Origin of the sequence: Nocardioides sp. YIM 152315 (assembly GCF_029210375.1) — a bacterium.
Taxonomy (GTDB): Bacteria; Actinomycetota; Actinomycetes; order Propionibacteriales; family Nocardioidaceae; genus Nocardioides.
On sequence record NZ_JARGER010000013.1, the window covers coordinates 56,169 to 111,829 of the forward strand.

Annotated in this window: 54 protein-coding genes (2 of these 54 cut by a window edge); 22 read left to right on the forward strand and 32 right to left on the reverse strand. The window is 71.2% G+C overall.

Going from position 1 to position 55,661, the window contains the following annotated elements; translation table 11 throughout:
• Positions 1 to 58 carry the beginning of an ATP-dependent Clp protease proteolytic subunit gene (locus tag PZ894_RS03305; RefSeq protein WP_275742449.1) on the reverse strand. Its footprint begins 557 nt before the window's first position, so the window shows 58 of its 615 coding nt (coding positions 1–58); it begins with the start codon at positions 56 to 58; the stop codon falls past the left edge of the window.
• Positions 59 to 160: 102 nt separating this feature from the next.
• Between PZ894_RS03305 and map the strand changes: the two genes are divergently transcribed.
• Entirely contained in the window at positions 161 to 928 is a 768-nt protein-coding gene (map, locus tag PZ894_RS03310) for a type I methionyl aminopeptidase (RefSeq protein ID WP_275742451.1), read from the forward strand.
• Here map and PZ894_RS03315 read toward each other — a convergent pair.
• Positions 912 to 2,156, reverse strand: a complete 1,245-nt coding sequence (locus PZ894_RS03315; protein WP_275742453.1) for a cytochrome P450 — start codon at positions 2,154 to 2,156, stop codon at positions 912 to 914. The two genes, map and PZ894_RS03315, sit on opposite strands and share 17 nt — an antisense overlap.
• Before the next feature lie 110 nt (positions 2,157 to 2,266).
• On the opposite strand from PZ894_RS03315, the gene PZ894_RS03320 reads away from it, so the two are divergent.
• Positions 2,267 to 3,430: a steroid 3-ketoacyl-CoA thiolase gene (locus tag PZ894_RS03320; protein WP_275742455.1), complete on the forward strand. Its 1,164-nt coding sequence runs from the start codon at positions 2,267 to 2,269 to the stop codon at positions 3,428 to 3,430.
• A gap of 169 nt (positions 3,431 to 3,599) precedes the next feature.
• Here PZ894_RS03320 and PZ894_RS03325 read toward each other — a convergent pair whose 3' ends face one another.
• From PZ894_RS03325 to PZ894_RS03335, 3 genes are all read right to left on the reverse strand, one after another.
• A complete protein-coding gene (locus PZ894_RS03325) occupies positions 3,600 to 4,541 on the reverse strand; it encodes a type IV toxin-antitoxin system AbiEi family antitoxin domain-containing protein (RefSeq protein ID WP_275742457.1) in 942 nt (313 codons plus the stop codon).
• A gap of 220 nt (positions 4,542 to 4,761) precedes the next feature.
• Entirely contained in the window at positions 4,762 to 5,643 is an 882-nt protein-coding gene (locus tag PZ894_RS03330) for an SDR family oxidoreductase (RefSeq protein WP_275742459.1), read from the reverse strand.
• Positions 5,644 to 6,402 (reverse strand): SDR family oxidoreductase, encoded by a 759-nt coding sequence (locus PZ894_RS03335; protein WP_275742461.1) that lies wholly within the window; start codon positions 6,400 to 6,402, stop codon positions 5,644 to 5,646. It lies immediately after the preceding gene.
• Positions 6,403 to 6,440: 38 nt separating this feature from the next.
• Between PZ894_RS03335 and PZ894_RS03340 the strand changes: the two genes are divergently transcribed.
• Genes PZ894_RS03340 through PZ894_RS03355 form a run of 4 tightly spaced genes read left to right on the forward strand, consistent with a single transcriptional unit; the run spans position 6,441 to position 9,905 of the window.
• On the forward strand, positions 6,441 to 7,196 hold the full coding sequence (locus PZ894_RS03340) for an enoyl-CoA hydratase family protein (RefSeq protein WP_275742463.1): 756 nt from the start codon (positions 6,441 to 6,443) through the stop codon (positions 7,194 to 7,196).
• A complete protein-coding gene (locus PZ894_RS03345) occupies positions 7,193 to 8,089 on the forward strand; it encodes a CoA-transferase (protein ID WP_275742465.1) in 897 nt (298 codons plus the stop codon). Before PZ894_RS03340 ends, PZ894_RS03345 begins: the two co-directional genes overlap by 4 nt.
• Positions 8,086 to 8,835 (forward strand): CoA-transferase, encoded by a 750-nt coding sequence (locus PZ894_RS03350; RefSeq protein WP_275742467.1) that lies wholly within the window; start codon positions 8,086 to 8,088, stop codon positions 8,833 to 8,835. Before PZ894_RS03345 ends, PZ894_RS03350 begins: the two co-directional genes overlap by 4 nt.
• On the forward strand, positions 8,832 to 9,905 hold the full coding sequence (locus PZ894_RS03355; RefSeq protein ID WP_275742469.1) for a nitronate monooxygenase: 1,074 nt from the start codon (positions 8,832 to 8,834) through the stop codon (positions 9,903 to 9,905). Before PZ894_RS03350 ends, PZ894_RS03355 begins: the two co-directional genes overlap by 4 nt.
• On the opposite strand, the gene PZ894_RS03360 is transcribed toward PZ894_RS03355, so the two are convergent.
• Complete coding sequence (locus tag PZ894_RS03360) at positions 9,902 to 10,888, reverse strand: GNAT family N-acetyltransferase (RefSeq protein ID WP_275742471.1); 987 nt, start codon at positions 10,886 to 10,888, stop codon at positions 9,902 to 9,904. The two genes, PZ894_RS03355 and PZ894_RS03360, sit on opposite strands and share 4 nt — an antisense overlap.
• 110 nt (positions 10,889 to 10,998) lie before the next feature.
• Between PZ894_RS03360 and PZ894_RS03365 the strand changes: the two genes are divergently transcribed.
• Positions 10,999 to 11,373, forward strand: a complete 375-nt coding sequence (locus PZ894_RS03365) for a hypothetical protein (RefSeq protein ID WP_275742473.1) — start codon at positions 10,999 to 11,001, stop codon at positions 11,371 to 11,373.
• 172 nt (positions 11,374 to 11,545) lie between these two features.
• Here PZ894_RS03365 and PZ894_RS03370 read toward each other — a convergent pair whose 3' ends face one another.
• The 4 genes from PZ894_RS03370 to PZ894_RS03385 form a co-directional block, all read right to left on the reverse strand.
• The gene (locus PZ894_RS03370) at positions 11,546 to 12,709 is read right to left on the reverse strand and encodes an acetyl-CoA C-acetyltransferase (RefSeq protein ID WP_275742475.1); all 1,164 of its coding nucleotides are present in this window, start codon (positions 12,707 to 12,709) and stop codon (positions 11,546 to 11,548) included.
• Positions 12,710 to 12,781: 72 nt separating this feature from the next.
• Entirely contained in the window at positions 12,782 to 13,372 is a 591-nt protein-coding gene (locus PZ894_RS03375; RefSeq protein WP_275742477.1) for a TetR/AcrR family transcriptional regulator, read from the reverse strand.
• Positions 13,365 to 14,147 (reverse strand): SDR family oxidoreductase, encoded by a 783-nt coding sequence (locus PZ894_RS03380; protein WP_275742479.1) that lies wholly within the window; start codon positions 14,145 to 14,147, stop codon positions 13,365 to 13,367. The genes PZ894_RS03375 and PZ894_RS03380 overlap by 8 nt, the downstream gene beginning before the upstream one ends.
• The gene (locus PZ894_RS03385; RefSeq protein WP_275742480.1) at positions 14,144 to 15,328 is read right to left on the reverse strand and encodes an acyl-CoA dehydrogenase family protein; all 1,185 of its coding nucleotides are present in this window, start codon (positions 15,326 to 15,328) and stop codon (positions 14,144 to 14,146) included. The genes PZ894_RS03380 and PZ894_RS03385 overlap by 4 nt, the downstream gene beginning before the upstream one ends.
• 47 nt (positions 15,329 to 15,375) lie before the next feature.
• Here PZ894_RS03385 and PZ894_RS03390 point away from each other — a divergent pair, with 47 nt between their 5' ends.
• The 6 genes from PZ894_RS03390 to PZ894_RS03415 all read left to right on the forward strand — a co-directional run bounded on the left by PZ894_RS03390 (position 15,376) and on the right by PZ894_RS03415 (position 22,050).
• Complete coding sequence (locus PZ894_RS03390) at positions 15,376 to 16,869, forward strand: AMP-binding protein (protein WP_275742482.1); 1,494 nt, start codon at positions 15,376 to 15,378, stop codon at positions 16,867 to 16,869.
• 162 nt (positions 16,870 to 17,031) lie between these two features.
• Positions 17,032 to 18,192, forward strand: coding sequence for an acyl-CoA dehydrogenase family protein (locus PZ894_RS03395; protein WP_275742484.1), 1,161 nt, complete (start codon positions 17,032 to 17,034; stop codon positions 18,190 to 18,192).
• Complete coding sequence (locus PZ894_RS03400) at positions 18,189 to 19,061, forward strand: acyl-CoA dehydrogenase family protein (protein WP_275742486.1); 873 nt, start codon at positions 18,189 to 18,191, stop codon at positions 19,059 to 19,061. The genes PZ894_RS03395 and PZ894_RS03400 overlap by 4 nt, the downstream gene beginning before the upstream one ends.
• On the forward strand, positions 19,061 to 20,032 hold the full coding sequence (locus tag PZ894_RS03405) for an acyl-CoA dehydrogenase family protein (protein ID WP_275742488.1): 972 nt from the start codon (positions 19,061 to 19,063) through the stop codon (positions 20,030 to 20,032). Before PZ894_RS03400 ends, PZ894_RS03405 begins: the two co-directional genes overlap by 1 nt.
• Before the next feature lie 60 nt (positions 20,033 to 20,092).
• Complete coding sequence (locus tag PZ894_RS03410; RefSeq protein ID WP_275742490.1) at positions 20,093 to 21,448, forward strand: MFS transporter; 1,356 nt, start codon at positions 20,093 to 20,095, stop codon at positions 21,446 to 21,448.
• Positions 21,445 to 22,050: a hypothetical protein gene (locus PZ894_RS03415; protein ID WP_275742492.1), complete on the forward strand. Its 606-nt coding sequence runs from the start codon at positions 21,445 to 21,447 to the stop codon at positions 22,048 to 22,050. The genes PZ894_RS03410 and PZ894_RS03415 overlap by 4 nt, the downstream gene beginning before the upstream one ends.
• A gap of 12 nt (positions 22,051 to 22,062) precedes the next feature.
• Here PZ894_RS03415 and PZ894_RS03420 read toward each other — a convergent pair whose 3' ends face one another.
• Genes PZ894_RS03420 through hsaA form a run of 4 tightly spaced genes read right to left on the reverse strand, consistent with a single transcriptional unit; the run spans position 22,063 to position 25,776 of the window.
• Positions 22,063 to 22,725: a flavin reductase family protein gene (locus PZ894_RS03420; protein ID WP_275742494.1), complete on the reverse strand. Its 663-nt coding sequence runs from the start codon at positions 22,723 to 22,725 to the stop codon at positions 22,063 to 22,065.
• Between the two features lie 43 nt (positions 22,726 to 22,768).
• Entirely contained in the window at positions 22,769 to 23,668 is a 900-nt protein-coding gene (gene hsaC, locus PZ894_RS03425) for an iron-dependent extradiol dioxygenase HsaC (RefSeq protein WP_275742496.1), read from the reverse strand.
• Positions 23,669 to 23,709: 41 nt separating this feature from the next.
• Positions 23,710 to 24,606: a 4,5:9,10-diseco-3-hydroxy-5,9,17-trioxoandrosta-1(10),2-diene-4-oate hydrolase gene (hsaD, locus tag PZ894_RS03430; protein WP_275742498.1), complete on the reverse strand. Its 897-nt coding sequence runs from the start codon at positions 24,604 to 24,606 to the stop codon at positions 23,710 to 23,712.
• A gap of 3 nt (positions 24,607 to 24,609) precedes the next feature.
• Entirely contained in the window at positions 24,610 to 25,776 is a 1,167-nt protein-coding gene (gene hsaA / locus PZ894_RS03435) for a 3-hydroxy-9,10-secoandrosta-1,3,5(10)-triene-9,17-dione monooxygenase oxygenase subunit (protein ID WP_275742500.1), read from the reverse strand.
• A 168-nt stretch (positions 25,777 to 25,944) separates the two neighbouring features.
• Here hsaA and PZ894_RS03440 point away from each other — a divergent pair, with 168 nt between their 5' ends.
• The 5 genes from PZ894_RS03440 to PZ894_RS03460 all read left to right on the forward strand — a co-directional run bounded on the left by PZ894_RS03440 (position 25,945) and on the right by PZ894_RS03460 (position 30,218).
• Positions 25,945 to 27,672, forward strand: a complete 1,728-nt coding sequence (locus PZ894_RS03440) for a GAF domain-containing hybrid sensor histidine kinase/response regulator (protein WP_275742502.1) — start codon at positions 25,945 to 25,947, stop codon at positions 27,670 to 27,672.
• Positions 27,669 to 28,052: a response regulator gene (locus tag PZ894_RS03445; RefSeq protein WP_275742503.1), complete on the forward strand. Its 384-nt coding sequence runs from the start codon at positions 27,669 to 27,671 to the stop codon at positions 28,050 to 28,052. The genes PZ894_RS03440 and PZ894_RS03445 overlap by 4 nt, the downstream gene beginning before the upstream one ends.
• Entirely contained in the window at positions 28,049 to 29,188 is a 1,140-nt protein-coding gene (locus PZ894_RS03450; RefSeq protein WP_275742505.1) for an adenylate/guanylate cyclase domain-containing response regulator, read from the forward strand. The genes PZ894_RS03445 and PZ894_RS03450 overlap by 4 nt, the downstream gene beginning before the upstream one ends.
• A 22-nt stretch (positions 29,189 to 29,210) precedes the next feature.
• Positions 29,211 to 29,870, forward strand: coding sequence for a Crp/Fnr family transcriptional regulator (locus PZ894_RS03455; RefSeq protein WP_275742507.1), 660 nt, complete (start codon positions 29,211 to 29,213; stop codon positions 29,868 to 29,870).
• A 129-nt stretch (positions 29,871 to 29,999) separates the two neighbouring features.
• Complete coding sequence (locus PZ894_RS03460; protein ID WP_275742509.1) at positions 30,000 to 30,218, forward strand: hypothetical protein; 219 nt, start codon at positions 30,000 to 30,002, stop codon at positions 30,216 to 30,218.
• Here PZ894_RS03460 and PZ894_RS03465 read toward each other — a convergent pair.
• The 5 genes from PZ894_RS03465 to PZ894_RS03485 form a co-directional block, all read right to left on the reverse strand.
• Positions 30,203 to 31,546, reverse strand: a complete 1,344-nt coding sequence (locus PZ894_RS03465) for an ABC transporter ATP-binding protein (RefSeq protein ID WP_275742511.1) — start codon at positions 31,544 to 31,546, stop codon at positions 30,203 to 30,205. The two genes, PZ894_RS03460 and PZ894_RS03465, sit on opposite strands and share 16 nt — an antisense overlap.
• A complete protein-coding gene (locus PZ894_RS03470; protein WP_275742513.1) occupies positions 31,530 to 32,567 on the reverse strand; it encodes an ABC transporter ATP-binding protein in 1,038 nt (345 codons plus the stop codon). The genes PZ894_RS03465 and PZ894_RS03470 overlap by 17 nt, the downstream gene beginning before the upstream one ends.
• Positions 32,568 to 32,705: 138 nt before the next feature.
• Positions 32,706 to 33,629, reverse strand: a complete 924-nt coding sequence (locus PZ894_RS03475; protein WP_275742515.1) for an ABC transporter permease — start codon at positions 33,627 to 33,629, stop codon at positions 32,706 to 32,708.
• A 1-nt stretch (position 33,630) separates the two neighbouring features.
• Positions 33,631 to 34,665, reverse strand: a complete 1,035-nt coding sequence (locus PZ894_RS03480) for an ABC transporter permease (RefSeq protein WP_275742517.1) — start codon at positions 34,663 to 34,665, stop codon at positions 33,631 to 33,633.
• Positions 34,666 to 34,733: 68 nt separating this feature from the next.
• Positions 34,734 to 36,335: an ABC transporter substrate-binding protein gene (locus PZ894_RS03485; RefSeq protein WP_275742519.1), complete on the reverse strand. Its 1,602-nt coding sequence runs from the start codon at positions 36,333 to 36,335 to the stop codon at positions 34,734 to 34,736.
• 261 nt (positions 36,336 to 36,596) lie between these two features.
• Between PZ894_RS03485 and PZ894_RS03490 the strand changes: the two genes are divergently transcribed.
• Entirely contained in the window at positions 36,597 to 38,285 is a 1,689-nt protein-coding gene (locus PZ894_RS03490) for a DUF4091 domain-containing protein (protein ID WP_275742521.1), read from the forward strand.
• Between the two features lie 18 nt (positions 38,286 to 38,303).
• On the opposite strand, the gene PZ894_RS03495 is transcribed toward PZ894_RS03490, so the two are convergent.
• From PZ894_RS03495 to PZ894_RS03555, 13 genes are all read right to left on the reverse strand, one after another.
• Entirely contained in the window at positions 38,304 to 39,143 is an 840-nt protein-coding gene (locus tag PZ894_RS03495; RefSeq protein WP_275742523.1) for a class II fructose-bisphosphate aldolase, read from the reverse strand.
• Positions 39,140 to 40,081, reverse strand: coding sequence for a hexose kinase (locus PZ894_RS03500; RefSeq protein ID WP_275742525.1), 942 nt, complete (start codon positions 40,079 to 40,081; stop codon positions 39,140 to 39,142). Before PZ894_RS03500 ends, PZ894_RS03495 begins: the two co-directional genes overlap by 4 nt.
• Positions 40,069 to 41,202, reverse strand: a complete 1,134-nt coding sequence (locus PZ894_RS03505) for an amidohydrolase family protein (protein ID WP_275742527.1) — start codon at positions 41,200 to 41,202, stop codon at positions 40,069 to 40,071. The genes PZ894_RS03500 and PZ894_RS03505 overlap by 13 nt, the downstream gene beginning before the upstream one ends.
• Complete coding sequence (locus PZ894_RS03510; RefSeq protein ID WP_275742529.1) at positions 41,199 to 42,104, reverse strand: ROK family protein; 906 nt, start codon at positions 42,102 to 42,104, stop codon at positions 41,199 to 41,201. The genes PZ894_RS03505 and PZ894_RS03510 overlap by 4 nt, the downstream gene beginning before the upstream one ends.
• Positions 42,101 to 43,006, reverse strand: coding sequence for a sugar isomerase (locus PZ894_RS03515; RefSeq protein WP_275742594.1), 906 nt, complete (start codon positions 43,004 to 43,006; stop codon positions 42,101 to 42,103). The genes PZ894_RS03510 and PZ894_RS03515 overlap by 4 nt, the downstream gene beginning before the upstream one ends.
• A gap of 71 nt (positions 43,007 to 43,077) precedes the next feature.
• Positions 43,078 to 43,962, reverse strand: a complete 885-nt coding sequence (locus tag PZ894_RS03520) for a DUF6528 family protein (RefSeq protein WP_345799134.1) — start codon at positions 43,960 to 43,962, stop codon at positions 43,078 to 43,080.
• The gene (locus tag PZ894_RS03525) at positions 43,947 to 45,407 is read right to left on the reverse strand and encodes an arylsulfatase (protein ID WP_275742531.1); all 1,461 of its coding nucleotides are present in this window, start codon (positions 45,405 to 45,407) and stop codon (positions 43,947 to 43,949) included. The genes PZ894_RS03520 and PZ894_RS03525 overlap by 16 nt, the downstream gene beginning before the upstream one ends.
• A gap of 9 nt (positions 45,408 to 45,416) precedes the next feature.
• Entirely contained in the window at positions 45,417 to 46,502 is a 1,086-nt protein-coding gene (gene ugpC, locus PZ894_RS03530) for a sn-glycerol-3-phosphate ABC transporter ATP-binding protein UgpC (protein WP_275742533.1), read from the reverse strand.
• A 19-nt stretch (positions 46,503 to 46,521) separates the two neighbouring features.
• Positions 46,522 to 47,418, reverse strand: a complete 897-nt coding sequence (locus PZ894_RS03535) for a carbohydrate ABC transporter permease (RefSeq protein WP_275742535.1) — start codon at positions 47,416 to 47,418, stop codon at positions 46,522 to 46,524.
• A gap of 19 nt (positions 47,419 to 47,437) precedes the next feature.
• Positions 47,438 to 48,409 (reverse strand): sugar ABC transporter permease, encoded by a 972-nt coding sequence (locus PZ894_RS03540; RefSeq protein WP_275742537.1) that lies wholly within the window; start codon positions 48,407 to 48,409, stop codon positions 47,438 to 47,440.
• Positions 48,406 to 49,713 carry an ABC transporter substrate-binding protein gene (locus PZ894_RS03545; RefSeq protein WP_275742539.1) on the reverse strand — a complete coding sequence of 436 codons (1,308 nt, stop codon included), beginning with the start codon at positions 49,711 to 49,713 and terminating at the stop codon, positions 48,406 to 48,408. Before PZ894_RS03545 ends, PZ894_RS03540 begins: the two co-directional genes overlap by 4 nt.
• A gap of 191 nt (positions 49,714 to 49,904) precedes the next feature.
• Entirely contained in the window at positions 49,905 to 50,696 is a 792-nt protein-coding gene (locus PZ894_RS03550; RefSeq protein ID WP_275742542.1) for a DeoR/GlpR family DNA-binding transcription regulator, read from the reverse strand.
• 120 nt (positions 50,697 to 50,816) lie between these two features.
• Complete coding sequence (locus PZ894_RS03555) at positions 50,817 to 52,763, reverse strand: DUF6528 family protein (protein ID WP_275742544.1); 1,947 nt, start codon at positions 52,761 to 52,763, stop codon at positions 50,817 to 50,819.
• 134 nt (positions 52,764 to 52,897) lie between these two features.
• Here PZ894_RS03555 and PZ894_RS03560 point away from each other — a divergent pair, with 134 nt between their 5' ends.
• The 3 genes in view from PZ894_RS03560 to PZ894_RS03570 are tightly spaced (at most 43 nt apart) and all read left to right on the forward strand, a layout consistent with a single transcriptional unit that may run on beyond the window.
• Positions 52,898 to 53,866: an inorganic phosphate transporter gene (locus PZ894_RS03560; protein WP_275742546.1), complete on the forward strand. Its 969-nt coding sequence runs from the start codon at positions 52,898 to 52,900 to the stop codon at positions 53,864 to 53,866.
• A 17-nt stretch (positions 53,867 to 53,883) separates the two neighbouring features.
• Positions 53,884 to 54,495, forward strand: coding sequence for a DUF47 family protein (locus tag PZ894_RS03565; protein WP_275742548.1), 612 nt, complete (start codon positions 53,884 to 53,886; stop codon positions 54,493 to 54,495).
• 43 nt (positions 54,496 to 54,538) lie between these two features.
• Positions 54,539 to 55,661: the 5' portion of a glycerol-3-phosphate dehydrogenase/oxidase gene (locus PZ894_RS03570; RefSeq protein ID WP_275742549.1), read on the forward strand. Its footprint extends 587 nt past the window's final position; 1,123 of the gene's 1,710 nt are visible here — the first part of the coding sequence; the start codon lies at positions 54,539 to 54,541; its stop codon lies off the right edge, out of view.

Below are 55,661 nucleotides of genomic sequence, written 5' to 3' on the forward strand. Positions count from 1 at the left end.
TGAGCCGGGCGGTCAGCTGGTCGTCGAGGGTGCCGGTGGGAGTGGCTGGTGCGTTCATGCGTCCAGCGTTCGCCGCCGGGTGTCGGCGATCCAGCGTTTCCGCCCGAGGCGGATCCGCCCTGAGCAGAGGGACGAGCGCCGGCGCGGATAGGGTCGCCCCATGATCGAGCTCCGCACCCCAGCCCAGATCGAGCAGATGCGCCCGGCGGGCGGCTTCGTGGCCGAGGTGATCACGGCGCTCGCCGAGCGGGCCGACGTGGGCGTCAACCTGCTCGAGCTCGACGAGCTCGCCCACAAGATGATCCGCGACCGCGGCGCGGAGTCCTGCTACATCGACTACCACCCGTCGTTCGGCGCCTCGCCGTTCGGCAAGGTGCTCTGCACCTCGGTCAACGACGCCGTGCTGCACGGGCTCCCCCACGACTACGTCCTCCGCGACGGCGACCTCCTCTCCGTCGACTTCGCCGCGAACGTCGGCGGCTGGGTCGCCGACTCCGCCCTCAGCGTGGTCGTCGGCACCCCGCGCCCCGAGGACCTCGAGCTCATCGCGGTCACCGGTCGCGCGCTCGAGGCCGGCATCGGCCAGGCGCAGCCCGGCAACCGGCTCGGCGACATCTCCGCCGCCATCGGCGACGTGGCGCGGTCGGCCGGGCTCGGCGTCAACCTGCAGTTCGGCGGGCACGGCGTCGGCCGCACGATGCACGGGGAGCCGCACGTCCCCAACGACGGCCGCGCGGGGCGCGGGCTCAAGCTGCGTGCGGGCCTCGTGATCGCGATCGAGCCGTGGTTCCTGCACACCACCGACGAGATCTACACCGACGAGGACGGATGGACGCTGCGCAGCCAGGACGGCTCACGCGGCGCCCACATGGAGCACACCGTCGCCATCACCGCAGACGGCCCGCTCGTGCTCACCGCGCGTAGCTGACCTGCAGGTCCTTGATCCCGTTGACCCACGAGTGGCGCAGGCGGCTGGGCGGAGCCACCCGGCTGATGTCGGGTGCGTGGTCGGCGAGGGCGTCGAAGATCACCCGGATCTCCTGGCGGGCCAGGTTGGCGCCGAGGCAGTAGTGCGCGCCGTGGCCGCCGAACCCGAGCTGTGGGTTCGGGTCGCGCAGGATGTCGAACGTGAAGGGGTCCTCGAAGACGTCCTCGTCGAAGTTCGCGCTCGCGTAGAACAGCGCCGCGCGCTGGCCCTTCGTGAACTGCACGCCGCCGACCTCGACGTCGTCGAGCGCGGTGCGCTGGAAGACGCTGACCGGGGTCGCCCACCGGACCACCTCGTCGACCATCGTCGCCGGGCGGTCGCGCTTCCAGATCTCCCACTGCTCGGGGTTGTCGAAGAACGCGTTCATGCCGTGGGTGATCGCGTTGCGCGTGGTCTCGTTGCCGGCGACCGTGAGCAGGATGACGAAGTAGCCGAACTCGTCGTCGGTGAGGCCGCGCTCGCCCTTGTGGGCGTTGATGAGCTTGGTGATGAGGTCGTCGCGGGGGTTCGCCTGCCGTTCGGCGGCGAGCATCATCGAGTAGCCGAGGATCTCCGCGGCCGCGACGTCGTTGTTGCCCGCGTAGTCGGGGTCCTCCCCCGCGAGCATCTGGTTGGACCAGTCGAAGAGCTTGTGCCGGTCCTCCTGGGGCACGCCGATGAGGTCGGCGATCGCCTGCAGCGGCAGCTCGGCGGCGACGTCCTCGACGAAGTTGCCGGTGCCGCGGCCCTTGGCGTCGTTCACGATCTGGGCGGCGCGCTTGACCATCGTCTCCTCGAGCTCGGCGATGGAGCGCGGGGTGAAGCCGCGGGAGACGATCTGGCGGGTCGCCGTGTGCTCGGGCGGGTCCTGGTTGATCAGGATGACGCGCTGGAGCTCGATCTGCTCGCGGGCCATCTCGGTCGGGAACCGGATGATCGCGCCGTTCTCGTAGGTCGACCAGTTCCTGCTGTCCTTGGAGATCGCCGCGACGTGCTCGTGGCGGGTCACGGCGTAGTAGCCGGTGCCCGACTCCTCGGTGAAGCCGCTGCGCCACGTCGCGTCCTGCTCGACCCAGACGATGGGGTGGTGCTGGCGCGCGGCACGGAACTCGTCGTGCGGGATCGCCTGGTGGTTCACGTCGGGGTCGGTGAAGTCGAAGCCCGTCGGCAGGACGTCGGTTGCGGTCACAGTGAGCTCCCTTGAGTGCTGGCTGGAACACGTTCTAGTGGCAAGAGACTACATACCGAAGGTACGCAGGGGAAGTTGTCCGGGTCGAGAACGTGTTCTAGTTTTCTCCCATGGGCACTCCCGTGATCATCGACGCCGTCCGCACCCCGCTCGGCAGGAGGAGGGGCTGGCTGGCCGGCGTGCACCCCGCCGTGCTCGTCGGGCACGCGATGCGCGAGGTGCTCGCGCGCGGGGGCGTCGACTCCGACCTCGTCGACCAGGTCGTGGCCGGCTGCGTCACCCAGGCCGGCGAGCAGTCCAACGGCATGGTGCGCCGCGCCTGGCTGCACGCCGGGCTCGCGCAGCACACCGGCGGCACCATGGTCGACGCGCAGTGCGGATCGGGGCAGCAGGCCGCCCACCTGGTCAACGACATGATCACCGCCGGCACCATCGAGATCGGGATCGCCGCCGGCGTCGAGGCCATGACGCGCATCCCGCTCGGGGCCAACGTGCCCGACGGGACCGGCGACCCGCGGCCCGCCGACTGGTCCATCGACATGCCCAACCAGTTCGAGGCCGCCGACCGGATCGCGCGCCACCGCGGCTTCGGGCGCGCCGACCTCGAGGCCTTCGGCCTGGCGTCGCAGCAGAAGGCACGGGTCGCCGTCGACGAGGGCCGGTTCAAGCGCGAGATCTCCCCCGTCGCCGCCCCCGTGCTCGACGCCGACGGCGCCGACACCGGCGAGACCCGGCTGGTCGACACCGACCAGGGCCTGCGCGACACCACGCTCGAGGGCCTGGCCGCCCTCCGCCCGGTGCTGCCCGACGGCCTGCACACCGCCGGCACCTCCTCGCAGATCAGCGACGGCGCCTCCGCCGTACTGATCATGGACTCCGACCGCGCCGCCGCCCTCGGCCTGAAGCCGCGCGCGCGGATCGTGTCGCACTGCCTGGTCGGCTCCGACCCCTACTACCACCTGGACGGACCGATCCAGGCGACCCGGAAGATCCTCGACCGCACCGGCATGTCCCTCGCCGACTTCGACCTCTTCGAGGTCAACGAGGCCTTCGCCTCCGTCGTCCTCTCCTGGGCCGGCCAGCACCACGTCGACCTGGACCGCGTGAACGTGAACGGCGGCGCGATCGCCCTCGGCCACCCCGTCGGCTCCACCGGCACCCGCCTGATCACCACGGCCCTGCACGAGCTCGAGCGGCGCGACGCCTCCACCGCACTCATCTCGATGTGCGCCGGCGGTGCCATGGCCACCGGCACGGTGCTCGAGCGGATCTGAGGCGGTGCGGCGGGTGGGAGTGTGGGGCCCGCCCTCCTGCAGTTTCATCAAGGGATGAAGGCGAAGCCTCGCTTCCCGCCATGAACTCGCCGCGGGATGCGCGGCTTCATCAAGGGATGAAGGTGAAGCGACGCGAGTCGGTTGCCGCGGGGCGGCGCGGTCGCCGTTCTCACGCGAGCCGACGGAGTCGCGACCGGACCCGCTCACCGGTGGCCTGCGGCGCGTCGTAGTCGCGCCACACCAATCGCACCATCGACATTCCGGTGGCCTCGCGCAGCTGGTCCTCGCGAACCTTCTCGCGAAACACCGCGTCGGCGGCTGTCTCCCCCGGCTTCAGCAGACGTCCGTACTTCACCTTGCCGTCGAACTCACCGAGCAGCCCGTGGTCGGGCCACGCCCAGTCCGAGGTGCCGAGGAGCGCTCCGGAGGCCGAACGCACGTCGTACTGGAGGACCGGCGCGGGGAGTCCACAGCAACGGAACAGCCATCGCCCACGAGACTCGCCGACCGACGCGGCCCGCGCATCGGCCATGCGGACGGGAACGTGGAGATGCTGCGTGTAAGGCCAGTGCTCCATCAGCTCGAACCGCCTGAACAACCCGTCGTGGTCGACGTGTCCCGCGCGGAGGACTCCGTCGAAGATGACGAGCGCGACCTCGTTCGTCGTGCGTGACGCCGTCTCGATCGCACAGCGTTCCGGCAGCAGCACCGAGAGACCGCCGCTCTCGACCACGTCGCCCTCGATGCACCTGCCTTCGTGGTGGACCACGTCACCCTCGACCCGGCCGGCGCCACCGTCGAGGCGCGTCACGTGGATCCGGCTGAGATCGCAGCCCCAGATGTCAGCGCCGTGCACGACCAGTCCGGAGACATGGCTGAGCGCGACCGCGTCACCGAGTGAGTGAGCCACGGCCCGGGCCGTGGCGGCGTGCCTGCCGACCGGGTCGAGGCCGGTCCACTCATCCAGGAAGGTGTAGTAGCCACGTCGGATCCGGTGCCAGGTGCGGGACCTCATCGCTCGCGCGACGTCGCGGTCCCCGTAGCCGACCGCGCGAGCCTCGGCGCGCGTGAAGAAGCCCTGGGCGGTGACGAGCAGACGGAGCGGATCCATGCCGGCACCCTGCCGCTCGGCGCCCTCGTCGCGGCGACTGCGGGCCGCTGGTTGTGGAGTACGCCGTCGCCACGTCTCCTGTGGACGGATTCTGGCCCGGGCGGAGGTTCGCCTTCATCCCTTGATGCAGCCGCGGCTCCCTCGGCGAGTTCGTCACGGGAGGCGTGGCTTCGCCTTCATCCCTTGATGAAACCGCAGCACGGCGACCACCCACCCACCGCTAGGCGCCGTAGACGGGCTCCGGGTCGGGACCCTGAGCGATGAGGTCGCGCAGGGCGGGGCCGACCTCGGCGGCCTCCCACCTGCGGCCCAGGTCGTGCGCGGGTCCGTGGCGCCAGCCGAGCTCGACGGTCATCGTGCTGCCGTCGATCTCGATCACCCGGCCGGTGACGTCGCCGGCGTCCTCGGACGCGAGCCAGGCGACGATCGGCGAGTTGTCCTCGGGCAGCGCCATGGCGGAGGTGTCGAAGGCGCCCTCGGTCATCCGGGTCCGGGCGACCGGCGCGATGGCGTTGACGGTCACGCCGTAGCGGCCCATCTCCTGGGCGGCGACCAGCGTCATGGCGGCGATGCCCGCCTTGGCGGCCGAGTACGTCGTCTGGCCGACCGACCCCTGGAGGCCGGCGCCGGACGACGTGTTGATCACGCGGGCGGCCCGCTGGCGTCCGTCCTTGGCCTCGGCGCGCCAGTAGGCGCCGGCGTGGCGCAGCGGGGCGAAGTGCCCCTTGAGGTGCACCCGGACGACGGCGTCCCACTCCTCCTCCGCGGTGTTGACGAGCATCCGGTCGCGCACGAATCCGGCGTTGTTGACCAGGATGTCGAGCCCGCCGAACGTGTCGATCGCCTGCCGCACCATCGCCTCGGCCTCCGCGAAGTCCGCGACGTCGGCGGTGTTCACCACCGCGCGGCCACCCGCCGCCGAGATCTCGGCGACCACCGACTCGGCGGGGGTCTCCCCCGTGCCCTCGCCGGCGATGGAGACGCCGTAGTCGTTGACGACCACCGCGGCACCGTGTCGGGCCAGCTCGAGCGCGTGCGCCCGGCCGATGCCGCGGCCGGCGCCGGTGACGATCGCGACGCGACCCTCGAGGATGTTGCTCATTCAGAGTCCCTTCTGCACCAGGAGGAAGGCGGGCGGCTCTCCCCCGCCGTGACAGCCGACGGTCGCACCCGAGACGTACGACGCGAGGTCGCTCGCGAGGAACGTCGCCACGTGCCCGACCTCGTCGGGCCGGGCCATCCGGCCGAGCGGGATGGTCCGCTCGATCGCGGCGACCGACGCGTCGTCGCCGTAGTGGTCGTCGGTGTGCTCGGTCCGGCACAGGCCGACGGCGATCGAGTTCACGCGCACCTTCGGCGCCCACTCCATCGCCAGCGACGCGGTCAGCGAGTCGAGGCCCGCCTTCGCCGCGGCGTACGCCGCGATCGTCGGCGCCGGTCGGCTCGCCGAGATCGACGAGATGTTGACGATCGAGCCCCCCGAGTCCTGCTCCTGCATCACGGCGTTGGCCGCCTGCGCACAGGCCAGCGGACCCAGGAGGTTCAGGCCCACGATCTTCTCGTGGAAGCGCGGCGACGCGGTCGCCGCGTCGGACACCGGCGCGCCCCCGGCGTTGTTCACGAGCACGTCGAGCCGGCCCAGCTCGGAGACCGTCCAGCTCACCAGCGCCTGCACTGCCTCCGGGTCGCGGACGTCGCAGACCCGGTGCGCCGTGCCCGGCACCGGCTCGACGTCGGATCGCGAGCAGGTCACGACGGACGCCCCCGCGGAGAGCAGCGCGTGCGTGATCCCGAGGCCGATCCCGCGGGCGCCGCCGGTGACGAGCGCGACGCGCCCGGTGAGGTCCAGAGCCAGTGACATGCGGACCACCGTACCAAGCAAATGCTAGGTTGGCCGACATGGCCATCACTTCCGAGCTCCGCGCCGACGGGATCCGGGTGGTGACGATGGACCACCCTCCGGTCAACGCGCTGACCGTCCAGGGCTGGTACGACGTCGCCGGAGCGCTCGACGACGCCGCGACCGACCTCGACACCAAGGTCGTCGTGCTCCGCGCCGAGGGCCGCGGCTTCAACGCGGGCGTCGACATCAAGGAGATGCAGCACACGTCCGGGTTCGACGCCCTCGTCGGCGCCAACAGGGGCTGCTACGCGGCGTTCAAGGCGGTCTACGAGTGCGCGGTGCCGGTGATCGCGGCCGTCAACGGCTTCTGCCTCGGCGGCGGCGTGGGCCTGGTGGGCAACGCCGACTGCGTGGTCGCGAGCGACGACGCCTACCTCGGCGTGCCCGAGGTCAACCAGGGCGCCCTCGGTGCGGCCACCCACATGGCGCGGCTCGTGCCCCAGCACATGATGCGCACGCTCTACTTCACCGCCCGCACCATCAAGGCGTCGGAGCTGGTGCAGTTCGGCAGCGTGCTGGAGGTGGTCCCGCGCGACCGGCTCGACGACGCCGCCCTGAAGGTCGCCGGCGAGATCGCCGCCAAGGACACGCGGGTCATCCGCGCCGCCAAGGAGGCGCTCAACGGCATCGACCCGGTCGACGTCAACAAGAGCTACCGGTTCGAGCAGGGGTTCACCTTCGAGCTCAACCTCGCCGGTGTCAGCGACGAGCTGCGCGACGAGTTCGCGGGAACGGACAAGAGCAAGCGATGAGCAAGGGACCACGCGACAAGCGGATGTCGATCGACGAGGTCGTCGGCGAGCTGAAGGACGGGATGACCATCGGCATCGGCGGCTGGGGCGCGCGCCGCAAGCCGATGGCGCTGGTCCGGGCGATCCTCCGCAGCGACCTGAGGGACCTGACGATCGTCAGCTGGGGCGGCGCCGACGTCGGCCTCCTGGCCCGCGCCGGCAAGATCCGCAAGCTCGTCTTCGCCTTCGTCTCCCTCGACTCGGTGCCGCTGGAGCCGAACTTCCAGAGGGCCCGCCAGGACGGCACCATCCCCGAGCTCGTCGAGCTCGACGAGGGCATGTTCCAGGCCGGCCTGCAGGCCGCCGCGCAGCGGCTGCCCTTCCTTCCCATGCGAGCCGGGCTCGGCTCCGACGTGCTGGTCAACCAGCCGTGGATCAAGACGGTGACCAGCCCGTACGCCCCCTCTGATGGGCAGAGTGGGGAAGAGCTCGTCGCCGTGCCCGCGTTGAACCTCGACGCCGCCCTGGTGCACATGAACCGCGCCGACCAGCACGGCAACGCGACGTACCTCGGTCCGGACCCCTACTTCGACGATCTCTTCTGCATGGCCGCCGATCGCGCCTACGTCTCCTGCGAGCAGGTCGTCGACACCGCGGGCCTCACGGTCGACGCGCCGGTGCAGCGGCTGCTGCTCAGCCGGATGATGGTCAGCGGCGTCGTCGAGACCCCGCACGGCGCGCACTTCACTACCTGCACGCCCGACTACGAGCGGGACGAGAGGTTCCAGCGGGCGTACGCCGCAGCGGCGTCCGGCAGCGACGAGGACTGGGCGGCGTTCGAGGAGCGCTTCCTGGGCGGCGACGAGGCCGCCTACCAGGCCGCGGTCGAGGCGTTCGGGGAGGAGCAGGCATGACCCGCGCAGACGTGTGCGCCGCGGCGATCGCGGACGCGTTCAAGGACGACGGCGAGATCTTCGCCAGCCCGATGGGGCTGCTGCCGATGCTGGGCGTGCGCCTCGCGAAGCTGACGAGCAACCCAGACCTCGTGATCTCCGACGGAGAGTCGCTCTTCCTCGCCGGCGTGCCGCCGCTCAACGCGAAGGGCGACGTGGTCGAGGGCTGGATCCCCTTCCGGCGGGTCTTCGACGTGGTGGCCTACGGCAAGCGCCACGTGATGATGGGCGCGACCCAGGTCGACCGGCACGGCAACCAGAACATCTCCGCCATCGGCGACTGGAAGCAGCCCAAGCGGCAGCTCCTCGGGAGTCGCGGCGCGCCGGGCAACACGGTCAACAACCGGACGTCGTACTGGGTGCCCAAGCACTCCCCCCGCGTCTTCGTCGAGCGGGTCGACATCGTCTCCGGCGTCGGTCCCAGGCTCGCCAAGCAGGCGGGCCCGGCGGCCGCCCGCCACAACGACATCCACCGGATCGTCAGCAATCTCGCGGTCTTCGACGTCACGGGCGCCGGCGACACGCTGCGCCTGCTCAGCGTGCACCCAGGTGTCACGGTCGACGAGGTGCGCGAGGCGACCGGCTTCGAGCTCGACGTGCCGAGCGACCTCCCCACCACCCGCGAGCCGACGACGGAGGAGCAGGTCCTCATCAAGGAGATGCTCGACCCGAGAGGCCTGCGCTTCAAGGAGGTGCCGGACGCATGATCGACCAGCTCCTGAAGACGCCGTTCACGGAGCTGACCGGTGTCCGCCACCCGGTCGTGCAGACCGGGATGGGCTGGGTCTCCGGCCCCCGCCTGGTCAGCGGCACCGCCAACGCCGGCGGTCTCGGCATCCTGGCCAGTGCCACGATGACCTTCGACGAGCTCGAGAAGGCCATCGTCGAGGTGAGGAGCCGCACCGACCACCCCTTCGGCGTCAACCTGCGCGCCGACGCCGCCGACGCCCCCGACCGCTGCCGGCTGCTCATCGAGCACGGCGTCAAGGTGGCGTCGTTCGCGCTCGCCCCCAAGCCGGAGCTGATCGCGAAGCTCAAGGAGCACGACATCGTCGTGATGCCGTCGATCGGCGCGGCCAAGCACGCCGTCAAGGTCGCCTCCTGGGGCGCCGACGCCGTCATGGTGCAGGGCGGTGAGGGCGGCGGCCACACCGGGCCGGTGCCGACGACCTTGCTGCTCCCGACCGTGCTCGACGCCGTCGACATCCCCGTCGTCGCGGCCGGCGGCTTCTTCGACGGACGCGGCCTCGCGGCCGCGCTGTCGTACGGCGCGGCCGGGGTCGGCATGGGCACGCGCTTCCTGCTGACCCAGGACTCCGCCGTGCCCGACGCGGTCAAGCGCCTCTACCTCGACCGCGGACTGACCGACACCGTCGTGACCGCGAAGGTCGACGGCATGCCGCACCGGATGCTGCGCACCGACCTGGTCGCGGAGCTCGAGGACTCGGGCGCGTGGAAGCGGATGGGCCCGACGCTGCGCCGGACCATGGAGTTCAAGCGCACCACCGGGATGTCGTGGCTCGGGCTCGCCAGGGACGGGCGTGCCATGAAGAAGGCCCAGGGACGCACGCTCGCGCAGATGGCGCTCGCCGCCAACACCCCGATGATGCTCAAGGCCGGCCTCGTCGACGGCGACACCTCCGCCGGCGTGCTCGCGAGCGGCCAGGTCGTCGGCGTCATCGACGACCTGCCCACCTGCGAGGAGCTGGTCGACCGCATCGTCATCCAGGCGGCCGAGGAGCTGCGCCGGACCTCGTCGTACGTCCTCCGGCGCTAGACCGACCGCTGGAAGTCCAGCACCCGCTCCATCACGCGGTAGCCGAGCAGCTCGTTGACCCCGATCATGTGGCCGTTGGACTCGGCGTTCCAGGTGTCGATCTCGCGCACCTGCGGCTCCGCCTCGGCCAGCCAGCGCAGCACCTCGAGCTTGAGCAGCAGCCCGAGGCGGTGGCCGCGGTGGGCGCCCACGACCGACGTGTCGTGCTGCTCGGCGAGCTCGGGCCGCTCCCCGTCCACCGCCACGACGCTCTGCCCCGCGAGCTCGCCGGTGTGCCGGTGCCGGGCGACCACCCGGCGCAATCGGTGCCCGCGCTCGGCCCAAGCCCTCTCGTAGGCCGCGATCCGATCCGGCGTGAACACCTCGTCCTCGACGTCGAGGTCGTCGTTGGGCGCGTCGTTGATCGCCGCCGTCAGGCCCGCCAGCGCGCCGAGGTCGTCGGTGGCCGTCCGGGACAGCCAGCGCACGAGCTCGTAGTCGGCCGCGTGCGGCAGCGCGTCGGCGTGGAGCTCGTCGAGCGCCGCTCGGTCGAGGTCCGCGACGTACTGACGGCGGTGCACCTCGACCGCCCGCTGCTCGAATCCCAGCCGGTCGGCGAGCGCCACCGGCGCCGCGGCGTCCCACGACGCGGCGCCGACCGTCGTACGCCCGTCCGCGCGCGCCCGCTCGATCAGGCAGGCGAGGAGCGCGCTCCCGTGGCCGCGCCGACGCTGCGTCGGCACGACCTCGACCTCGAGCCACGCGAGGTGCAGGTTGTCGTACGTCGACGTCTCGTAGCGTGCCGCACCCACGTCGACGCCGCCGACAGTGGCGAGGTACGCCGTCGCCGGCTCGCCGTCCCAGCCCCACCTGAGCTCTCCGGCGCACGCGTGCTCGGTCGTCGGATGCACCCAGGGGGCGTCGACCGCGCGGGCGGCGTTCGTGACCGCGACGAGGCGTCGGACGCCGTCGGTGTCCGACGGCGCGACCTGCAGGATCTCCACCGCACGAGGATGACCCGGCGACCGGCGCGTCCGCACCCGAGTTTCGGGCTGCGCATCACCTGACCCGGCTCCTGACCCCGATCACGCGGGTACCAGACCACCCGGGGACAATGGACGTCGTGGACGACCAGCAGGCGCGCCCCCGCAAGCGCCCCCGCCACCTGATGGACCCGGACAACCTCCGCCGGGAGACGATCAGGGACAGCGGATCCGGCCCGATGCACCTCGAGCCCGTGCAGAAGTGGGTGCTCTCCGTGCTCGCCGCGACGACGATCGCGCACCTGGCGGTCGGCCTCGTGATCGCCGCCATGTACGTCGACGAGTCCCGCACGGACGCGCAGGTGGGCCTCAACCTGGTCGCGGCGGCGTTCGGCGTCCTGGCCGTGGTGGTCTTCCGCGCCATCCACCAGAAGTCGATGCTCTCCGCGTGGCTGCTGCTCGGCGTCATCCCCGGCATCGTGGGGCTTTTCCTGACCCTGTCCTAGTGTCGTGCGTCGGATGTTGTTGAACGGTTGGCGTGCTCAGGGTGCGTGCGCTGCAAGGCGCCGGAGCGACGCCATACCCGCCCGTCTCGCGAGCTTCGGCAACGCAGCAGAGCGCGTGCCATGTGTGCGCGAAGCGCACAAGAACTTCCGACGCGCGGCACTAGACGCAGGGCTACAGCCGTTCGATGACCGTGACGTTGGCCTGGCCGCCGCCCTCGCACATCGTCTGGAGCCCGTAGCGGCCGCCGGTGCGCTCGAGCTCGGCGAGCATCGTGGTCATCAGGCGGGCGCCGGTGGCGCCGATCGGGTGGCCGAGGGCGATGCCGCCCCCGTTGACGTTGACCTTGTCGTGCGGGGCGCCGGTCTCCTTCATCCACGCGAGCACAACCGACGCGAAGGCCTCGTTGCACTCGAAGACGTCGATGTCGTCGATCGAGAGCCCGGTCCGGGCGAGCGCGTGCTTCGTCGCACCGATCGGGCCGGTGAGCATCCAGACCGGGTCGTCGCCGCGCACCGACAGGTGGTGGATCCGGGCCCGCGGCTCCAGGCCGTGGTCGCGGACCGCCCGCTGCGACGCGACGAGGATCGCCGCCGAGGCGTCGCAGATCTGCGAGGCCACCGCGGCCGTGATGCGGCCTCCCGGCGCGAGCGGCTCGAGCCCGGCCATCTTCTCCATCGACGTCTCGCGCGGGCACTGGTCGGTGTCGAAGACGGTGCCGTCGGGCAGCGTCACGGCCTCGACCTCGTCCTTGAACCGTCCCGCCGAGATCGCGCTGCGCGCGCGCTCGTGGGAGGCGAGCGCGAACTCCTCCATCTCCTGCCGCGAGATGTCCCACTTCTCCGCGATCATCTCGGCGGAGCGGAACTGGCTGACCTCCTGGTCGCCGTATCGCGCCTGCCAGCCGGGGGACTCGGCGAACGGTGTGGTGAAGCCGTACTGCTGGCCGACGAGCATCGCGGCGGAGATCGGGATCGCGCTCATGTTCTGCACTCCCCCGGCGACCACGAGGTCCTGGGTGCCCGACATCACGCCCTGGGCGGCGAAGTGCACCGCCTGCTGCGACGACCCGCACTGCCGGTCGATGGTCACGCCCGGCACGTGGTCGGGCAGCCCCGCGACCAGCCACGCCGTACGCGCGACGTCGCCCGCCTGGGAGCCGATCGTGTCGCAGCAGCCGAGGATCACGTCGTCGACGGCGGCCGGGTCGACGCCGGTACGGCGTACCAGAGCGGCGAGCGTGTGCGCGCCGAGGTCGGCGGAGTGCACGCCGGCGAGCGCGCCTCCGCGCTTGCCCACGGGGGTGCGCACCGCGTCGATGATGTAGGCCACGCTCATGCGCGTACTCGCTTCGCTCCGTGCGCGCATGAGGCACACGTCAGGCTGTATCGAATGATTCGTTCGCTGCGCTCACTCATGAGCAATCCCATCCAGGAGAATCGTCAGGTACTGGTCGGCGATGGCCTCGTGGGAGAGGCCGCCGCCCGGTCGGTACCAGCGCACCGCGACCCAGACGGTGTCGCGGATGAACCGGTAGGTCAGCGTGACGTCGAGGTCGGCGCGCAGCGCGCCACTCTCGACGCCCTCGGTCAACAGCGTCATCCACACGTTGCGGGACTGGGCGTTGCGCTCGGCGAGGTAGCCGAAGCGCGGGAAGCCGCCCAGGTAGTCGGCCTCGTTCTGGAAGATCGCGACCTCGTGCGGGTTCTGGTCGATGGCCGCGAAGGACAGGCGCACGGCGCGCTCGATCTTCGTGCGCGCGTCGTCGTCGCTGGCGAGCACGTCGTCGTACGCCGCGAACAGCTCGGCCTGGAACGTCTGGAGGATGTCGTCGACCATCGACTCCTTGGAGTCGAAGTGGTGGTAGAGGCTCCCCGACAGGATGCCGGCCGCGTCCGCGATGTCGCGGACCGTGGTGTTCTTGAAGCCCTTGTCGGCGAAGAGCCGCGCGGCGATGCCGAGGAGCTCGTCGCGGCGGGTGGCCGTCGTCTGCTCAGGCATGCTGACTGCTCACGGACACGACCTCACCGGTGAGGTACGACGAGTAGTCGCTCGCCAGGAAGACCATCACGTTCGCGACCTCCCACGGCTCCGCCGCCCGCTTGAACGCCTCCCGGCCGGTCAGCTCGTCGAGCAGCTCGTCGGAGGTCACCTTGGCGAGGAACGGGTGCATCGCGAGGCTGGGCGAGACCGCGTTGACTCGGATGTCGTGCGGCGCCAGGTCCATCGCCGCGCAGCGGGTCAGCGCCATCACACCGGCCTTCGCGGCGGCGTAGTGGGCCTGGCCCTCCTGCGCTCGCCAGCCGACCACCGACGCGTTGTTGACGATCACACCGGGCTTGCCGGCGGCGACCATCCGCTGTCCGGCGGCCCGGATGCACCGGAACGTGCCGGTGAGCGTGATGTCGAGGACCTTCGCCCACTGCTCGTCGGTCATCTCCAGGATGCTCGCGGTGCCACCGAGGCCGGCGTTGTTGACCATCACGTCGACGCCGCCGAACTCGTCGGCCACGTCCAGGAACGCCGCCACCTGAGCCTCGTCGGTGACGTCGCAGACCAGCTGACGGACCCGGTCGGCGCCGAACTCCTCGCCCAGCGCCGCCTCGGCCTCCGCGAGCCGGCGCTCGTGGGTGTCGCTGAACACCACCGCCCGCGCGCCCTCCTCGAGGGACCGCCGTACGACGGACGCGCCGATGCCCGCGCCTGCGCCGGCCGTCACGGCGACCACCTTGCCGGCCAGCAGGTCGTGTCCGGTCACGTACTGGGGAGCGGTCATCCGCGTGCCTCCCGGGGTAGGCCGAGCACGCGCTCGGCGAGGATGTTGCGCTGCACCTCGTCGCTGCCGCCGTAGATGGTGTCGGCGCGCGCGAAGAGGAAGAGTCGTTGCCAGCGACCGAGGTCGTAGGCGGCCTCGGAGCCGTCGGCGGAGGCCGTGGTGAGGCCGTCGGCGCCGAGGACGTCCATCGCGACCTCGCCCAGGCGCCGGTGCCAGTTGGCCCAGACGAGCTTGAAGACGGACGGCCCCGCCGCGTCGTCGGTGGAGAGGCCGCGCATCGCCTGGGCGCGCATCACGTCGAGCTCGACCTTGAGTCCGGCCAGCCGGTCGCGCAGGACGGGGTCGTCGATGGCGCCGTTCGACCTCGCGAGGTCGACGACCCCGTCGAGCTCGCGGGCGAACCCGACGACCTGGGCCAGCACCGACACGCCGCGCTCGAAGCCGAGCAGCGCCATCGCGACCTTCCAGCCCGCGCCCGGGTCGCCGACGACGAGGTCGGCCGACGTACGCGCCCCCGTGAAGAAGACCTCGTTGAACTCCGAGCCGCCGGTCAGCTGCTCGATCGGCCGGACCTCGACGCCGTCCTGGTCGAGCGGCACGAGCAGGAAGGAGAGCCCGTGATGGCGCTCGGAGCCCGGCTCGGTGCGACACACGACGAACGCCCACTGGCTGAAGTGCGCGTTCGAGGTCCACACCTTCTGCCCGTCGACGACCCAGTCGTCGCCGTCGAGGCGCGCCCTGGTCTGCACGTTGGCGAGGTCGGAGCCCGCGTCGGGCTCGGAGTAGCCCTGCGCCCAGAGCTCCTCGACCGCGACGATCTTCGGCAGGAACCGCTCCTTCTGCGCGTCGGTGCCGAACGCCATCAGCGTCGGGCCGAGCAGCTCCTCGCCGAGGTGGTTGACGCGGACCGGCGCATCGGCCTTCGCGTACTCCTCGTGAAAGATCACCTGCTGCGTCAGGCTGAGCCCGCGGCCGCCGTGCTCCTCCGGCCAGCCGACGCAGGTCCAGCCGTGCTCGGCGAGCAGCCGGTTCCACGCGACGCGCTCGTCGTGCGCCTCGTGGTCGCGTCCGGCGCCGCCGAGACCGCGCAGCGCGGCCCACTCGCCGGTGAGGTGCTCCTCGAGCCAGGCCCGCACCTCGGCACGGAACGCCTGGTCCTCGTCGGAGTAGGTCAGGTCCACGGGTGGTAGCCTACCAAGCACTTGCTTGGTACGGCGATGGAGGTGACATGATCCGCACAATTCCCGGCGTGCTGCGGGCCGCCGCGGACCGCTACGGCGACAAGGCAGCGTACGTCGAGGGCGACGTCGTGACGTCGTTCGCCGAGCTGCTGGAGAGGGTCCGCCGTACGGCGGCGGGCTACCGCGACCGCGGGCTCGGGCCCGGTGGCCGGGTCGTCGTGTGGGCACCCAACAGCACCGACTGGGTGGTCGCCGCGCTGGCCGTGACCTACGCCGGCGGCACGCTGGTGCCGGCCAACTCCCGCTACACCGGACACGAGGTCGCCGAGCTGGTCGACCGCACCGGGGCGGTCCTCGCCGTGGTCTCGGACGGCTTCCTCGGCCGGACCCAGATCGCCGACCTCCGGGCCGCGAGCGACCTGCCGAGCGTGCGGGAGGTCATCGACCTCGGCGCCCTCGCGGCGGTCGAGGTCGAGCCCGGCGACATCGACGCGGTCGCCGAGGCGGTCTCCCCCGACGACGTCGCCGACATCCTCTTCACCTCGGGCACGACCGGTCGTCCCAAGGGCGCGATGACCGCGCACCGGCAGACGGTCGGGGTGGCCGACACCTGGGGCGAGCTCGGCGGCGTGACCGCGGACGACCAGTACCTCGTGATCAGCCCCTTCTTCCACACGTTCGGCTACAAGGTCGGCATCATCACGGGCCTGTGCACCGGCGCGACGCTCTACCCGGTCACGACGTTCGACGTCGACGCGACCCTGCGCCTCATCGAGTCCGCCCGGATCACGGTCATCCCCGGCTCGCCGACCATCTACCAGTCGCTGCTGGCGGCCCCCCGCCGCCCGGACTTCGACCTGTCGTCGCTGCGGCTCGCCGTGACCGGCGCGTCCGTCGTGCCGGTGGTGCTGATCGAGCGCACCCGCGCGGCGGCCCCCGAGGGCCTCGGCGTCGACCAGGTGGTCACGGCGTTCGGCATGACCGAGGCGGTCGTGGTCACCATGGCGCGTGACGGCGACCCGGCCGACCTCGTGGCGAACACATGCGGCCGGGCGATCCCGGGCATGGAGGTGCGCGTCGACGCGCCGGAGGGAGAGCAGGGCGAGCTGCTGGTGCGTGGCGACTACGTGATGCTCGGCTACCTGGACGACCCCGAGGCCACCGCCGCGGCGATCGACGCGGACGGCTGGCTCCACACCGGTGACGTGGCGACGATCGACGCGCAGGGCAACATCACGATCACCGACCGCATCAAGGACATGTACATCTCGGGCGGCTTCAACGTCTATCCCGCCGAGGTCGAGCAGGCGCTCCTGCGGATGGATGGCGTCGACGACGTCGCCGTCGTCGGCGTGCCCGACGAGCGGATGGGCGAGGTCGGCAAGGCGTACGTCGTCGGCGCCGTCACGCCCGACGACGTGGTCGCCTTCGCGAAGGGGCGCCTCGCCAACTTCAAGGTGCCCCGGCACGTCGAGCTCGTGGACGGTCTCCCCCGCAACCTGTCCGGCAAGGTGCTGAAGACAGAGCTGCGCCGTGGTTGAGGCCGACGCCCGGCTCTCCGGGGTTTCGAGATGGTTCCTGAGGAGGTTGCGCAGCAACCGTCTCGAAGGGCAGGCGCCAGCACGCCTTCCTCAACCGTCGCCGGTGGTTGAGGAGGTTGCGCAGCAACCGTCTCGAAACCCCCGCACCCGACAGGAGACCCCGTGGACCTGACCTTGTCCGAGAGCGAGCTCGCCTTCCAGGCCGAGGCGCGGGAGTGGCTGGCGGCCCACGTGCCGAGCGAGCCGCTCCCCTCCATGGACACCGCCGAGGGGTTCGTCGCCCACCAGGAGTGGGAGCACGCGCTCGCCGACGCCCGCTGGGCGGTCGTGTCGTGGCCGGAGGAGTTCCACGGCCGCGGCGCGTCGCTGGTCGAGTGGGTGATCTTCGAGGAGGAGTACTACCGCGCCGGCGCGCCCGGCCGGGTCTCCCAGAACGGGATCTTCCTGCTCTCCCCGATCATCTTCGACCACGGCACGAAGGAGCAGCAGGACCGCTTCCTGCCCTCGATGGCGACCGGCGAGACGATCTGGGCGCAGTGCTGGTCCGAGCCCGAGGCCGGCTCCGACCTCGCCTCGCTCCGCTCGACCGCGCGCCGCGACGACGAGCGCGGCGGCTGGATCCTCAACGGCCAGAAGACCTGGTCGTCGCGCGCTTCGTTCGCGCACTGGGGCTTCGGGCTCTTCCGCTCCGGCGTCGCAGGGGTCGAGCCGAGCGTCGCCCGCCACCAGGGGCTGACCTACTTCCTCTTCCCGCTCGACGCCGACGGCATCACCGTGCGCCCGATCGCGCAGCTCGACGGCGAGGCCGGCTTCGCCGAGATCTTCTTCGAGGACGTCTTCGTGCCCGACTCCGACGTGCTCGGCGCCCCCGGCGACGGCTGGCGGGTCGCGATGTCGACCGCCGGCAACGAGCGCGGGCTGTCGCTGCGCTCCCCCGGCCGCTTCTGTGCGGCCGCCGACCGCCTCGTCGACCTCTACCGTCGTACGCCGCGGCCGCCCGCCGCGAGCGCCGACGCCGTGGTCGACGCGTGGATCAAGGCGCAGGCCTACCGCCTCTACACGTGGGGCACGGTCACCCGACTCGCGGGCGGGGGCGACCTCGGCGCGGCCGGGTCGGTCAACAAGGTCTTCTGGTCCGAGCTCGACGTGGCGCTGCACGAGACCGCGCTCGACCTCCTCGGACCGGAGGCCGAGCTCGAGTCCCTGTGGCTGGACGGCTACACGTTCTCGCTCGCGGGTCCGATCTACGCCGGCACCAACGAGATCCAGCGCAACATCGTGGCCGAACGCATCCTCGGCCTGCCGAAGGAGCCCCGCCGATGAAGTTCGTGCTCGACGACGACCAGCGCGACTTCGCGGCGGCCCTGGAGTCGCTGCTCTCCAGCGCCGACACCGTGGCGGCCGCTCGCGCCTGGGCCGACGGCGACCACGGCCCCGGGCTGAAGCTGTGGGCCCGGCTCGCGGAGCTCGGCGTGCTCTCGCTGGCCACCGACGCTACCCCGGTCGAGGTGGCGGTCGCCTTCGAGGCGCTCGGCCGGCACGCCGTGCCGGGACCGTGGGTCGAGTCCGCGGCGTACCTGCCGGTCGCGCTCGGCCGTGAGGTCGAGCGCGTCGCGACGGTGGCGGTGCCGCCGCACGTGCCCTATGCGCTCGACGCCGATGTCGCCGACCAGGTGTACATCGGCGACACGCCGGCCGGTTCCGTCGGCGAGTTGCACCTCTCCGTGGACCGCACCCGCCGGCTCTTCGACGTCTCCGGGCAGGGTGAGCCCAGCCGGGCGGGGTTCGACCTGGCGGTGCTGGCGACCGCAGCGCAGCTCCTCGGCGCCGGCGAGCGGGTGCTGGCCGACTCGGTCACCTACGTCCAGCAGCGCAAGCAGTTCGGCCGCGAGATCGGCTCCTACCAGGCGATCAAGCACGCGCTGGCCGATGTGCGGATCGCGCTCGACTTCGCCCGTCCGCTCGTCCACGGCGCCGCGCTCGGGGCGGTCGAGGTGTCGGCGGCCAAGGTCGCGGCCGGCGACGCGGCGTACCTCGCCTCCCGCACGGGACTCCAGGTGCACGGCGCGATCGGCTACACCGCGGAGTTCGACCTCAGCGTCTGGATCACCAAGATCCGCGCACTCGTGACCGCCTGGGGCACGCCGGACTTCCATCGCGGCCGGATCCTCCAGCAGCTGGGGGCGAGCTGATGGAGTTCGCGCTCTCGGAGGAGCAGCGGGAGCTGGCCTCGACCGTCCGCTCGCTGCTCGACAGGCGTGCCGACGCCCGCGTGCCGCGATACGACGAGGCGCTGTGGTCGACGCTCTGCGAGCAGATCGGCGTCGCCGCGCTCAACATCCCCGAGGAGCATGACGGGTTCGGCGCGTCGCTGTTCGAGACCGCGCTCGTGCTCGAGGAGATCGGCCGGTCCCTGGCGCCGTCTCCGCTGCTGTCGTCCCTGGTCGTCTCCGAGGCGCTGCTCGCGGGTGCCGACGAGGAAGCCCGTGCCCGCCTGCTGCCGCGAATCGCCGCCGGTCAGGTCGCCGCCTTCGTCGACGGCGACGCCCCGGTGCTCGACGGCGACCTCGCGTCGATCGTCGTCGTCGCCACCGACGACGGCCTCTTCGAGGTGTCGGACCCCGAGGCCACGTGGACCCCGTCGATGGACCAGACCCTCCGGCTCGCCACCGTGCGCGCCGACCTCTCCGTCGCGACCCGCATCGGCGACGGCCCGGCCGCCCGCCAACGGGCCCGGCAGGTGGGTGCGGCCGGCTGCGCGGCACTGGCCACCGGGCTCGCCGCCCGCGCGCTCGACATGACGGTCGGCTACAGCAGGGAGCGGGTGCAGTTCGGCCGCCCGATCGGCTCCTTCCAGGCCCTCAAGCACCGGATGGCCGACATGCTCGTGCTGGCCGAGATGTCTCGATCGGCGTCCTGGGCCGCGGCGTACGCCGTCGCCACCCACGCCGAGGACGCCGACCAGCTCACCCACGTCGCGAAGTCCTACTGCACCGATGCGCTCGCCCGGATCGCGGGCGAGACGGTGCAGCTGCACGGCGGCATCGCGATCACCTGGGAGCACGACGCACACCTCGTGTTCAAGCGCGCCCACGCCCTCGGCCAGCTCTTCGGGTCCGCCCAGGAGCACCGGGCGGCCGTGACCCTCGACGGTCGGCGATAGTCGGGGCCGGTTCGAGCACGAGCGGAGGCCATCGCGGCGCCGTGCTGCGAGGATGACGGCGTGCGTCGCGCCGTGGCTCCTCTCATCGCGGTGGCGGTGGCGCTCGTGCTCGCGGACTCCGCGATCGTCACGCTGGCGCTGCCCGACATCCTCTTCCACCTCGACACGACGGTCGCCCAGGTCGCGTGGGTGCTGCTCTCGTTCAACCTCGTGCTGGGACTGGTCGCGGTCCCGACGGCCATCGGCTTCCGCCGGGCCCGGCCGCGGGTCCTCGCCGCGGTCGGCATCGCGGTCTTCGCCACGTCGTCGGCCTGGTGCGCGGTGGCGCGGTCGATCGAGGTGCTGATCGCGGCCCGGTGCCTGCAGGCGGTCGGCGGTGCGCTCGCGCTGGTCGGGTGCCTCGAGCTTCTCGTCGTCCTGTACGGCGAGCGCCGCGGCATCGCCACCTGGATCTCGGCCGGCGTGGTCGGCACGGCCACCGGGCCCGTCGCCGGCGGCCTGCTGACCCAGGCGTTCTCGTGGGAGGCGATCTTCGCGGTGCAGGTGCCGTTCGCCGTGCTCGCGGTGCCGGCCGCCCTGGCGGTGCGCGACGGGCCACCGCCGGCGGCCGGGCCGGCGTTCGCCCGGCATCGTCCCGCCGTCCGCCCCAACCTCACGCTCGCGCTGCTGTCGGCCGCGCTGACCGCCGCCCTGTTCCTGCTGGTCCTGCTCCTGGTGGACGGCTGGCGCCACTCGCCGGCGACCGCGGCGGTGGCTGTGTCCGTGGTGCCGGTCGGAGCCCTCGCCGCCCGCCCGCTCGCGCGTCTGCTGCGTCCGCCGGCCGCGGTCGAGGTCGGCGCCGGGTGCTTCCTGGTCGCCGGTGGGCTCGGCGGTCTCGCGCTGCTGCCGTCGGCCGAGCTCGCCTGGACCGTCGCGCCCCAGGCGCTCATCGGTCTCGGGCTCGGCCTCACCGTCGACCAGCTGACCGTGCAGGCCGTGCACCTGCGCCAGCCGCGGGTCGAGCACGCGAGCTGGACCATCAGCGCCCGCCACCTCGGCGTCGTCGTCGGGCTGGCGATCCTGACGCCGATCTTCACCGCGGACCTCGAGGACGCCCAGACCCCGGCCGAGGAGGCGATCACGGCGCTCGTGCTCGACGCCCCGCTGCCGGCGCAGACCAAGGTCGACCTGGCCCGCGCACTCGGCGAGCTGCTGGTCGACCAGCAGGGTCAGGTGCCGGACCTGCACGCAGCCTTCGAGGCCACCCCGGTCGACCCCGCGGACCAGGCCGCGCTCGCCGAGCTCGAGGCCGACCTCGACGACCAGCTCGAGCGGGCCGCGACCCACGCCTTCCGCGACTCCTTCGTCGTCGGCGCCGGCCTCGCCCTCCTCGCGCTCCTCGTCGTGGTCGTGCCTCCGTTGCGGAGGCGGTCATGAGCCTCCGGATCCTCGCCCTGCCGGTGATCGCCCTCGTCCTGGTCGGCACCATGCTCGGCGTCCAGCTCGCGTACGGCGGCGGCACCTTCGAGCCGCTCGAGCCGGCAGACCCCTGCGTCGAGCGCCCGATCACGTCCCGGTCGGAGGGGATCGACGCGCTCACCGAGCAGCTCGTGCTGATCGGTCTCGACGAGGCCGCGTGCAGCCTCGACACCAGTCGCGAGGCGCTCACGCTCGACCTCGCCCGCGGCGGGCCGCCGACGGACGCCGAGGTCGAGGCGCTGCAGGACGGGCTGCTGACCGCCGTCGACCGGATGGCGGCCGACGGCACCCTGCCGCCGGCGTCGGCCCTCGTCGACGACGCCCTCGACCAGGCCGACCTCAACGAGTTCCTCGAGACCCTGATCCGCGCGATCCCGGACTCCGTCATCGATTCGGCCCTGCACACCGACGACGTCCTCACCCGCGCGATCGAGGACATCGACCTGCGCGAGCTGCTGGCGAACGTCGACGACCAGCAGGCCCTGAACGAGCAGATCGAGCCGGCCGTGGCCCAGGCCGTCAAGGACTCGCTGCTGGACCGGCTGCGGTCCCTGGTCTGAGCGACTGCGACGTCAGCGCGGGTCGGTGGTGCGGTACTCGCCTCGGTAGAACAGCAGCGGGTCCAGGTCCGCGTCGGCGCCCTCGACGCCGTCGTCGGTGACCAGGTCGAGCACCCGGCCGATGACCACGTAGTGGTCGCCGGCCTCGTGGACGGCGTGGATCGCGCAGTCGACGTGGGCGAGCGCACCCTCGAGCAGCGGCGACCCGGTCTGCGGCGACGGGCTCCACTTCACGTCGGCGAACTTGTCGGTGCCGCGGCTGGCCATCGTGTTCGAGACCTCGGCCTGGTCGGCTCCGAGGAAGTTGACGCAGAACTTGCCGGAGCGCTGGATCAGCGGCCACGCCCGCGACGTCTTGGCCGGGATGAAGAGCACCAGCGGCGGATCGAGGGAGACGCTCGAGAAGGACTGGCAGGTCAGGCCGACCGGCTCGTCGTTGCTGACGCCGGTGACCACGGTGACCCCCGAGGCGAAGCGACCGAGGACGTCGCGGAAGCGCCGTGCGGCGTAGACCGCCTCCGGGTCGTCGTGGACCGCGACGTCCTCGCCCGGCCGGAACTCGAAGTCGACCTCCTGGTCACCGAGCCAGGAGATGATCAGCTCCGGGCTCGGCCAGGTCTCCCGGGCGTCGGGGCTCATCCCCTCGGGGATCTCGTGGCTGGGTTCGGAGCTCATGAGACCGATGTTCCCACTCGGGGCCTGAGGCACGAGTGCGGTCTCACTGCGCTCCGGCGCCGAAGTCGTGCCCCCAGTAGGACACGGCGGTCGACTCGCGGGCCACCCAGCGCGCGTCGTCGACGGTGAGGCCGTCGGTGCCGAACTCCACGTCGAAGCCGCCGGGCGACTTCACGTAGAAGGAGATCATCTCGTCGTTCATGTGCCGGCCGAGCGTCGCCGACAGCGGCGCCTGGTGCTTGCGCACCCGCTCCAGCGCGCGGCCCACGTGGTCGAGCTCGTCGACCTCGAGCATGATGTGCACGCACTTGGACGGGTTGGGCATCGGCAGGAACGCCAGCGAGTGGTGCCGCGGGTTGACCCCGAGGAAGCGCAGCCACACCTTGGAGCCCGGCTCCTTGCCGACGAACTCCCCCGGCATGCTCATCGAGTCGCGCAGCCGGAAGCCGAGCACGTCGGCGTAGAACCGCAGCGCCTCCACGTCGTCGGTGACCGGCAGCACGATGTGGCCCATCCCCTGGTCGCCGGTGACGAACTTCGCGGCGTACGGCGTGACGACCGGCCGCGACTCGTAGGTGATGCCGTGGAAGAGCTCGAAGACGTTGTCGAACGGGTCGGAGAAGCGCACCAGCTCCTGCACCCGGCGCTCGTCGAGCTCCTCCCTGGTGCCCTCCTCGAAGTCCACGCCGGCCTTCTGCAGGTGCTCGCGGGCCTCCTGGAGCGCCCGGTGGTCGGCGACCTCCCACCCGACGCACGAGAGCTGGTCGGCGTCGGAGGGGAAGACCACGAGCCGTGCGGAGACCTCGTCGATGCGCCAGTACTGGTGGTCCGGGTTCGGGCCGCGACCGGCCGCGAGGCCGAGCACCTTGCCGGCGAAGGTCTCCCACTGCGACAGGTCGGTGCTGGCCACGCGCACGTAGCCCATGGACTTGATCTCGATCAAGGCCGACTCCAATCACCATCTATGGTTGCGGCGGTCACGGGTCAACCCTTCTCGCCGTGGTAACGACCGAGGAACGCGGTCGAGATCTCCGCGAACTCCTCCGCGGCCTCGATCTGCGCCCAGTGCCCGCAGTTGGGGAAGACGTGCAGCTGCGCCTTCGGGATCAGCTTGAGGGCGGCGAAGGCGCCGTCGAGCGGGTTGACGCGGTCCTCGCGGCCCCAGGTCAGCAGCGTGTGCTTGCGCAGCCGGTGCGCCTCGCGCCAGAGCATGCCGTCCTCGGCGGTCTCGGGGTGCCAGAACGACATTCCCATCGACCGCATCGCGTCCTGCGCACCCGGCGCGGTCGCGTCGGCGAAGCGCTCCTCGACGAGCTCCTCGGTCACGAGCTCCTGGTTGACCACCATCGTGGAGATGAAGGCGCGGAGGTTCTCCCGGGTCGGCTCGGCGCTGAAGTCCATCAGTCTCTGCACCCCCTCGGTCGGGTCTGCGTGGAAGAGGTTGAGCGACAGCCCGCCCGGACCCATCAGGACCAGCCGCCCGACGCGATCGGGGTGCGTGAGCGCCAGACGCATCGCTGTGCCGCCGCCGAGGCTGTTGCCGAGCAGGTGCACGCGCTCGATGCTGAGCTCGTCGAGCAGTGCGACGACGTGGTCGGCCGCGTGGCGGTAGTAGTTGCCGACCACCGGCGGCTTGTCGGAGCCGCCGAAGCCGGGCTGGTCGACGAGCAGCGTGCGGAACGTCGTGGCGAAGTGGGGCAGCGCACGCCCGAAGTTCGACCACGCCGACGCGCCGGGGCCGCCGCCGTGCAGCATCACGAGCGGCAGGCCACCGCCGACGTCACCCCGCTCCCCGGTCTCAGGGCCGGCCTCGTAGTGGTTGAGGGTGATGTCCAGCACCTTGGTCGAGCGCCGGGTGCCCTCCTGCGAGTAGTCCGCCATCGGTCAGTACATCCCCGGGTCGACCTTGTGCCCGAACTCGTGCGCGCCGTACATCTGCAACGCTCGCTCCGGGTCGTTCGCGGCGTGCACGCGGCCCGCGTGGGCGTCGCGCCAGGCCCGCTGGAGGTAGGTGCCGTTCGTGAGCGCGCGACCACCCGAGGCCTCGAACAGCGAGTCGATGGCGTCGATCGCCCGCTGGGTGCCGAGCACCTGGTCGCGCCGGACCCTCAGCCGCAGCCCGAGCGGGATCTTCTCGCCCTTGGCCACGTGGGCCTGCTCCTCGCGGATGTTGCTGACCAGCAGCGCCCACGCGGCGTCGATCTCCGAGGAGGCCTTCGCGATGCGCACGGCGGCGAACGGGTCGAGCGACGCCTTCTCGCCGAGGTACGCCGCCCGCACCCGCTTCTGCTGCATCTCGACGTGCTCGGCGTAGGCGCCCCTCGCCATCCCGATGATCGGCGTGGTGATGGTGCCGGTGAAGATCGAGTGGAAGGGCAGCTTGTAGAGGTCGGACGGATTGTGCTCCTGCCCGGGCCCGAAGCAGCGACCGGTGTCGCCCATCGACAGCGTGAACGCCTCGGGCACGAACACCTCGTCGACGACGACGTCGTTGGAGCCGGTGCCCGAGAGGCCGACCATGTGCCAGACGTCGACGATGGTGTAGCTCTCGCGCGGCACGAGGAAGGTCTTGAAGTCGACCACGCTGCCCTCGTCGTTGAAGACCAGGCCGCCCAGCAGCACCCAGCTGCAGTGGTCGCAGCCGGAGGAGAAGCTCCACTTGCCGGACAGGAGGTAGCCGCCGTCGGTCAGCCGCGCCTTGCCGGTCGGGGCGTAGGACGAGCTGAGCCGGGTCGTCGAGTCGTCGCCCCAGACCGCCTGCTGCGCCTCGTCGGGGAAGAGCGCGACCTGCCACGGGTGCACGCCGACCACGCTGGAGACCCAGCCGGTCGAGCCGCACGCCCCGGCGATGTCACGCACCGCGGTGTAGAAGTCGACGGGGTCGGCCTCGAGGCCGTCGAACCGCTTCGGCTGGAGCAGCCGGAAGAACCCGACCTCCTCCAGCTCCTTGATCGAGGCCTCCGGCACCACGCGGAGTCGCTCGGCCTCGTCGGCCCGCTCCCGGATGCCGGGCAGCAGGTCACGGACGCCGTCGAGAACAGCCTGGGACATCGCTTCTCCTGTCACGTGGACGAACAGGAACAATACTAGAACACGTTCTCGTTTTGGTCGAGACGGGCGCCCCGGGACCACCCGGACGGACGATTGCCCGAGGGCCGGTGGCCGCGCAGAGTGGTGCGCAGTGGCCCGGCCCGGCCGGGCCGCCGGGAGGGACCGGCCGTGGTCGAACCTGCGACGTTCCCGGGACAGGGAACCGTCAGTGCTGCGGAGCACGAACGGCTCCGCCGGGACTACGACGCCCTCGAGGACCAGCTCGGGGCGGCCTCGGACGTGCTGGAGGCCATGGGTCGCTCGGCCGCGGAGCCGGACACCGTCCTCGCCACGATCGTCGCGAGCGCCCGCCGGCTCTGCCGCTCCGACGCCGCGCACCTCTACCTCCTGGAGGACGGCGTCTACCGGTTGCGGAACACCGTCGGCCTGACCGAGGAGTCGCACCGCCTCATCACCGAGCACCCGATCTCCGCCGATCGCGACACGCTCACCGGCCGGGTCGGGCTCGAGCGACGGACGCTGCAGATCCCCGACGTCCTCGCGGACCCGGACTACGGTCGTCACGACCTCCAGCGCGCCGCCGGCTTCCGGACCGTGGTCGCGGCCCCCATGATCGTCGACGACAGGGTGGTCGGCGCACTCAACGTCTGGCGCAACGACGTCCGCCCCTTCGACGACCGCGAGATGGCGATCGTCAGCGCGTTCGCCGTCCAGGCCGCGATGGCGGTCAACGCCGTCATGCTCGTCCAGCAGCTGGAGCGGGCGAGCAGGCACAAGTCGGAGTTCCTCGCGAGCATGTCCCACGAGCTGCGGACGCCGCTGAACGCCGTGATCGGCTTCTCCGAGGTGCTGCTGGAGCGGATGTTCGGGGACATCAACGAGCGGCAGGAGGAGTACCTGCGCGACATCCTCGGCTCGGGCCGCCACCTGCTCGAGCTGCTCAACGAGATCCTGGACCTCTCCAAGGTCGAGGCCGGGCGGATGGAGCTGGAGTACTCGTCGTTCGACCTGCCGACGATCCTGGACGAGGCGGGCGGCATGCTGCGAGAGCGGGCGAGCGGTCGGGGCGTCGACCTGCGGATCGAGGCGGCGCCCGACGTGGGCGCCGTCTACTCCGACCAGCTGCGACTCAAGCAGGTGCTGCTCAACCTGATGACGAACGCCGTGAAGTTCACCGGCGAGGGCGGGTCGGTCGTCGTCCGCGCCGAGCGGCGGCCGGCGGAGCTCGACATCACGGTCACCGACACCGGCGTCGGCGTGCCCGAGGACGACCGCGAGCGCATCTTCGAGTCCTTCCAGCAGGGCGGCCGCGGCAGCCCACGCGAGGAGGGCACCGGGCTGGGACTCACGCTCTCGCGCCGGCTCGTCGAGCTGCTCGGTGGACGGATGTGGCTGGAGAGCGAGGTCGGCGTCGGCAGCACGTTCGGCTTCTCGCTGCCCGCGCAACGGCCGCCGCAGGAGCCGGGTGCCGAGACCGGGGCCGGACCCCACGCCTACGTCGGCCACGTCGTCATCGTCGAGGACGACCGTCCGTCGCTCGACCTCTTCACCGCCTACCTGTCGGCCGCCGCGCTCCGGGTGACGCCGGCGCGGGACGGACCCAGCGGACTCGAGGCAGTGCGGCGAGGCCGTCCGGACGCCGTGCTGCTCGACATCCGGCTGCCCGGGATCGACGGCTGGGCGGTCCTCGAGGCGCTGCAGGCCGACCCCGGCACCCGCGACATCCCGGTGATCGTGGTCTCCATCGTCGACGAGCGGTCCCGGGGCGCGGCCCTCGGCGCCGCCGACTACCTCGTCAAGCCGGTCTCCCGGGAGGCGCTGCTCGGCGCGCTCTCCCGGGTGGGCGCGAGCCCCGCGGCGCAGACGCCGCGCACGCGAGAGACGGGCGGCCCGTGAGCAGCCGCCGGATCCTCGTCGTGGAGGACAACCCCAAGAACCTCAAGCTGGTCCGCGACGTGCTCACCTTCTCCGGCTTCGAGGTCGTCGCGGCGACGAACGGCGAGGACGGCGTGCGGCTCGCCGAGGAGGTCGTGCCCGACCTGATCCTCATGGACCTGGGGCTCCCGGGCATCGACGGCGCCGAGGCGCTCCGCCGGATCCGCGGCGGCGACCGCGCACGCCGGGTCCCGGTCGTCGCGGTGACGGCGTTCGCCATGGACGACGACCGCACGCGGGCCTTCGAGGCGGGGTTCGACGGGTACGTCGAGAAGCCCATCAGCGTCCGGGCCCTCCCCCAGCAGGTGGAGGACTTCCTGAACCTCGGGACTGCGCGATGAACGACGACCGCGAGGAGCGTGCCCGGGTCCTCGTCGTCGACGACCAGCCCGCTAACGTGCGACTCCTCGACGCGATCCTCACGTCGCACGGCCACCTCGTGTCGTCGGCGGCATCCGGCGAGGAGGCACTCGAGGTCCTCACCGCCGCCGAGCACGATGTCGTCCTCCTCGACATCCTGATGCCCGGCATCGACGGCTACGAGGTGTGCCGCGCCATCCGCGAGCGGCCGGGGACGGCGTACCTGCCGGTCGTCATGGTGACCGCCAGCGGCGTCGAGCAGAAGGTCGAGGCCCTGCGCGCCGGCGCCGACGACTTCCTCACCAAGCCCATCGACCGACCGGAGCTGCTGGCGCGGGTCGCGTCACTCGCGCGCATCAAGCGCTACCAGGACACGATCCGGCGGCAGGCCGCGGAGCTGGCCGACTGGAACCGCGAGCTGGAGACGCGGGTCGCCGACCACGTGGCGCAGCTCCAGCGCATGGAGCGGCTGCGGCGCTTCCTGTCGCCGCAGCTCGCGGAGCTGATCGTCGACTCCGGCGACGAGTCGTTCCTGGAGAGTCACCGGCGCGAGATCGTCGTGGTGTTCTGCGACCTGCGCGGCTTCACCCCGTTCGCCGAGTCGAGCGAGCCCGAGGAGGTCATGGGGGTGCTGGCGCAGTACCACCAGGCCGTGGGCGACCTGGTCTTCCACTTCGAGGGCACGCTGGAGCGGTTCACCGGCGACGGACTGATGGTCTTCTTCAACGACCCGGTGCGCTGCGAGGACGGCCCGCTGCGGGCGATCCGGATGAGCGTCGCGATGCGGGCCCGGGTCCGGTCGCTCGCCGAGGCCTGGGCACGGCAGGGCCACGACCTCGCGCTGGGGATCGGGATCGCACAGGGTTACGCGACACTCGGGACGATCGGATTCGACGGGCGGCTCGACTACGCGGCGATCGGCACCGTCACCAACCTCGGGTCGCGGCTCTGCTCCGACGCGGGTCCGTGGCAGATCCTCGCGACCGAACGGGTCCACGTCGCCGCTGGACCGACGGTCCGGGGCGAGGACGTCGGCGTCCGTACGCTGCGCGGCTTCAGCCGGCCGGTGCACGCCTTCGCGGTCACCGGCATCGACAACCCCCAGGCCGCGCCATGACGGCGCGCGTGCGTCGCTGACCATGTGGCGTCTGCTGGAGCCGCTGGGGCCCGAGGACCGCGACGCCTTCCTCGCCCTCGCCCGCCGCCGGTCGTTCACGCGCAACGAGGTGCTCTGCCACCAGGGCGACCCGGCCGACTCGCTCCACCTCGTGGAGCACGGACACCTGACCGTGCACGGCAGTCTCGCGACGGGCGCCACGGTGACGTTCACGATCCTGGCGCCGGGTGACTACTTCGGCGAGCTCGCCCTCCTGCGCGCCGACCACCGACGGACGGCGACGGTCACCGCGCTGGAGCCGAGCCGCACCCTGGCGGTCGCGGCCAGCGCGTTCGACGCGCTCTGCAGGCGCAACCCGGGCATCGAGCGGATCGTGTCCACCCTGCTGGCGGACCGGGTCGACCACCTGAGCCGGCGGCTCGTCGAGGCCATGTACGAGAGCCTGGACCGACGGGTCTACCGGCGCCTCCTCGAGCTCGCCCGCTCCTACGCAGAGACGGTGGGACCGGTCACGGTCCCGTTGAGCCAGACCCAGCTCGCGGACCTCGTGGGTGCGTCCCGGCCGCCGGTCAACCAGGTCCTGCGACGCCTGGCGGCGCAGGGCGTCGTCGCGCTGAGCCGGTCCCGCATCGAGGTCCTCGACCTGACGGCGCTCGAACGGCGCTGCTCCGACCGGCGGTGATGAGCGGGCGCTGCGTCCGTTCGGCACCGGTCACCCGATGTGTCATCCGGCGAACAGAGGATTCGCCGGCTCCGGCGAAGGATCGAGCCATCGAGAACCACCGATCCGATCCCACCTCAGGAGGCCGACATGTACCCGATGGATTCCGGCGCAGTGCTCGCCCAGATGGTCATCGAGCAGCGCATCCGCGAAGCCCAGCAGCAGCAGCTGGCCCGCCAGGTCCGGGCGGGTGCGCGACCCACCGCGGACGCCACCGCCGACCCCACCGCCGACCCCAAGGCCGCCCCGCAGCCCCGCCGCCACTCCCGGCTGTGGGTCCTGCTGCACTTCCGTCACTCCTTCGGCTGAGGCGGGGGCCCGGCCGCATCGCCGGGCGGCGGGTAGAGGTGGCACGCCACCTGGACCCCGCCGGCCGGCCGCAGCGCGGGGTCCTCACCCTCGTGGAAGTCGATGCCGACACCGGCGTCGACGACCCGGCGCTGCCGCACCCCTCGCCAGAACGGCTCGTCCGGGTCGGCGGCGTGGATGGTGTCGAGCACCCGCTCCACGTCGCCGCCGCTGTGACCGCGCCCGGCCGGCAGCGCGGCCACGTGGTCGGGCAGGTCCAGCGCGTCGACGTCGCCGATGATCGCCCGCTCCGCGTCGTACTCCGCCTCCGGCACCGTGGTCCAGTGCGACTCCAGCAGCACCCGGAGGTCGCGGCTCTCCCACCCGCACTTGTCGAAAGCCTGTGGGCAACGGGGATGGAACGCGCAGCCGAGCGGCGGGCTCGCCGCGTCGGGGATCTCCCCGCGTGGCAGGTCGCGGGGAGTCGAGCGGTCGGGGTCCAGGTCCGGGATGGCCCCGACCAGCGACTGGGTGTAGGGATGCTTCGGGTCGGCGAAGATCTCCTCGGTGGTGCCGATCTCCACGACCCGACCGAGGTACATGATCGCCACCCGGTCGCAGAAGAACTTCGCGCTGGCCAGGTCGTGGGTGATGTAGACGTAGGTCAGGTCCAGGTCGGCCTTCAGGTCCAGCATCAGCTGCAGGAGCTTGGACCGGACGCTCATGTCGAGCATCGAGATCGGCTCGTCGGCGATCAGCAGGACGGGGTCGAGGATGATCGCCCGCGCGATCACCGCGCGCTGCTTCTGGCCGCCGGACAGCTCGCCGGGGTACTTCGTCAGGAACTGGTCCGCCGGCGACAGCCCGACCCGCTCGAGTGCGTCGACGACGCGGCGACGGAGCTCGTCGCCGCGGGCCAACCGGTGGATCCTCAGCGGGTGTCCGACCGCGGTCTCGATGTCCATGGCCGGGTTCAGCGCTGCGCTCGGGTCCTGGAAGACCATCTGCAGGTTGCGGCGCACCTCCCGCAGCGCGCGACCGGACATGGTCTCGATCCGGCGCTCCTCGTAGGCGATGCTGCCGCCCGTGATCGGCGCGAGGCCGAGCACGGCCCGGCCGAGCGTGCTCTTCCCGCTGCCGGACTCGCCGACGAGGCCGAGCACCTCGCCCTTCGCGATCTCGAGGTCGATGCCGTCGACGGCCTTGACGGTGCCGACGTCGCGGCCGAACAGGCGGGCCAGGCTGCTCCCCCGCAGCGCGTAGTGCACCCGCAGGTCGCGGATGGACAGCAGCGTCTCGTCGTGCTCGGCGCGTCGTGGCGCGCGAGCGGCCTCAGGCTTCGTCGGCAACGCTCAGCTCCTCTCGGACGTGCAGCGGCTCGCCACCGCCGGGCGGGACCTGGCTCTCGGGGCCGTGCAGCCAGCACTCGACGCGCTGGCCGCCCGCCACCTCGAGCGGCACGGGAGCCTGGGTGGCGCACACGCGCATCGCGTGCGGACAGCGGGGATGGAACCGGCACCCCGCGGGCGGGTCCACCAGGTCGGGCGGCGACCCCGGGATGAAGCTCAACCCGGTCGTCGACAGCGAGATCGTCGAGCGCAGCAGCTCCTGGGTGTAGGGGTGCTGGGGGCTCCGGAAGACCTGCCGCGCGTCGCCGATCTCGACGATGCGGCCGGCGTACATGACGGCCACGCGGTCGCAGGCCTCGGACACGATGCCGAGGTTGTGGGTGATCAGCAGGAGCGAGGTGTCGAACTCGCGGCGCAGGTCGGCGAGGATCTTGATGATCTGCGCCTCCACGAGCACGTCGAGCGCGGTCGTCGGCTCGTCGGCGACGATGAACGCCGGGCGGAGCACCAGCGCGAGCGCGATGGTCAGCCGCTGCCGCATGCCCCCGGAGAACTCGTGCGGGTAGGACCGGTAGCGCGTCGGCGGGATGCCCATCACCCGGAGGACCTCGAGCGCGGCGTGCCGGACCCGCTCCCTCGAGACGCCGGGGTGGTGCGCCCGCACGGTCTCCTCGAAGTGCTCGGAGATGCGCATCAGCGGGTTCAGCCGGGTCATCGGCTCCTGGAAGATCATCCCGAGCTCGGCGCCGCGCAGAGCGCGGTACTCCTTGCTCGCGACCGCGGGCATCGGCTTGCCCTTGAAGGTGACGTCGCCGTCGACGAACGCACCACGCGGAAGCAGACCCAGCAGACCGCGGCCGAGGGTCGTCTTGCCGCAGCCGGACTCGCCCACCAGGCCCAGGATCTCTCCGGGGCGGAGGTCGAAGCTGACGCCGTCGACGGCTCTGGCCGCGCCACGCTCCGTGCCGTACCAGACCCGCAGGTCCCGCACCGACAGCACGTCCTGGCCGGTGGTGCTCATGCGGGGTCCCCGCGGAGGTGTGGGCTGGAGGAGCGGAGCGGGGGAAGCCCGCAGCTTCGTGGGGTGCTCATGCGGGGTCCCCGCGGAGGTGTGGGCTGGAGGAGCGGAGCGGGGGAAGCCCGCAGCTTCGTGGGGTGCTCATCGAATCGTCTCCTCGCGGCGGATCTTCTGGAGCCGCTTCTTGCGCAGGACCGGGTTGATGGTCTCGTTCAACCCCTCGCCGACGAGGGTCAGTCCGGTGATCAGCAGCACGATCGCCGCTCCCGAGAACACGCCGGTCCACCAGATGCCCGACGACGCGTCGTCGAGGGCGCGGCTCAGGTCGAAGCCCCAGTCGGCGCCGTCGGTCGGCTGGATGCCGAGGCCGAGGAAGCCGAGCGCCGCGAGCGTGCCGAGCGCGTCTGCCGCATTGAGGGTGCCGATCACCGGCACGCTGTGGATCACGTTGCCGAAGAGGTAGCGGGTGATGACGGTGCGACCCGGCGCTCCCAGCGCCCTGGCGGCCTCGACGTACGTCGACTCCCTCGCGCTGATGGTGCTGTTGCGCACCACGCGGAAGTACTGCGGCAGGTAGACCACGGTCAGCGACAGGGCGGCCGAGACGACGCCGGCCCCGATCTTGTCGGCGAGCAGGAAGCCGAAGACGATCGCCAGGAGCAGGGGCGGGAAGGCGTAGAGCGCGTCCATCACCAGGACGAGGATCCGGTCGAACCAGCCACCCACGTAGCCCGAGACGAGGCCCAGCGCCAGGCCGAGGATCATCGAGCCGGCCACGGCCAGCACGATGACCTCGAGCGCGGTGCGCGCGCCCCAGACGACGCGGGACCAGACGTCGAAGAACAGCCTGTCGGTGCCCAGCAGGTGATCGCCGCCGGGTTCGGCGAGCTTGGGGAAGTCGACGCCGTCGGCGCTCTTCTGCGCGTAGCCGTACGGCGCGATCCACTCCGCGCCGACCGCGAGGACGACGAAGAACGCCACGATCACGATGCCGGCGAGCAGCATCCATCGGGAGAACCCCACCGTCTCGCGGAACGGTGCCAGCACCCGCCTCATGACCGCCATGTCAGTACCGCACTCTCGGGTCGATCAGCGCGATGACGATGTCGATGAGGATGCTGATCAGCACCACGACCACCGCGAACAGCGTGATGATGCCCTGCACGGCTGCGTAGTCGCGCTGGTCGATGTAGGTGATCAGCTGGTTGCCGAGGCCGGGCCAGGCGAAGGTCTTCTCGGTCAGCACCGCGCCGGAGAGCAGCAACGCGACCTGCAGGCCGATGATGGTGACCACCGGCACCATCGCGTTGCGGAAGGCATGGGACCGCACCACCCTGCGTTCGGGGATCCCGCGAGCGCGGGCCGCCTCGACGTAGTCGGCCTGCAGCGTCTGCAGCACGTTGACCCTGGTGAGGCGGATGAAGATGCCGCAGATCAACAGTCCCAGCGTCACCGCCGGGAGCATCAGGTGCTTGAGCACGTCGATCACGGCGTCGCCGTCGCCGGCGATGATCGCGTCGAGCAGGAGGATGTGGGTCCTGGTCTCCACGGTGAACTCGGTGATCGGCGTGCTCTGTCCCAGCAGCGGCCACCCGCTGAACACGTTGAGGAACAGCAGCTGCACCAGGAGCCCGGTGTAGAACACCGGCGCGGCGTACGTCACGATGCCGAAGATGCGGATGCCCCCGTCGGCCGGAGTGTCCCGGTAGCGGCCGGCGATCAGGCCGAGCGGGAGACCGACCACCAGGGCGAGCAGCATCGCCGAGATCGTCAGGGTCAGCGTGGCGCCGCCGTTCTCCTTGACGATCTGGGTGATCGGCGTGTTGTCGGTGATCGTGTTGCCGAAGTCGAGGGTGAGGACGCCGCTGAGGTAGTCCCAGTACTGCTGGATCAGGGGGTCGTTGAGCCCGAGCGCCTCCCGCCGCTGGTCGAGGGCGGCCTCGGGCAGGCGGCCCCCCACCGAGGCGCTCACCGGGTCGCCGGGCGCGACCCGCATCAGCAGGAAGACGAGGGTGAGGATGAACCACACCATCGGGATGATCAGCAGCAGCCGCTGCACGATGTAGCGCGGCAGCGAGCCGGGCGCGGTCGCGGTGGACATCTCCCTCGATCCCTTCGCAGACCGAGGGAGGGGAACCGGGACGGAACCCCTCCCTCGCGGACGTCGTGTCAGCCGGACTTCGTGACGTTCCAGAAGCGGAAGATGAACGCCGGGTCGAGCGTCTCCTCGACGCCTTCCATGCCCGGTCCCGCGATCGCGATGTTAGGGCCGATCCAGCTCGGGATCTCGGACACGTCCTGGGCGATGATGTCCTGGATCTGCTCGAAGGCGTCCTCGCGGACCGCCTGGTCGTCCGTGCCCTGCTCCTTCGCCACCAGGTCGTTGACCTTCGGGTTGCTGTAGTTGTTGGCGTAGAAGCCGCCATCGACCACGAAGGGCGAGATGTAGTTGTCGGCGTCGACGAAGTCCGGGAACCAGCCCAGCTGGAACAGGTCGTAGGCACCCTCCTTGTAGAGGTTCTGGTACTGCTCCCACTCGGCGTTCTTCAGCGCGACCTTGAACAGCCCGGAGTCGTTGAGCTGGCTCTGCAGCTCGGTCGCCTCGTCCACCGCGTTCGGCCCGTAGTGGGTCGGCGTGTAGCCGATCACCAGGTCGACCGGCGTCTTGATGCCGGCGTCGTTGAGCACCTTCTCGGCCTGCGCAGGATCCGGCTCCGCGCCGTACACGTCCTTGAACGACTCGGTCGCGCCCGGGAACGACGGAGGCACCAGCGAGTAGAGCGGCTCGACGGTCCCGTCGTAGGCCCGCTCGGAGATCGCCGCCCGATCGATCAGGTAGGCGACCGCCTTGCGGACCGCCTCCTGCTTCGCCGTCGGTGTCGAGAGCTGCCAGACGAAGTAGCGGATCTCCGCCCCCTCGCCCTGCAGGACCTGCAGGTCGGAGCTGTCCTTGAGGTCGACGATGTCGGTCGGGCTCAGGCTGCGCCAGGCCACGTCGACCTCGCCGTTCTGCACCGCCACCTTGAGGTTGGACGCCTCCGGGTAGTACTTGACGAACACCGTGGACGACTTCGCCTCGCGTGGCCCCTGGTAGTCGTCGTTCTTGGTCAGCGTGGCCTGCTCGTCCTTGGCGTAGTCGGCCATCACGAAGGGACCCGACCCGACCGCCTCCGCGTCGGAGAGGAGCGAGTCGGCCGGGAACACGTCCTCGTTGACGATCGACCCCGCGGACGCGTGCGTCAGCACGTACTGGAAGGTCGCGTCGGCCCGGCTCAGGTGGAAGATCACGGTCTGGTCGTCGGGCGTCTCGATGGCGTCGTCGGGACACGGCGCCTCGCACAGGCTGGCCAGCAGCACCGATGCACCGTTGGGGTTGGCGATGTTGATGTTCCGCTCGACGGTGAACTTCACATCCGACGAGGTCAGCGGGTCGCCGTTGGAGAAGGTGAGGCCCTCGCGCAGCGTGCACTGGAAGGTCTTCGGGTCCGTGTACTCGCAGGACTCGGCGGCGTCGCCCTCGGGGGTCGTCGTGCCCGGCGGCACGGTGAGCAGCTGCTGGTACATCGCGTACTGCAGCGCCGAGGAACCCAGGTCGTAGGACCCGGCCGGGTCCAGGGCGGTCACCGAGTCGGTGGTGCCGAGGATCCACTCGGTGCCGGTGGTGCCGCCTCCGCTCGATCCTCCGCCGCCGCCGTCGTCGTCGCCACCGCAGGCGACGAGCGCCAACGCCAGGGCACCCGCTCCAACCACGGCGAGAAATCGTCGGTTCACCATGTCGCACCTCCGGGTCGAGTGGTCCCGGATCGCGGAGCCACATCTACGAAGCCGCTTGGCACACTACTCTCCGGCGACGCCTTGCCAAGGCGTGCGAACGTCTCGGTCTCGCAACGGTCCGGTGACCGCGGATCCCTCTGCGAGTGCGCACTTTCGATCGATAGCGCGATTGACCCACCAAGTTCGATCACACTAGCGTGGGCGCACACCCCGGGCGCCGGCCCGGTGGGGGCGTCGAAGCGGACAGGAGCTGCAGAGATGGGAACGCGCCGGTCCTGGTCGTTCGTCCTCGTCGACAGCCTGGAGAAGGTGTTCCCCGATCGACGGCCGCGGCCGCTCGACGCTCCGCTCACCAGCGTCTTCCTCGGCGAGGTCGCGTCCTTCCAGCTCGCCTTCCTGCCGCCGCATGCCGACCAGCTCGTCGACGTCGAGACCTTCACCATCGAGGTCGACGGACCGGCGGCGGCCGGCGTCGTGGTCCGCTCGGTGGATCTCGTGCCCGTGAGCCTCGCGGCGTACGACGGCCACGACGAGCACTACCTGTCGACGAGGCCGGGACTCTTTCCGGACCTGTTGGCGCCCCTGCCCGACCGCGTCGTTCAGCCCACCATCGGCAGCTGGCGCGCGCTGTGGTTCGACGTCTGCGTCGACGACCCGCGACTGGCCGGCGCGTCCAGCGTCGTCCTCCGGGCGCGCGGATCACGGTCCGGTCTGCTGTACGAGGGCCAGGTCGAGATCGTGGTCCATCCCCACCGGCTGCCGGCCCTGGACATCGTCAACACGCACTGGCTGCACGTCGACTCGCTCGCGCAGTACTACGACCTCCCCGTCTTCAGCGAAGAGCTCTGGCGGGTCCTCGACGCCTTCGTCGCCAAGGCGTCCGAGATGGACGCGACCTCGGTGCTCACGCCGACGTGGACTCCCCCGCTCGACACCGCGGTCGGCGCCTCGAGGCTGCCGGTCCAGCTGATCGACATCGCCGAGACTCCGCACGGCTACGACTTCGAGTTCGACAAGCTCGGCCGATGGCTCGAGATGTGCCGTCGACACGGGATCATGACGATCGAGATCGCCCACTTCTTCACCCAGTGGGGTGCCACCGCGACGCCGGCGATCTACGTCGAGACCGCCCGAGGAGTCGAGCAGCGGTTCGGCTGGCACGTCCCGGCCACGTCTCCCGACTACCGACGGCTCCTCGAGCAGCTCGTGCCACCACTCCGTGCGTTCCTCGCCGAGCACTGGGCCGACGGCGAGGTGGTCTACCACGTGTCGGACGAGCCGGCGGTGGAGATGCTCGCCGGCTACGGTGCCGCCCGCGAGGTCGTGGCCGACCTGCTCGAGGGATGCCTGGTCGTGGACGCGCTGAGCAACCACGCGTTCGTCACCACGGGGGCAGTTGCGGTGCCGGTGGTGGCGACGGACGCAGTCGTGCCTTTCCTGGAGAACGACGTCCGTCCCCTGTGGGTCTACTACTGCTGCGCACAGCAGCGCGGCGTCGCCAACCGCTTCATCGCGATGCCGTCGGTGCGGAACCGGGCCCTCGGTCACCAGCTCTTCGCCTTCCGGGTGGCGGGGTTCCTGCACTGGGGCTTCAACTTCTACAACGCGCACCACTCGACGCACCCGGTCGACCCCTTCCGCGACACGTGCGCCAACGACGGGTTCCCGGGTGGCGACCCCTTCCTCGTCTACCCGGGTCCCGACGGCACCCCGTGGGAGTCGATCCGGTTCCGCGTCTTCTGCCAGGCGATGGCAGACCATCGCGCCCTGCAGCTGCTGCGCGACCTGACGGACTTCGAGACCGCGCGTGCCCTGGTCGATCCGGACGGGAGCCTCGCCTTCGACCACTTCAGCTACGACCCCGCTCACTACGCAGCCTCCCGGGAGGCCGTGAACGCCCGTGTCGTCTCCGCGCTCGAGAGCCGGGCGACCACGAGCTCGGCCTGAAGCCGCCGCCCCGTCGGATCAGTACGCCGTCGGCGCCAGGAGGTCCAGCAGCCGGGTGACCTCGGCGGCGATCGCGTCACGCCCGGGCCCGAGATACCTGCGCGGGTCCACGAGGTCGGGATCCGAGAGCGCCGCGCGAACGGCTGCGGTCATCGCCTTGTTGAGCTGGGTCGCGACGTTGACCTTGCGCATCCCTTGGGCCACAGCGCTCCGAAGGCCCTCGTCGGGGACCCCGGACGAACCGTGCAGCACGAGTGGGGCCGGCACCGCTGCCGCGAGTCGCGCGATGAGATCGACGTCGAGCTCGGCATCGCGCGTCAGCATCGCGTGTGAGGAGCCCACCGCCACCGCGAGCGCGTCGACACCGGTCCGGGCGACGTAGGCCGCCGCCTCGTCGGGACGGGTGCGCGCCCCGGGTGCGTGGACCCCGTCCTTGCCGCCGACCTCTCCGAGCTCCGCCTCGACCCACACGCCCGCCTCGCGGGCCTCGGTCACGACCGCCCGGGTGGCGCTGACGTTCGCCTCGTAGCTCATCGCCGACGCGTCGTACATCAGCGACGGCAGGCCGAGATCGATCGCTTCGCGGACGAGGTCGAGGTCCATCGCGTGGTCGAGGTGGACGACGACGTCGACCGAGGCCTGCTCGGCGACGGTCAGGGCCGCGCGCGCCAGCGGCGCCAGCGCACCGTGGTAGGCGACGGTGTTCTCCGAGATCTGCAGGATCACCGGCCGGCCCGCCTGCTCCGCCCCGTGAACGATCCCGACGGCGTGCTCGAGCTGGACGACGTTGAAGGCACCGACGCCGGCCCCCGAACGCGCCGCGCGGGCGGCCAGATCCGACATGGACGCGAGGGTCACGGGGTCTCCTCGGATGAAAGAGCGCGGGCGACGACGCCGGCCCGGTAGGCGCCGTAGCGGGTCGGATCGATCTCCCCCGCCACGGGAGCGGCGACGGCGGCGGCCGCCAGCGCCACCGCGTCCTCGGCGATCCGCACCGCCGGCGTGCCGACACACAGGCCTCGGGCGATCGCAGCGGCCGCAGCATCGCCTGCGCCGGTCGTGTTGCCGGTGACGTCCGGGACGGCAGGCACGAGCCAGCAACCGTCCGGCGTGGCGAGCGCGATGCCGTCGGCACCGCGTGTCGCGAAGACCATGCCCGCGCCCCGATCGACCAGCGATCGAGCCGCGGCGACCGCATCCCGGTGGTCGGCGACGTGGCCACACAGCTCCGCGAGCTCGTCGGCGTTGGGGCAGAGGACCACCCCGGGCACGGCGGCCGCTGCGGCAAGCGCCTCGCCGGAGGCGTCGACCAGGCAGGGGACTCCATGGTCGTGCGCGAGCCGGGCGAGCTCGGCAGGAAGCGCGTGACCGACACCCGCGGGCACGCTGCCCGAGATCGCCACGCAGCCGACGTCAGGCAGCAGTCCGAGCACGCGGTCGCGCAGGTCGGCGACCGCCGTGGTCGGGTCCGGCGGCGCCACCGCAGGCTCCCAGAACGACGTCGCACGACCACCGTCGACGACGACCACGGTGCTCCTGACCCCCGTCGACGCCGTGGTGAACGCGGTGGGGACGCCGAGGCGCTCGACGTCCGCGGCGAACTCGGAGGTGGCGATCCCGGCCGCGACCACGGGTTCGCCGAGCCTGGCCAGCACGGTGGCGACGTTGACGCCCTTCCCGCCCGGCCTTCGGTGCACGGCCGAGACCCGGTGGACCTCGCCCGGGTTCAGCGCGGACGTCTCGTACGTGACGTCGTAGGCCGGGCTCGGCGTGATCGTGAGGATCAGACGACCCATGCGCCACCCCGCATCACGCGATCGACCTGCCACTCGGCTCCGAGGGACACCAGGTCGGCGCGGAGCCCCGGCGCCAGCCGACCCCGGTCGCTCAGCCCCAGCAGCGCAGCCGGCGTGCTGCTGGCGGCCGCCACCACCGCGACCGGGTCGAGCCCGATCGTGGTCACGCATCGGCTCACGATCTCACCGAGGTGGGAGGTACCTCCGGCGAGCGAGCCGCCGTCGAGCCGTGCGACGCCGTCGACGACGCGCACCGCGAGTGGCCCGAGCTCGAAGTCACCGTCCGGCAAACCGGCCGCCGCCATCGCGTCGCTCACCAGCAGCACGTGTCCGTCCGGGGCGACGTCGAAGACCATGGCCACCGTCTCGTCCGCCAGGTGGACGCCGTCCGCGATCAGCTCGACCGACGCCGCTCCCCGCGCGAGCTCGCGCAGTGCCGCGCCCGCCGCACCGGGCGCGCGGTGGTGCAGCGGCGCCATCCCGTTGAACAGATGCGTCACCAGGGGGGCGCGGCGCGCCCGCAGCGCGGTCGTGAAGGACGCCGCGTCGGCGTCGGTGTGTCCGTAGGCCACGAGCACGTCGGCGTCCTCGAGCAGAGAGCCGACCGGCAGCGCGCCGGTCAGCTCGGGCGCAAGGGTCACCATGCGTAGCGTGCCGCGGCCGGCAGCCAGCCACGCCGCCGCCGACGCCTCGTCCGGCGTCGCCAGGACACGGGGGTCGTGCGCGCCGCACCGCGCGGGGCTGAGCCACGGCCCCTCGAGGTGGCCGCCCACGATCGAGGTCGTGCCGCTCTCGACGACGTCGGCGATCGCAGACGCCTGCTCCGTGATCGTCTCCGTCGGACCGCTGACGAGGCTGGCCAGCATGCTGGTGGTCCCCCGCCCGAGATGATGCGTGGCGACAGCTGCGACACCGGCGGCGTCGGTGGCGTTCGCGCCACCGCCGCCGTGGCAGTGGAGGTCGATGTACCCGGGCACCAGGATCCCGGCCGGCTCGGGGGCGCTGCCGGTCCAACCGGCTCGCGGTCCGACGTACCCGAGACGATCGCCGCGCACCTCCACGACACCCTCCCGCAGGATCTCGGTCGGCGTGACGAGGGCGCCGGACAGGGCGGACGTCATCGTTCGGCCGACCAGGCGTCGCGAGCCAGCATGCCGGCGCCGACGACTCCGGCACGCAGGCCGTGCACGGCGGTGGTCAGCTCGGGCGCGGGGACGACCCGCGCCCTGGCCTCGAGCGCCTCTCCGAGTGGGTGGAGCAGCAGGTCGCCGGCCTGACCGAGCCCGCCGCCGATCACCACCAGCTCCGGCGCGAGCAGCAGTGCGACCGTGGTGAGCCCGTCCGCGAGGGCGTCGACCGCGTCGGCCCACACCCGGTCGGCCACCGCGTCGCGGCCCACGCGGGCGGCGACCTCGTCCGCGCCGGCCACCGGCACGCCGGCCAGATCGGCGTACCGCCGGGCGATCGCACCCGCGGACGCCCATGCCTCGAGGCACCCGTCGCCGCCGCACCCGCACGGCATCCCGGGGCGGACGGCGACGTGGCCGATCTCCACGCAGACACCACCGCCGGCGGGCACCAGGCGACCTCCGGACAGCAGCGCGCCCGCGATTCCGGTCCCGATCGGCACGAAGACCAGGTCGGCGACGTCCCGGCCGGCTCCCGTGCGCAGCTCGGCGACTCCACCCGCGGCCACGTCGTTCCCGATCGACACGGGGAGTGACCACGCGTCGCCGAGCGCCTCCACGATCTCCAGGTCTCGCCACCCGACGTTCGCGCTGTACCTCGCGATGCCGGCGGCCGGATCGACCACGCCAGGCACGACCACGCCGGCACCGTCCACGGGCCGACCGCCTGCTTCGCTCAGCAACGCACGGCCGAGCTCGGCGATCGCGTCGCGGACGTCACCTCCGCGCGGTGTCGGCGCGGCTCGAGCGGCCAGCACCCGGCCCGCGACGTCGACCAGCTCGCCCTTGAGGGTCGTGCCGCCCACGTCGATCGCGAGGACGAGGCCAGGCGTCATGCCTCGAGGACGATGGATCGGGTCAGGTTCCGGGGCCGGTCCGCGTCCAGCCCACGGTCACCGGCCAGCAGCACGCAGAGCCGGTGCACCTTCACCAGCTCGGCGAGCGGGTCGAGGTCGGAGTGCACCAGGGTGGCACCCGTGGCGGAGACGTCGCGCGCGAGGTTCGCGATCAGCGGACCGAGGGCCCACACCGCGCGCCCCGGCGCGGCCACCGAGATCGGACCATGGCGATACTCCGTCTGGTGCCATGCGTCGGTCCACGACTGCGTCGACTCGCGAAGCTTGAGTGCGGCCTCGTTCGCGAGACCGTAGGTCCAGCCCGCGCCGACGAAGCTCACCTGCGCCGCGTGCCGGAGGTCGGCGAACCAGTCCTCGTCGAGCGCGAGCACCCCGCGCGCCTGCTCGGCCGCCGACGTCAGATCCTCGCCGAGGTGCCAGCGGAGCAGCGCGATCGCGGTCGTCATCGTGCGCGACTGCACGACGGACTGCTCGTCGGCGAATCCGATCGAGATCACCTCACCGCGCTCGACGACCGGGGAGGCAGGGTCCGCGGTGATCACGGTCACCGGGACTCGTCCGTCGAGCCGGTCGAGCGCGGTCAGGATCTCGGTGGTCGTGCCGGAGCGAGTGATGGCGATGACCCGGTCGTAGGGACGCCGGAGCACCGGGTCACCTCCGGGCCAGGCATCGGTCTCGCCGAGTCCTGCGGACTCTCGCATGGCGGCGATCGACTGCGCCGCGTACAGCGAACTGCCGCACCCGATCACGCCGACCCGCTCGCCGGGCCGGGGCAGCAGGTCGGCGTGCTGGCGGGCGACCTCGCCCGCCGCCATCCAGTCGTCGGGCTGCGTGGCGAGTTCGGCCGCGAGGTGGGCGCCGGCGCCCACCGCCAAGTCCATCGAGTTCACCCGGCGAGCATAGCCAGAGTGATTGAACATGGCAACTCTGTGGATGGCTCGCTCAGAATCGCTCACTCCGACTCGTCGGCCCAGAACCGTGCCTTGTAGATCCACGCGTCGGTGCGCACGGCTCGGTGGCCCGCTCCGAAGACGTCGATCGTGTCGGTCACCCAGCCGAGCCCGAGTCCGGACGCGGGGACCGTCTGGATGACGGTGCCGTCGCCCGGGTGCGTACCGATGCTCTTCACGTCAGGTCGGTCGAGGTCCTCCGCGCCGGTGAAGTCGGATGACCAGGCCCCCTCGGCCGGCGAGTAGCGGTAGACCGAGCTCCTGGTCGTGACCCAGAACTCGCCGGACCCCTGCACCGGCTGGAGGTCATGCGCCTCCGGGCTCGGCGTGCGGTCCTCCAGGACCACCCGCCACCGGGGGCGGTCGACGGGCCCGGTGACCGCCACGCACAGCAGGCGGTCACCGCCGACCATCCACAACATCTCTCCGGCCGGGTCCCAGACGACCCCGTGGGCGTCCGCGAGCGGGATCTCGGCCACCGCGTCGGCGCTCGTCGACCTTGCGTCGTACAGACGAACCCATCCCCCGGTGCTGGCCGCGACCGCGATCCGGCCGTGCGCCGATGCATCCACCGCGTGAGGGTTCGCCCGGCGACCGACGTCCGCGGACCACAGCGGATCACCGTCCTCTCCGATCACCCCGACGTAGCCGAAGGAGTCGCAGACGGCCATCACGGGAGAGTCGCCGACGCGGCACCGACGTACGTCGGAAGGGCGCCCCCAGCCCGCGACGCGCTGTGCCGGCGGGCGCCAGCTCCATGCCGTGTCACCGGACCTGGCATCGACCATGCGGATGCGCCCGCCCGTCGACTGGTCGGTGATCGCCAGCAGCGTGCGCTCGGGGGCTCGAGCAGAGGTCGGCGTGCGGCTCGTCAGCGGGGCCTCCAGGGGGCCGGGCCGGAGAGCATCTCGACAACCGGGCGACCGCTGACCAGCTCACCGTCGTGCACGAAGCCCTCCTCGCGGCCCGTGAGCACCTCGACGAGGCGAGTCCGCCATCGTGCGACGCGCTCGCGCCGATCGCCCTCGAGCGTGAGGTCGTGGCACTCGTGCGGGTCCACCGCGAGGTCGAAGAGCTGCTCGCGTCCGCTGCCCGACAGCCAGACGTACTTCTCCTGGCCGTCGGTCAGCCACTGCATCGACTGTCCGAAGAGCGTGTGCTCGCCGTGCAGGAACTCCCGCCACGAGGCCGCCTCGTCCCGAGCCAGCGGGAGGACGGTGCGTCCGTCGAGTCCGTCCGGGATCGGCAGCCCCGCCGCATCGAGGAGACTCGGCATGACGTCTCGCAGCTCGACCGGCTCGCTGCGAACCACACCGCCGGCGACCGGCCCGTCCCGTGGACCGGAGAGCAGGAACGGCACGTGCACCGAGCCCTGGTAGGGGAAGCTCTTGCGATACAGGCCATGGTCGCCGAGCATCTCGCCGTGGTCGGAGACGAACGCGAACACGGTGTTGTCGCCGAGGCCGAACTCGTCGAGCGACTCCCTGAACCGGCGCACCTGCGCGTCGATGTGCGACATGTGCCCGAAGTACCCGGCTCGAGCCCGATGGAGCAGGTCGGGGTCCATCCAGCCCGCGAACGCCTCGGGTGACATCGGATCGACGCGCAGGTCGTCGAAGATCCCTGCCCAGTCGCCGACCACCGGATCGCGCCGCGGAGCGGCGAGGTACTGGTCGAAGGCCCACTGGGGTGGATCGAACGGAGGATGCGGCCGGTGGAAGCTGAGGTACAGGAAGAAGGGCGCCGTCGGATCGCGCCGGGAGAGCCAGTCGATCGCCTCGCTCACGACCCACGTGGTGGGGTGCAGGGCCTCGTCGCGGTCCCACGGCCGCGCGAGCATCCCGTTGCAGCTCAGGCCGTGCGCCGTGTAGTCGGCCGTCGGGTCTCCGGTGCGACGCTGCAGCCAGGGCAGGTAGTCGTCGTACTCCGCCCTCGAGCGCGAACCTCGCCTGGAGAAGTGGACGTAGCCGTCGTGCAGCACGACCTCGTCGAACCCGATCCGCGCACGCTCCGGCCACACGTGCATCTTGCCGATCGCGCGAGTCTGGTAGCCGCCTCGGCGGAACTCACCGGGCAGTGTCACCGGGTAGTCGAATGGGTCACCGTCTCGGTACCCGACCCGGCGGTGCGACTCCTGCGCGAGGCCCGTCATCAGGGCCGCGCGGGCCGGGATGCAGGTGGGAGTCGCGCTGAAGGCGTTCTCGAAGCGCGTGCCCCCTTCGGCGATCTCGTCCAGCGCGGGGGTGCGCACCACGTCGTGTCCGGCGGCCGACAGCGCATCGCCACGCCACTGGTCCGCCGAGATCAGGACAACGTTCGGTCGGTCGCTCATCGCATCCGTTCAGTCGGGGAGTCGGTCGCCGGTGCGGCCGTCGAAGAGATGCACCGCACCCGGGCGCGGCCGCAGGCGCAGCTTCGCTCCCCGGTCCGGCACCTCGTCGGGGTCGACCCGCACGGCCAGGTGCCGGGCGGCGCCCCCGAGGTCGGTCATGCAGTACGCGTAGGCATCCGATCCGAGGTCCTCGACGAGCTCGATGATCGAGTTCAGCGCGGCCTCGCCGTCCGCCGCGGGCACGAACGCGTCGGTGCGGACGCCGACCGTCACCTCGTCCGAGGTCAACGCCTCGCGCTGTGCCCGCGTCGTCGGCAGCGTCAGCTCGGCGACACGCACGTCCTCGCCCTCGAGCCGGCCTCCCAGCAGGTTCATCGGAGGCGATCCCATGAACCCGGCGACGAAGGTGTTGGCGGGTCGATCGAAGATCGCGCGCGGTCGGTCGAACTGCTGCAGGACGCCATGGTCGAGGACGGCGACGCGGTCGCCGAGGGTCATTGCCTCCACCTGGTCGTGCGTGACGTAGACGGTGGTGACGCCGAGCCGACGTTGCAGCGCGGCGATCTCGGTGCGGGTCTGCACCCGCAGCTTGGCATCGAGGTTCGAGAGAGGCTCGTCCATGAGGAAGACCTGCGGCTCACGCACGATCGCACGCCCCATGGCCACGCGCTGGCGCTGGCCGCCCGACAGCTTCCCCGGCTTCCTCTGCAGGTACGGCGTCAGGTCGAGCATCCGCGCGGCCTCGGTCACGCGCCTCGCGATCTCGGTCCTGGGCACCTTGGCGATCTTCAGGTGGAAGCCGATGTTCTGCTCGACCGTCATGTGCGGGTACAGGGCGTACTCCTGGAACACCATGGCGATGTCCCGGTCCTTGGGCCGCACGTGCGTGACGTCATGGCTCCCGATGCGGATCTCCCCGCCATCAACACCCTCGAGCCCCGCGAGCATCCGCAGCGTGGTCGACTTACCGCATCCGGAGGGCCCCACGAGGACGACGAGCTCACCATCGGCGATCTCCAGCTCGAGTGCGTCGACGGCGGGGGTCTCGGCCCCGGCGTAGATCCGGGTCACGTTGTCGAAGACGACGTCAGCCATCAGTGGTTCCTATCAGTTGTCATTTGGTCGCGCCCACGGTGATGCCCTCCACGATCCGCCGGCCGAGCCAGACGTACAGGGCCAGCATCGGCAGCACGAGGATGGACACTCCCGCGAACAGCGCCCCCCAGTTGGGGTTGTCGCTGAACGAGGTGATGGTCGACATGAACGACAGCAGCGACAGCGACAGGGTCGACTTGTCCTGGTCCTGGATGAAGACGAGGGCGATGAGCGTCTCGTGCCACAGGCCGATGATGTTGAGGATCAAGGCCGTCACCAGACCCGAGCGGGCCAGCGGCAGCATGATCTGGACGAACGTGCGCACGACACCCGCGCCGTCGATCGCCGCCGCTTCCTCCAGTCGCCCCGGGAGCGAGCGGAAGAACCCGGTGAGCAGGAAGACCGTGAACGGCAGCGACACGGCCGTGTAGACGACGTACAGACCGAAGAGGTTGTTGACCAGGTTGACCTTGGCCATCATCACGAAGATCGGGATGATCGTCACCTGGGTCGGGATGCCGATCCCCAGCGTGAAGAAGACCGTCAGTCCGCCGGCGAGTCGCGTCTGGGTGCGAGACAGGGCGTACGCCGCCGGCGCGGCGATGACGAGTACGGACACCGACGACGCGGCGACCACGAGGATCGTGTTGACGGCGGCGCTTCCGAAGCCACCGTTGCTCCACGCCTGGCTCCAGTTCTCGAAGTGCAGCGAGCTCGGCGGAGCCCAAGGCGCACGGAAGATCTCCTTCGTCGTCTTGAAGGACGAGAACAGCATGAAGAGCAGGACCAGCACGTTGAAGGACGCGAACGCCCAGGTCAGCGTCGTGCCGATGATGCGGAGGACGCCGTGGTGCTGTGTCCCCGGCGCCGGGGTGCCGCGCCGCACCTGGGGCGAGGGATGAGTCGTCGTGGTCACACTCGTACGCTCCGTCGCTCTAGAACTCGATGGGCTCGCGACGCATGATGCGGCGAAGCAGGATGACGAACACGGCGAACAGGATGAGCATGAGGACCGCGGCCGCCGACGCGTAGCCGAAGGCGTATGCCGGGGTGCGCCCGCCGAACGACATGCCGTAGACGAAGAGGGCGGAGTTCCAGACGTCCGTCGACGGCAGGTCGGTCGTCGTGCCTCCGAAGGCGAAGATGAACTCGAAGATCTTCAGCGAGTTGATTGTCCACAGGGTCGCTGCGACCGCGACGACGTCCCAGGTCATCGGCAGCGTGACGTAGAAGAACCGTTGCAGCGAGTTCGTCCCGGCGAGCGCCGCGTCCTCGTAGTACTGGTTCGGGATGCGGTCCACCGCGGCGAGGATGATCATCGCGTAGAGGCCCACGTTGATCCACACCATGCCCAGCAGGATCATCGGCATCAGGTTCCCCGCCGACAGCCATTTCACGGGCTCCATGCCGAACGCCTCGAGCAGGCTGTTGACCAGCCCGTCGTACTGGAAGATGAAGCCCCACAGGATGGAGAGGACGATCGCCGACACCATGTAGGGGGTGAAGAGGATCGAGCGAACGGCGTTGCGTCCACGCATCTCGCGCAGCACCATCGTGAGGCCGAACGCGATGACGAACACGACGACCCCGACCACGACCAGGATGAGGAGGGTGTTGACGAACGCCGTGTGGAACACGGGATCGTCGACCAGGACCTCGTAGTTCCGCGTGCCCACCCATTCGGCGTCCGTGGAGCCGTTCCAGCGGGTGAAGCTGATCCAGACCGCGGCGAGCGCCGGGCCGATGAAGAAGACCAGGTAGAGCACCAGCGCCGGGAGGACGAAGGGGAGGAAGAGTCGTCTGCGGTCCCGCTCCAGGGTGCTGCGCGCTCCGCTGGAACGCACAGCACCCTCGTCGGTCACCCCGGCGGTCGTCGTCGCCGTCGCCCGCTCGGCTTCCCGGATCAACCGTTCAGCTTCCAGTACTGCTCCTGAACTTCCTTCGCCTTGTCGACGTATTCATCGGCCGAGAGCTCGCCGGTGATCAGGCCCTGGTTCAGGGACGCGAGGCGTGTGGTCAGGTCGGGGAAGTCGGCGACGATGCCGTCGTCGGCCAGGTACAGGTCGTTGTCCGCCAGCATCGCCTGCTGGTCCTCGAGGATCTTCGGCACGTCGATGTTCGGGTCCGGCGTCAGGATCTCCGCATCGGTCGACAGCTTCGTCAGCCACTTGCTGCCGAGGAAGTAGGCGATGAACTTCTTGGCGGCGTCCGGAGCCTCGGCGGCCGACGGGACCGCGTAGCCGTAGGTCGTGACCGGCACCGCGGACTCCTCGCCGAACGTCGGGAAGTTGAACGTGTGCAGGTCGTAGTCCTTGTCCAGCTCGGGCCCGAGGGCGTAGGGGACCCAGCTCCCCATGTGCAGGAAGGCCGCCTTGTCGGCCGCCCACGCCTTCTCCATCGCCGGCCACTTGCTCGAGTCGTAGCCCGGCAGGTAGTCGTCGTCCACGGCGAGCTGAGCGATGGCGTCGAGGGCCTCGTGGACCTCGGGGGCATCCCACCCCTCGGCGGACTCGTCGGAGACGAGGGCGTGCAGGTTGCCGACACCCAGCGTGCGGACGAGCGCGGCGTCCACCAGGGCACTGTCGTAGCTCAACAGGTCCGCGTCCTGTGCGATCGGGGCCTGCCCGTTCGCCTTGACCTGGTCGAAGAGGGCGGTGAAGTCGCTCCACGTCTCGGGCGGTGAGTCGACCAGCTCCGGGTAGTCGCGCCCGCTGTACCAGATGCTGAACGCGGACACGTAGTACGGGACCAGAATGAGGGACTCGGCCGTGTTCAGCTCGTCGTACGCCTCCGGCACGGCGTCGCGGACGGTGCGCCCGGCCTCACCGGAGACGTCCATGTCGTAGACCGATGACAGGTCCATCGCCTGGTCGTCGAGACCGAGTGCGGCCTTGATGGCGGGGAAGCCCTGGTCGACCAGGTCGGGGACGTCGTCGGTGTTCAGCGCGGCCTTGACCTTCGTGAGGACCTCGCGACCCTGCCACTGGACGTCGACCTTGATCCCGGTCTCGTCCTCGAACGACGCGATCGCCGCCTTGATCACCTTGGCGACCGGTTCGCTCTCCTGCCACATCGACCAGTAGACGAACTCCTTCTGCTCGGAGGCCGGCAGCGCGGCGTCGTCGTCCCCGCCGCAGGCGGCGAGGCCGGAGGCCGTCAGGAGGGTTGCCGCGGCGACCGCAACGGCCCGCCGAAGGGTTGGAAGTCGCATCTCTGCCCTTTCGATTGAGGAGCACGAGAGCACCGCCCTGAAGGGGGACCGTTGCTCGTTAATGATCAATCTAGGAACATATCGCGCACGTGTCAACAACTTTCGGGGTCATGCGAGCACTCCCTCGGGCGCGGTCCGTCGGCCGACCGGCAACCGTGCCCCCGCGGCACGGCACGGGCACCGACGAGCGCTCAGACTCCGGCGACGACGAGCTCAGCCGCCGCCTTCTCGGCCGCCTTGCGGATCTCTCGAGGCGGCTCGGCGTCGGTGATGATCAGGTCGAGCTCGCCGAATCCGACGATGCGGGCGAGCCGCGTCTGCATCATCTTGGACGCGTCGACGACGAGCGCCACCTTCCGGGCGGCCCGCGCGAGCGCACGGTTCACCATCGCCTCGCCGTCGTGGACGGTGGTCGCCCCGTAGTCGGGATGAAGCCCGTCGGCGCCCAGGAAGGTCCAGTCGAGCACCAGCTCCGCCAGCGCCGGCTCCACCAGGGGTCCGACGAGCTCGAAGCTCTGGCGGCGCGCGGCCCCTCCCGTGAGGACGATCTTCACCTGCGGCCGGATCGCCATCTCATACGCGATGTTGAGCGCGTTCGTGACGATCGTGACGCCGGGCGACGACGGCGTCCCCTGGAGAGCGGGACTGCCCCCGAGCGCCCGGGCCACCTCGCTCGTGGTGGTGCCACCGGTGAGCCCGACCACCGCGCCGTCGGCGACGAGCTCCGCCGCCGCGGCCGCGATGAGCTTCTTCTCCGCGCTGTTGCGCGCGATCTTGTACTGCAGCGGCAGCTCGTACGCCGACCCGACCGCCACGGCTCCCCCGTGCGTGCGAGAGACCAGGCCCCGATCGGCCAGCTCGTTGAGGTCACGGCGAGCGGTCGCGGGCGACACGTCGAGCGCGACGACGATCGCCTCGATGTCGACCCGACCGTCCTCGGAGAGCAGGTCAAGGATCTGGTTCAGCCGCTGCTGCTTCGACATTCCGCCCCACACGCCCTCTCGTACCGACCGTGCGCAACTGTACTGATCAGGGGCGTGGCCGCCGGTGACCGCAACGCGAGATCGCCCCCGGCGCGGCCGGGGAGCGATCCGCGGGCGGCCTCACCCCGTGAACGATGCGTGCAGCACGCGGAGGTCGCCGTTCGGCATCCCCGCGCTGGCGACGTCGAAGACGGACTCGTCCGCGTCGAGCTTCGCGGCGCTCGAGCAGGACACGACCGGTGGTGTCGTCGCCGTCGAGGTGCAGGTGCGATCCCAGAGTCCGTAGCCGGGCACCACGGTCTGCACGTGCAGCGTGCCGTCGTCCAGCGCGGACGCCGCGATACGCGTGATGCCGTCATTGGCGTCGATGAGCGTCGCCGAGGTCGACCACGACCCGCTCGCGCTGCGGGCGATGTCGGACACCCCACTGCCCGGGGTCAGCGCCTGCACGTGCAACGTCCCGTTCTCCAGAGCTGCCGAACTGATGGCGTCGACACAGGGGTCGTTCGCGCCTGGGCCCGCGCAGCCGTCCGCGATCTTGGTGGCGGAGGACCACGAGCCGCCGGCACGGGTCCGGTCCCACACCCCGGCACCGGGAACGAGGGTCTGCACGTGGAGCGTGCTGCCCAGCGCCGAGGCGCTCACGTCGGTGACGAGTCCGTTGCCGTCGATCTTGACCGCCGACTGCCAGCTGCCACCGCTGGGCAGGGTCCGGTCCCAGACCCCGCTTCCGGGCACCACGGTCTGCACGTGCACCGCCCCATCGGCGAGCACGCTGGCGGAGATGGCCGTGACGGCGGGGTTGCTGTCGATCAGCGTCGCCGACGGCGCCCACGCGCCGAGGGCGCTCCGGGTGCGATCGAACACGCCCTCGCCGGGGACCAGCGTGAAGAGGTGCAGCGTGCCATCCGGGGCTGCCGCCGTCGCGGTGGACGCGACGCCGGAATGGGTGTCGACCGTCGCGGGGGGCTGCCAGGTGCCGCAGTCCGGAAGGACGCGCTCCGAGACCGGGCCGTGGACCGTGTCGCCGATGGCGGAGTAGGACGGGTTCATCGTGCGGGCGCGGTAGAACTGGGCGCCGTCGCGGGTCCGGGTGGCGGCGGGCCCGAAGAGCTCGACCGACTCCGTGCACCACGTGTTCACCGTCGCGCAGTCGCCCTGCGGCGACTTGTCGTGGTCCGGTCTCGTCAGCACCGTTCGACCCGAAGGCTGCCGGACGATCGACTTCACCTTCGCCAGACCGCCGGCCGTGACCGGCAGCTCGGTGAAGCCTCCCCCGGCGGACTTGTCGAACTCGTAGGTGTGCGCGTCCGTGCTGAGCACCAGGCGATGCGGGTCGTTCGGGTCGGCGGTCAGGTCGTGGCCGCCGATGTCAGGAAGCTCGTTCCACTTCGTCGCGTCCTCGGTGAGCCGCGGGTGGTCGTCGGTGCCGGTGACCGCCAAGGCGGTGAGGATGCGCGGATCGTCTTCGTCCGGGCCCTGCTTCCCGATGAGCCACAGGCGCTCGGTGACGGGATCCCAGAGGACGTTGTGCGACTGCGCGTGCAACGAGTACTCCGCGTACGTCGTCGCGTTCGGCCCCTGGGATGCGGCGTAGACCCGGACGAATCCCGAGGTCGTGTTCGTGGAGCTGACGGCGACGTTGCCGTTCGGCAGCAGCTCGATCCCGTGCAGGTTGGCGCTCGTGGGCAGGATCGTCGCCCACTGGCGGACGCCTGCGGGGTAGGAGATGACCGCCGCGAGCCCGTAGCTGGCCGTGACCACGATCCGCTGCCCGGCGGGGGTGTCTCGCAACGCGAATCCCGTGACGCGACCGAAGGCGGCGATCTCTGCGGCAGAGAACCCCAGCGCGGCGGTGGGCTGCCACTGCCACTTCACGGCCGCAGCGGTGTTCCAGTCCGTCACGGCTGGGTCGAGCGCGATGAGCCTCGGCCCGGACTGGTCGCCGGCCAGGATCCAGTAGTCCGGCTCCGGGTCCGCCGCTGCCCGGGATCCCCCCGTCGACGTCAGCCCGGTCAGCGCCAGGATCAGCGCCCCCAGCAGTGAGCCCACCGCGGTCTTTCGCATCGCCTCGTCGTCCCTTCGCCCGAGTAATGATCGAATTCGATCGATCACACCTGTTAACATGCACTATTGATCAGGCATTGGCAAGGGTTCTGCGTCGCCCCGCCCGCCCGATCCCGGACCGAAGGGGGCCACCCGTGAGCATCACGCTCCTGGCGGCCGCGTGCGTGCTCTCCGTCGTGTACGGAACCAACGCAGGTGGCACGATCGTGGCCGCCGGACTGACCGTGCGCGCGTTCGCGCCGCTCGTCGGCGTCGTCGTCCTGGGGATCGCCGTCGGAGTCGCGCCCGTCGTGTTCGGCACCGCGGTCGCCTCCACGGTCGTCGGCGACCTGATCGGGACGTCGGGGTCGGCCGGGCAGGTCGCCCTGCTCGATGCGGTGGTCGCGGCCCTCGTCACCAGCAGCGTGCTGAGCTGGGCAGGGATCCCGAGCAGTCTGACCCTGGCCCTGATCGGCGCGCTCGCCGGCGCCGGCCTGGGGGCCGGGGTGCCCGTCTCGTGGCTCCACCTGGCGATCGTTCTCCTCTTCGTGGCATGCGCGCCTGTCGCAGGCGCAGTCGTCGCCCATGCCCTGCGGCGGCGGTTCGAACGGTGGCGGACCCCGTCTGCGGCGCGGGTGTACGTGACGCGACTCCATGTCGCGTCGTTCCTCGTCCTGACCTTCGCGTTCGGCGCGAACGACGCGCAGAAGCTGCTCGCCGTGCTCTACGTCGCCACGGGCGATGTCGGCCACTTCGGGGTCGGCGAGTCGGTGCGGGCGGCCTGGTGGCAGCTGGCCGTGGTCGCCACGCTCTTCGCGGTCGGCGCCGCGGTCGGCGTACGCCGCATGGCCGGGGCGGTCAACAAGGGCGTGATCAACGCGCAGCCGCTGGACGCGGTGGTCACCGAGCTGTCCACCGCGTCGGTGATGTTCACCAGCTCCCTGTTCGGGAGCCCTGTGGGGATGTCGCAGACACTGTCGGGCTCGCTGGTCGGCGTGGGCCTTTCGAAGGGACGAGGGAGAGTGCGATGGGGATTCGCCGGAAGAAGTCTGAACGCCTGGGTGGCGACGATGCCGTCGGCGTTCGGCCTCGCCTGGTTGCTCGGAGTGCTGACCACGCTGTAGGCGGACTCCGGCGCGCCGTGCGCAACCTGACCGGGCGCTCGGACCACGACCTGACCGAGGTGCTGCTCAGCCAGGTCCAGGCGGTCGCCGCCGGCTCGGCGCTGGCCCTGTCCGTCGCTGCCGGGGAGGAGGCCGTCGCCGGCGCGCGCCGGCGGATGACGGACCTGGAGCACGATGGGGACGAGCATCGACGTCGGGCGGTCGACCTGTTGTCGCGCTCGTTCACGACCCCGATCGATCGCGAGGACCTCTTCCGGCTCTCGCGTTCGATCGACGACGTGCTCGACAACCTGCGGGACTTCGTCCGGGAGTGCGACCTGCTCGGGGTGTCGAGCGACGATCTGCTCGTCGACGTCCTGGGGGCCGTGGCCGCGGCGATCGCATCGCTGGAAGATGCCGTCCGAATGCTCGGGTCCGGTCGCGCCGAGATGCCCACCGCCGCCCTCTCGGTGCGCAAGAACGACATTCGCCAGCGGTACCAGACCGCCATGGCCGACCTGCTCTCCGGCGAGCTGACGACCTACACGCTCAGGCGCAGAGAGCTGCTGCGACGGCTCGACGTGGTGGGGCTCCGGCTCGGGGAGGCCGCGGACGCGCTCGCGGACGGAGCGGTGAAGCGCAGCCACTGAGGAGCGGACCACGGCACGACAACGAGAGGCGGAAGGGAACGACATGACAACGACGAACCGGTTGGGGCCGGCGGAGCGAACGGAGAGCTGGCACCGGCTGACCTCGACGCACTTCGACGTCCTGGTCGTGGGCGGGGGCATCACGGGCGTCGGAGCCGCACTGGACGCGGCGACGCGAGGCCTGTCCGTCGCCCTCGTCGAGGCGAGCGACCTCGCGTTCGGCACCTCCTCCCGCTCGAGCAAGCTCTTCCACGGAGGACTGCGATACCTGGAGCAGCTGAACTTCGGCCTGGTCAGGGAGGCGCTGCGCGAACGTGACCTCATGCTCCGCACGATCGCGCCTCACCTGGTCAAGCCCGTTCCCTTCCTCTATCCCCTGCAGCAGCGTGGGTGGGAGCGGCCGTACGTCGGCGCGGGACTGATGCTCTACGACGGCATGGCCGGACGCCGGACCCTGCCGCGTCATCGCCACCTCACGAGGTCACGGGCCATGGCTCTCGCTCCGGCCCTCCGGTCCGACGTACTCCGTGGCGCGGTGCTCTACCACGACGCCCAGGTGGACGACGCCCGGCACACACTGACGGTGGCCCGAACAGCCGCACATCACGGAGCGGTGGTGCGGACCTCGACCCGAGTCGTCGGCCTGACCAGCGACGGCGGGCGGGTCGCCGGCGCCCGGATCACGGACGTGGAGACGGCGGCCGAGACCGAGGTCCGTGCGCGCGCGGTCGTCAACTGCACAGGCGTCTGGACCGATGACATCCAGCGGCTCACCGACGGCCCCGTCCGGTTGAACGTGCGCCCGTCCAAGGGTGTGCACCTGGTCGTTCCGAGGGACCGGATCAGATCCGACACCGGGATGATCCTGAGGACGGCGACCTCGGTGCTCTTCGTCATCCCGTGGCACCGGCACTGGCTTGTCGGTACGACGGACACCGACGGCGCCCACGACCGAGCCAACCCTTCCGCGACCGGCCGCGACATCGACTACCTGCTCGACGAGGTCAACCGGGTCCTCGCCACCCCCCTCACCCGAGCCGACATCACCGGTGTGTACGCCGGTCTGCGGCCGTTGTTGACCGGGGACGAGACGTCCCCGAGCCGACTGTCGCGAGAGCACACCGTAGTCAGACCGACGCCGGGTCTGGTCTCGGTGGCCGGCGGCA

What these genes read in the sequence shown, in the direction of transcription:
- PZ894_RS03390 (WP_275742482.1), top strand. Translation starts at nt 15,376, where the DNA reads ATGATCCGCACAATTCCCGGCGTGCTGCGGGCCGCCGCGGACCGCTAC.
- hsaD (WP_275742498.1), bottom strand. Translation starts at nt 24,606, where the DNA reads ATGGCGGACTACTCGCAGGAGGGCACCCGGCGCTCGACCAAGGTGCTG.
- PZ894_RS03500 (WP_275742525.1), bottom strand. Translation starts at nt 40,081, where the DNA reads ATGGGTCGTCTGATCCTCACGATCACGCCGAGCCCGGCCTACGACGTC.
- map (WP_275742451.1), top strand. Translation starts at nt 161, where the DNA reads ATGATCGAGCTCCGCACCCCAGCCCAGATCGAGCAGATGCGCCCGGCG.
- PZ894_RS03340 (WP_275742463.1), top strand. Translation starts at nt 6,441, where the DNA reads ATGGCCATCACTTCCGAGCTCCGCGCCGACGGGATCCGGGTGGTGACG.
- PZ894_RS03415 (WP_275742492.1), top strand. Translation starts at nt 21,445, where the DNA reads ATGAGCCTCCGGATCCTCGCCCTGCCGGTGATCGCCCTCGTCCTGGTC.
- PZ894_RS03345 (WP_275742465.1), top strand. Translation starts at nt 7,193, where the DNA reads ATGAGCAAGGGACCACGCGACAAGCGGATGTCGATCGACGAGGTCGTC.
- PZ894_RS03380 (WP_275742479.1), bottom strand. Translation starts at nt 14,147, where the DNA reads ATGACCGCTCCCCAGTACGTGACCGGACACGACCTGCTGGCCGGCAAG.
- PZ894_RS03405 (WP_275742488.1), top strand. Translation starts at nt 19,061, where the DNA reads ATGGAGTTCGCGCTCTCGGAGGAGCAGCGGGAGCTGGCCTCGACCGTC.
- PZ894_RS03480 (WP_275742517.1), bottom strand. Translation starts at nt 34,665, where the DNA reads ATGTCCACCGCGACCGCGCCCGGCTCGCTGCCGCGCTACATCGTGCAG.
- PZ894_RS03375 (WP_275742477.1), bottom strand. Translation starts at nt 13,372, where the DNA reads ATGCCTGAGCAGACGACGGCCACCCGCCGCGACGAGCTCCTCGGCATC.
- PZ894_RS03325 (WP_275742457.1), bottom strand. Translation starts at nt 4,541, where the DNA reads ATGGATCCGCTCCGTCTGCTCGTCACCGCCCAGGGCTTCTTCACGCGC.
- PZ894_RS03515 (WP_275742594.1), bottom strand. Translation starts at nt 43,006, where the DNA reads ATGGACTTGGCGGTGGGCGCCGGCGCCCACCTCGCGGCCGAACTCGCC.
- PZ894_RS03450 (WP_275742505.1), top strand. Translation starts at nt 28,049, where the DNA reads ATGAACGACGACCGCGAGGAGCGTGCCCGGGTCCTCGTCGTCGACGAC.
- PZ894_RS03550 (WP_275742542.1), bottom strand. Translation starts at nt 50,696, where the DNA reads ATGTCGAAGCAGCAGCGGCTGAACCAGATCCTTGACCTGCTCTCCGAG.
- PZ894_RS03545 (WP_275742539.1), bottom strand. Translation starts at nt 49,713, where the DNA reads ATGCGACTTCCAACCCTTCGGCGGGCCGTTGCGGTCGCCGCGGCAACC.
- PZ894_RS03470 (WP_275742513.1), bottom strand. Translation starts at nt 32,567, where the DNA reads ATGAGCACCACCGGCCAGGACGTGCTGTCGGTGCGGGACCTGCGGGTC.
- PZ894_RS03455 (WP_275742507.1), top strand. Translation starts at nt 29,211, where the DNA reads ATGTGGCGTCTGCTGGAGCCGCTGGGGCCCGAGGACCGCGACGCCTTC.
- PZ894_RS03350 (WP_275742467.1), top strand. Translation starts at nt 8,086, where the DNA reads ATGACCCGCGCAGACGTGTGCGCCGCGGCGATCGCGGACGCGTTCAAG.
- PZ894_RS03475 (WP_275742515.1), bottom strand. Translation starts at nt 33,629, where the DNA reads ATGGCGGTCATGAGGCGGGTGCTGGCACCGTTCCGCGAGACGGTGGGG.
- PZ894_RS03355 (WP_275742469.1), top strand. Translation starts at nt 8,832, where the DNA reads ATGATCGACCAGCTCCTGAAGACGCCGTTCACGGAGCTGACCGGTGTC.
- PZ894_RS03335 (WP_275742461.1), bottom strand. Translation starts at nt 6,402, where the DNA reads ATGTCACTGGCTCTGGACCTCACCGGGCGCGTCGCGCTCGTCACCGGC.
- PZ894_RS03460 (WP_275742509.1), top strand. Translation starts at nt 30,000, where the DNA reads ATGTACCCGATGGATTCCGGCGCAGTGCTCGCCCAGATGGTCATCGAG.
- PZ894_RS03420 (WP_275742494.1), bottom strand. Translation starts at nt 22,725, where the DNA reads ATGAGCTCCGAACCCAGCCACGAGATCCCCGAGGGGATGAGCCCCGAC.
- PZ894_RS03365 (WP_275742473.1), top strand. Translation starts at nt 10,999, where the DNA reads ATGGACGTCGTGGACGACCAGCAGGCGCGCCCCCGCAAGCGCCCCCGC.
- PZ894_RS03555 (WP_275742544.1), bottom strand. Translation starts at nt 52,763, where the DNA reads ATGCGAAAGACCGCGGTGGGCTCACTGCTGGGGGCGCTGATCCTGGCG.
- PZ894_RS03525 (WP_275742531.1), bottom strand. Translation starts at nt 45,407, where the DNA reads ATGAGCGACCGACCGAACGTTGTCCTGATCTCGGCGGACCAGTGGCGT.
- PZ894_RS03505 (WP_275742527.1), bottom strand. Translation starts at nt 41,202, where the DNA reads ATGACGTCCGCCCTGTCCGGCGCCCTCGTCACGCCGACCGAGATCCTG.
- PZ894_RS03490 (WP_275742521.1), top strand. Translation starts at nt 36,597, where the DNA reads ATGGGAACGCGCCGGTCCTGGTCGTTCGTCCTCGTCGACAGCCTGGAG.
- PZ894_RS03510 (WP_275742529.1), bottom strand. Translation starts at nt 42,104, where the DNA reads ATGACGCCTGGCCTCGTCCTCGCGATCGACGTGGGCGGCACGACCCTC.
- PZ894_RS03400 (WP_275742486.1), top strand. Translation starts at nt 18,189, where the DNA reads ATGAAGTTCGTGCTCGACGACGACCAGCGCGACTTCGCGGCGGCCCTG.
- hsaA (WP_275742500.1), bottom strand. Translation starts at nt 25,776, where the DNA reads ATGTCCCAGGCTGTTCTCGACGGCGTCCGTGACCTGCTGCCCGGCATC.
- ugpC (WP_275742533.1), bottom strand. Translation starts at nt 46,502, where the DNA reads ATGGCTGACGTCGTCTTCGACAACGTGACCCGGATCTACGCCGGGGCC.
- PZ894_RS03320 (WP_275742455.1), top strand. Translation starts at nt 2,267, where the DNA reads ATGGGCACTCCCGTGATCATCGACGCCGTCCGCACCCCGCTCGGCAGG.
- PZ894_RS03370 (WP_275742475.1), bottom strand. Translation starts at nt 12,709, where the DNA reads ATGAGCGTGGCCTACATCATCGACGCGGTGCGCACCCCCGTGGGCAAG.
- PZ894_RS03330 (WP_275742459.1), bottom strand. Translation starts at nt 5,643, where the DNA reads ATGAGCAACATCCTCGAGGGTCGCGTCGCGATCGTCACCGGCGCCGGC.